Below are 57,671 nucleotides of genomic sequence, written 5' to 3' on the forward strand. Positions count from 1 at the left end.
TTCCCAAATGGCTTTTCTGTATTTCCACCAGGAACCATTAAGTGGCCAGGAGAATAATAAGTTGCTTTTCTATCTAAAACTTTTAGATCTTTGATATTCCATTTTACAACCTCAGAAGAAACAAACATTGTAGTATAAGCATTTCCTTTTCCATCAAATTCTGTATGAAGAGGTCCTAAACCTGGTTTTTGAACTTCTCCATGAAGAGCCGCTTCGTATTTCACAACTGGAATTCCGGCATAATTGCCATCAAATTGTTTTTTAGCAATAGCATCTTTCAATTTTGTAAAACTGAATACAGGAATTAAAGCTGCTAATTTTCCGCTCCCTACAATATATTCTCCTGTTGGATCAATATCACAGCCGTGAGGTGATTTCGGACAAGGAATCATATAACAGATATCCTTAAGTTCTGAAGCATCTAGAGTTAAAACCTCATTCATGATTATAGATTTTGCACTTTGAGTTTTTTCATCCCAAGTATTGTGGGCATATTTTGCAGGAACTCGTTTTCCTTTTCCAGCTTTAATATATTCCTCTGCTTTTTTCCAGTTTACCGCCATGATAAAATCCTTATCATTTTTAGAAGCATTAACCTCCAATAAGGTATTGGCTTGTTCGGTATTATAGCATGAGAAGAAAAACCATCCATGAGATTCTTTTTTACCGGGGTGGCTAAGGTCAAAATTCACACCTGGAGCTACAATTTGAAAAGCAAGATCCAATTCTCCTTCTTTTCCAACTTTCACAAAACTTAGATATCCTTTGAAATTTTTCTTGTAGGTATTAATTGGAACATCTCCATTATCATTATCTGCAGGAACACTAAAACGGCTTGCACCTACAACATATTCTGTATTTTGGGTAATAAATGGCGAAGAGTGATTTCCTCCGCAATTTGGAAGCTCGATAATTTCTGCTGTTTTAAACGTTTTCAAATCAATACGTGCAATACGTGGCGTATTATTGGCATTGGCAAAAATCCATCTTCCATCAACTTCTCCATTTGTTTGCGATAAGTCCAAGTGATGCTGATCATCCCAAGGCACATAACCATGCGAAGTATTCAACATAGGCTTTGTTTCTTCACTATAACCATAACCACTTTGCGGATCTTCAGAAAACACAGGCATTACCCTTAACAGTCTTCCACTCGGAAGTCCATAAACACTGACCTGACCGCTAAAACCGCCCGATACAAAGTTGTAAAATTCATCATATTTTCCGGGTGCCACATACACTTTCTGAGCGGCATCGCCTTCAACAGCATCTGTAGAATCTTTTGGTTTGCACGAAACAAACAAAGCACACCCTAACGTAACAACGAAAATCGATTTTAAAAATTTATTTTTCATAAGGCTATTATTTAGATTTTGATTCCTTTCAATTATTTAACTCCATCATTCTGGCGCATATATTCCAAAATAGATCTTGCTTCATCTTCTGTTAATCCTTGGTTCGGCATACGAATCATGCAAAGCTCAAGTTGTGCCTGTAATTCTGGGTCTTTGTCAATCATTGGGTCAGGATTAGTAATAAAATTCATGATCCATTGCGGTGTTCTTCTTTCTGTTACCCCTTTCCATCCCGGGCCAACTAATTTTTCATCTGTTGGTTTATGACAAGAGGTACATTTAACTTCAGCAGTTTTAAGTCCTTTTTCAGCCATTGCTTTATCTAAAGAAGCGCCTAATTCAACGGTTTCATACTTCCCAAGACCTCTTTTAGGATCGTAAGATTCTGCATCAGCTGTTTTCTCAGCTGGAGCTGGAGTAGAAAAATCCTGATCAGTATTTGACTTTTCTTTCCCACATGATGTGAGCAGGATAAAACCAAACATTGTTAATAAGAATAGTTTGTTCATTACTTTGTTTTTTACTTGTTAAACTTTTGATCAAAATTCTAAAACTTGTTTTTCGTAAAGTATGATTACAATCATATCCTTAAAAAAAAGTTCATAATACCTTCGTATTCTCAAAAATCAACAAGCAATGAAGTTTTGTGTTTACATATTTTTACTTGCAGTGGTATTTCGTCCAGCATTCCCATTTTTGGATTATGTGGTCAACTACCATTACATTGCAACTGAATTATGCGAAAACAAAAATGCTCCAGAATTGCATTGCAACGGAAAATGTCATTTGAAAAAAGAACTAGCAAAAAACTATAAAAATGACACGCCGGCTTCTAACGAAAAGAAAAGTGAAACAACAGAAACTGTAGTTCTGTTTATTATGAAAATTCCAATATTTCTATTTCAGGGAAATAGAGCTTCTACTTACATCATAAATACATTTTACAGCAACTTATATTCTCACTTGAAGACTATTAACATCTTCCGTCCTCCGATTTTCATCTGATTTTTTTCATTTTTTATCCTACCGAATTCATTCGGCAGATCTCTTATTATCATTATTAAATTAAAATCTCATGAAAATTTTAAAATACGTAGCCATTTTATTTCTAGCAATCACATCATTCTCTTGTTCTTCTGACGACGATTCTTCTTCAATTCCAATTGATGAAACAAGCGGACTTCATAAAATACAGGAAATTGCAAATGATACCCATATTATAGAATTATTCTCATCAACAGGTTCTTTGGTGCAGGGTTACAATCATATTTCACTTCGAATAAAAGACAAGAAAACCAACAATTATATTACCGATGCCAAAATCAGCTGGAAGCCGCTTATGCATATGGCTATGATGCAGCACTCTTGCCCTAAATCTGAAGTAGAAAAAAAGGACAAGAAAACAATATATGAAGGAGATATCATCTTTCAAATGGCACAAAACGAAACGGAATATTGGGAACTAACAATAACCTACGAAATCAACAATGTAAGTTACGCTGCAACCGACAAAATAAGTGTTCCTGCACCTTCAAAACGAACTGTAAGCTCATTCAAAGGAAGCGACGGAAACAATTATGTAATTGCCTATATCGCACCTTTATCACCAAAAGTAGCGGTCAACGACATGACAGTTGGAATTTACAAAATGAAAGATATGATGACTTTTGAAGCTGTAAATAATTTCAAAATCAAAATCGATCCAAGAATGCCGAGCATGGGTAATCATGGTTCTCCAAATAATACAGATTTGCTTCAATCTGAAACTAATGGTTTTTATAAAGGAAAACTTTCTCTTACCATGACAGGATATTGGAAAATAAACCTTCAAGTTTTAAATGCTGATAACGGAGTTTTAAAAGGAGAAGCTGTTACGGCAGACAATACATCAAGCAGTCTTTATTTTGAGATTGAATTTTAAATCTAAAAAACAACAAGAAAGAGGCATAACACAATTTGTCTCTTTCTATTAAAGTATAAAATGATGAAAAATCTAGCAGCAACCTTCTTGGCTGTATTTTCAACAATATGCTGGGCGCAGGAAAAACCAAATGATAGTCTTGAAACCGTAAAACTTAATGAAATAATTATCATTGGAAGTAAACCTTCCTTACACTTAAAACAATCAAAATCGCTGACATCTATAGAAGAATATCTCTCAAAATCATCAAAAGTAAATATGATTAAAAGAGGTGCCTATGCTTGGGAACCCGTTATAAACAACATGGCTATAGAGCGCACCGTGATTACTATTGACGGAATGCGCATATTTGGTGCGTGTACCGATAAAATGGATCCGATTACTTCTTATGTTGAGGTTTCAAATTTAGCTGAAGCCAGCGTAGCATCTGGACAACAAGCTAGTTGTCATGGAGCAGGAATTGGCGGATCTGTCGATTTAAAACGAAATCAGTTTAGTGATAAAAATGCGGGTTGGAACGGCAGTTTAAATTCAGGTTTTGAAAGTAATAATCTTCAAAAAATTATCGGTGCTTCTTTAGGCTATAATGATTCTCGATTTTATACCCATATCGATTTTATGCATCGTGATGCTGATAATTATAAAGCAGGTGGAAACAAAGAAGTGAGTTTTTCTCAATTTACCAAATACAATATTTCTGCTACTGCAGGTTATTTTATAAACAAACAGAATCTTTTGGAAGCTTCTGTAATTTATGACAAAGCAACTAATGTTGGTTACCCTGCTCTTCCTATGGACGTTTCTTTAGCCGAAGCTAAAATTGTATCGCTAAGTTATAAATACTTGCCAAAATCTAACTTTATAACAAATTGGGAAACAAAAGGATATTTCAATTCTATAACCCACAAAATGGACGATACCAAAAGACCAAGCGTACCGATACACATGGATATGCCGGGATGGTCTGATACGTATGGTTATTATTCGAGAACAAAAGGAAAAATTAAAAACCATAATTTTCTAGCTGACTTAAACGGTTTTTACAATAAGTCAATTGCCGAGATGACGATGTATCCATCAGATCCTAACGAAAATCTGATGTTTATGTACACGTGGCCAGATGTTAGAACTTTGTACAACGGATTGTCTTTAGAAGACAACATCAAAATTTCTGAAAAAGATCATTTGAGAATTAGTACTAATCTCGGATTCCAGAATAATACTGTAGCAAATGATTTCGGATTAGCTAGTCTCCGTATTTTTTATCCTGATATGGATGCTTCAAAAAACCGCTTCCTGAAAAGTTTTGCAGCAAATTATGCCCAAAATAGGAAGCAATTTGAGTTCGGATTTGGTTTGGCTTACGCCGAAAGAGCCCCGTCGGTTTCTGAAGGCTATGGTTTTTACTTGTATAACAGCAGTGATTTTTACGATTATATTGGAAACCCCAATCTAAAAAATGAAAATGCCATTGAAGGAAACTTTTCTGTTGGATATAAAACATCACAATTAACCGCAAAAATTACAGGCTCTTACTTCTACTTTTCAAATTATATAATAGGTAAAACTGATCCAAATACACTTCCGATGACTATTGGCGCTTCTGGAGTAAAAAGATATGAGGCTATAGACAATGCCAAAATTTTCAATACTGATTTTAATCTGACTTATGATTTTCTTGAAAATTGGCAATTCAAATCGCAATTGACTTATAGTTTAGGAAAAGATAATGAAGGAAATAATCTTCCTTTTATAAGTCCGATTAAATACAGCGCCGGAATCGACTTTAAGAAAGAAAATTTTAACGCCGGAATTAGCGCTTTAGGAAATTTGGCTCAAAATGAATTTGCAAAAGTGTACGGACAAACTAAAACTACAGATTATCTCATTTTTGGACTTAATGCAGGCTATACTTTCAATTGGAACCAAAACAAATTAAAAGTACAAACTGGTGTAGAAAACATTTTTGACAAATATTACACCACTTATGCCGACTGGAATAAAATTCCGCGAATGGGACGAAATGTCTTTGTAAATCTCAGTTTTTCTTTCAATTAAGATTCAAATCTCAAGGTTAACATATACAAACAAATATAAAACAGTATGATTAGAATCATGTTTTGAAAAAAATGATGATAATATATTTACCCTATTAAAATTATGTACTAAAATATATTTTAATACACGCTTAAAAAAATAAATACCATCAGCTTTTTAGATTAGCGAAGCCTAAAATTCAAAGAATTAATATGAACAAGAACTTTTTAGTAGAGGAAATAATCCGATTGAAAAAGGAAAAAAATGCCGTTATCCTGGCTCATTATTATCAAGATGAGGAGATTCAGGAAATTGCAGATTTTATTGGCGATAGTCTTGAATTGGCTAAAAAAGCTCAAAATACCAATGCTGATATTATTGTTTTTGCGGGAGTTCATTTTATGGCAGAAACAGCAAAAATTTTAAACCCAAACAAAAAAGTAGTATTACCCGATTGGAACGCTGGCTGTTCGCTTGCTGATGGCTGTCCGCCAGAAGATTTTAGATCATTCAAAGAACAGCATCCAGATCATATTGTAGTCACTTACATCAATTGTTCTGCCCAAATAAAAGCTATGAGCGATTTAGTCTGCACATCGGCAAATGCCAAAAAGATAATTGAATCTATTCCAGCAGAACAAAAAATCATATTTGCTCCAGATGAAAATTTGGGCAAATACCTACAGAAAGAAACCAAACGTGAACTGGTCTTATGGAAAGGCTCTTGTGTTGTGCACGAAGCCTTTTCATTAGACAAACTAATTGAAATATATAACAAAAATCCGACTGCAAAAATTGCAGCACACCCTGAATCTGAAGACCATATTTTAAAAGCAGCACATTACATTGGCTCGACTTCGGGAATTATTAATTTCATTAAAACGGATCCTGCTGCCGTTTTCATTGTGGCCACAGAAGCCGGTATCCTGCATGAGCTTACGAAAGCTGTACCTGATAAAACGCTGATTCCGGCTCCTACCACAGAAGACAACACCTGTGCCTGCAGCGAATGTGCTTTTATGAAAATGAATACACTCGAAAAACTGTATTTGTGCCTTAAAAATGAAAGACCAGAAATGCTAATTAAAGATGAACTGAGAATACAAGCATTAAAACCTATTGAAAAGATGCTTGAACTATCATAAAAATGCAATAACCTTAAATCAAAATAACATGCTTAAAACAGATATACTTATCATCGGTTCTGGTATTTCGGGATTATTTTTTGCCATGAAAACAGCAAAAAAACGCCCAGATTTATCTATTGTTATAATGACGAAGGAAAGTGCCAAAAACACCAATACACAACTAGCTCAAGGCGGTATTGCAGTGGTAACCGACCTTATAAAAGACAGCTTTAATAAACATATTCATGATACGCTACGTTCTGGAGGCGGCTTATGTGACAAAGAAGTGGTTAATATGGTTATTAAACAAGCGCCAGAAAGACTACAGGAATTAATTGAAATAGGAGCTTCTTTTGATAAAAATGAAAAAGGCCAATGGGATTTAGGTTTAGAAGGCGGACATTCGCAACATAGAATATTACATCATAAAGATAGCTCTGGACAAGAAATCGAGCAAAAACTGCTCAATATCATCAAGAAAATGCCCAATATCGAACTCCTAGAGAATCATATGGTCATTGACTTAAATACCGAAACAAAAAAAGCCAAAACTACTTGTACCGGAGCTTTCTTCTTCGAAAAAAAACACAACCGAATTAAATACATCCGAGCAAGAACAATTGTTATGTGCACTGGCGGATGCGGTCAGCTTTTTGAAAACACCACAAATCCTAAAATAGCAACAGGAGACGGACTGGCAATTGCAGCTCGAGCAGGCGCCGAAATTGTCGACATGGAGTATATTCAGTTTCATCCAACAGCATTATTTACAGGAAAAGAAAATCCGTTGTTTTTAATTTCAGAAGCTGTTAGAGGCTTTGGCGCTCATATAGTAAATGATGAAGGAAAAAGATTTTTGTTTAAATATGATATTAGAGGCGAGTTGTCTACGCGTGATATGGTTTCAAATGCCATCAGCAAAGAGCTTCAATTAAGCGGAAAAAACCATGTTTATTTAGATTGCCGACATTTAGATCCAAAAGCATTTTCAAATCAATTTCCTGTCATTACAGCACATTGCAATCAATTAGGAATTAACCCAACAAAAGATTTAATTCCTGTTGTGCCTGCTGCGCATTATCAATGTGGTGGCATTAAAGTAGATCAAAATGGAGTCACAACAATAAAAAACCTTTACGCTATAGGCGAATGTGCAAGAACGGGACTTCATGGTAAAAATCGTCTGGCATCAAACTCTCTTCTTGAAGGTTTGGTCTTTGCACATCAAGCTTCAGAAAATGTAGACAGAACTATTGCCGAATTTATTTTTTCATCCCAAATACTAATTCCGAAGTTTCCGAAAGCGCATAATGTCGATGATTACCTCGCTTTTGAGATACTCAAAAAAGAACTGCAAAAATTGGTTACTTCATTTTATACAAGTGAAGAACGCGATGCCGAGTTAGCTTTTGAAAAAATAAAAGAGCTACATAATTATGCCGTTTCGCTTACAGAAGCACACGAAATTACGATTCCATTTATTGAATTTTCAAATATGATTGCGGCTTCTCTACTCATTGTTAAGCAATGCAAAGCGGCAAAACAACAAATGTGCTGAAACCAAAATTAATCTATACCCCCAACCATTATGAAACTAACAAGCAAAACCACTATTGGTGAAATCGTCACAGATGATTTCAGAACAGCAGCCATTTTTACAAAATTTCATATTGATTTTTGCTGCAAAGGTTATCGAACTATCGAAGAAGTCTGCAAAAAAAGAGATATTGAAGAAAGCGTTCTTATTGAACATATTGAAAAAGCAAGAAACAGTTCTGCCAATCAGTCTTTTGATTACAAAAGCTGGACAGCAGATATGATTGCAGATTATATAACCAAAACTCATCATAGATATGTTGCAGAAAAATCTCCTGTCATTCTAGAATATTTAAATAAATTATGCGGTGCTCACGGTGCGATTCATCCGGAGCTTCATGAAATTCATACTATTTTTTCAAAAACGTATTTGGATCTCACAGCTCATATGAAAAGAGAAGAGTTGGTTGTTTTTCCTTTTATAAAAAAAATGAAAGCCGCACACAGCAAAGGTACAGAGCTGGAAACACCGCCTTTTTTATCTATTGAAGCGCCAATTATTACTTTAAAAGATGATCATATTACAGAAGGACAGCGCTTTAAAAGAATTGCGGCTTTAACCAATAATTATACACCGCCTGTTGATTCATGCAACACTTATAAAGTGGCTTTTCTCATGCTAGAAGAATTTGACAAAGATTTAAAAAAACATATCCATCTGGAAAATAACATTCTTTTTCCAAAAGCAATTGAACTTGAAAAAGCATTTGAAAAAGTGTCATAAATAATAAATGAAACCATGGAAAAATATGTAATCAAACGCAATGGAGATTATAAGCCATTTGAAGCTTATAAAATTCAGGATGCCATTCAAAAAGCCTTTCAGAGCGTCAATAAACCAGTAGACAAAAGAATTTTAAAAACTGTTCTTACTGGTCTTGAAGCAAAATATTCATGGCCTGTAGAAGAAATTCAGGACATGATTGAAAGAGTACTTTTTGAAAACGGCTATTTCCAAACCATGCGTTCGTTTATAATTTATCGCCATACGAGAAAATTACAGCGAGAACATATTAATGGTTTAAACGACGACACAACATACATAGACAGTACGCAAACTGTTGAAGAATACATTAACCAGTCAGATTGGCGAATTAATGCTAATGCAAACATTTCATATTCCAACGCCGGATTGGTTAGCAATACCGCAGGAAAAGTAATTGCCAATTATTGGCTGGATAAAATATATAATAAAGAAGAAGGTTCTGCTCACAGGAATGGCGACATACACATTCATGATTTGGATTGTCTTACCGGATACTGCGCTGGTTGGAGCTTACGTGTGCTGTTAAATGAAGGTTTTAACGGCGTGCGTGGCCGTGTCGAGAGCAGACCTCCTTCTCATTTTAGAGAAGCATTGGGCCAAATGGCTAATTTCTTAGGAATTTTGCAAAGCGAATGGGCAGGTGCTCAAGCTTTTAGTTCTTTTGATACTTATTTAGCACCTTATGTTTTTAAAGATCAGCTTTCTTATGAAGAAGTTTTAAAAGGAATTAGAAGTTTTGTTTACAATCTGAATGTACCTGCACGCTGGGGACAATCGCCTTTTACGAATATCACTTTGGATTGGAATGTACCAGAAGATTTAAAAGAACAGATTCCGACCCGAAATGACGAACATTTGTTTTTGAAGATTACTAATGAAAATCTAATTGAAGAAGCTAAAAAAAGAGGCATTTCAAAATTGATAGATTTAAAATATGCTGATTTTCAAAAAGAAATGAATCTCATCAATAAGGCGTATTATACCATTATGACCGAAGGCGATGCAAACGGACAGCCGTTTACATTCCCTATTCCGACAGTAAATATTACCGAAGATTTTGATTGGAACGGAGAAAATGTCGATTTGCTTTTTGAAAATACAGCTAAAATTGGCTCGTCTTACTTCCAGAATTTTATTGGAAGCCAATACATTTTGGATGAAAACGGAAACCGCATAGAAAATCCAGATGCGTACAAGCCAAATGCCGTACGCAGTATGTGCTGCCGATTACAGCTCGATTTAAGAGAATTGCTAAAACGCGGAAATGGTCTTTTTGGAAGCGCCGAAATGACGGGAAGCATTGGCGTAGTAACTATTAATATGGCGCGTCTTGGGTATCTTCATAAAGGAAACATCATTACCTTATTTGAACATCTCGATGAATTGCTCCAAATAGCAAAATCAACTTTAGAAAAGAAAAGAGTTTTTATTCAACAAATGTACGACCGCGGACTTTATCCGTACACCCAACGTTATTTGAAACATTTTAGAAATCATTTTTCTACCATTGGCGTAAACGGAATGAACGAAATGGTTATGAATTTTTCTGAAGGAAAACAAAATATAACCGACCCTTCGGGAATACATTTTGCAACAGAAATTTTAGATCATATTCGATTGCGAATGAAAGAGTTTCAGGAAGAAACGGGAAATCTTTATAATCTAGAGGCAACTCCTGCAGAGGGAACAACCTATCGTTTTGCAAAAGAAGATAAAAAACGTTTTCCAGAGATTCTGCAAGCGGGACAAAATGAAAACATTTACTATACTAATAGTTCACAAATTCCAGTCGATCACACCGACGATCCTTTTGAAGCTTTGCTTTTGCAGGATGATTTGCAATGCAAATATACTGGCGGTACAGTTTTGCATCTTTATATGAGAGAAAAAATAAGCAGTCCAGAAGCCTGTAAAAACTTCGTAAAAAAGGTTTTGACCAACTTTAAACTGCCATATATAACCGTAACACCAATTTTCAGCATCTGCCCTATTCATGGCTATCTAAACGGAGAACATGAGTACTGCCCAAAATGTGACGAAATTTTACTCAATAAAAACAATCAAAAACACTTGGCTTATGAAAACGAAAACGCGTAAAATTCTAGAAGAGAACAAATCCCAAAGAAGCAAATGTTTGGTTTACACACGTGTAATGGGATATCACAGACCTGTAGAAAGTTTTAATATTGGAAAAAAAGGTGAACACCAACAGCGTACACATTTCGAAGAAACCATTATCTATTAAAGGAATATTTAGCCTCACGCCTTTTACTTTATTAGATTATCCGCATAAAACGGCCTGCATTGTGTGGTTTGCGGGCTGTAACATGCGGTGTTTATACTGCTACAATCCAGACATTGTTTTAGGAAAAGGAAAGATTGATTTTAATGAAGTTCTTACTTTCTTAAAAACAAGAAAAGGATTATTAGACGGAGTGGTTTTAAGCGGTGGCGAATGTACTCTACACAAAAAAATAATTGATTTTATAAAAGAAATCAAAGCAATGGGATTTGCGGTAAAAATAGACACCAACGGTTCCAACCCAAAAATATTGAATAGCCTGATTCATGATCAATTAATTGATTATGTCGCGTTAGATTTCAAAAGTCTTCCTCATACCTTTAAACACCTAACGCAATCAGGCTTATTTTCTGAATTTGAAGAAAGCTTACAGCTTTTGATTCAGTCGAATATTCCATTTGAAGTCCGAACGACTTTTCATTCTTCCTTAATTAAAGAATCTGATTTTGTGAAGATGATTGAATACTTGGAAAATCAAAATTTTGAAGGCAATTATTATATTCAGCATTTTATGAATAATGTGCCAACACTTTCAAAACTAGATCATTCAAAAAAAGAAATCGGACTTAAAAACTTTTCTACTCCAAAAATAAAAGTCATTTTTAGAGAATAGTAAATTTAAAATCAATGCGATATGACTTTACATCACTTAATATTAATAATTCATCTTCTGGCAGCCACAATCTGGGTTGGCGGTCATTTATTGCTGGCTATTTGTTATCTGCCAACAGCATTGAAGAAAAAAGATCCGCAGATTATTTTAAACTTTGAAAAGAAATATGAAAAACTCGGCATGTCTTCTCTCGCTTTACTTATTATAACTGGAATTTGGATGGCGTATGATTTTGGCGTAACAGCCGAAACCTGGTTTCATTTTTCAAGCGGATTTGAAAAAGTAATTTCGATAAAACTAATTTTACTTTTCTGCACTTTCTTTTGTGCCGTTTGCGCTCAATTTTTTATTATTCCAAACCTTAAACCGAATAATATTAATAGAATGGCTACGGTTATTCTAACTGTTACTTTAATTGGAATTGCAATGCTAGTTTTGGGGTCAACGCTTCGTCATGGCGGAATTTAAGACATCATCCCCACAAGAATTGGCCCGAAAGCGGTCAGCAATATATTAGCCAATGCATAAGGAATAGTATAACCTAAAACAGGAAATTTACTTCCCGATGCATCTTGAACTGCTTTTAATCCAATTGTTGAGGTTCCTGAACCAGTTTGCGCTCCAAGTAAGATTATGGGGTTCATTTTTAAAATATACCTGCCAAAATACAATCCAATAATATGAGGAATTAAGGCAACAGCTACGCCAGCAAACAAAATACCAAAACCGGTTTCTTTTAAACCTGAGATAAAACTCGGACCAGCAGCAAGACCAACAAGTCCAATAAACGCGGCAAGACCAACGTTGTCAAATATCCACAAGGCAGGCTCTGGAATTCTGCCAAAAACTGGAGTTCTTGAATGCAGCCAGCCAAAAATAAGTCCCATTACCAATGCGCCGCCACTTGTTGTTAAAGTTACAGAAACTCCAAATAATGTGACAGAAAGCAAACCTATAAGTCCGCCAAGAACAATACCCAAACCAACAAAAATAATATCTGTTTCTGGACTTAAACGATCCAGATAACCTATTTCTTTTGCTGCTTCTTCTAATTTTGCAGGTCTTCCAGAAAGATTCAAAATATCGCCTCTATTTAAAACTGTTCTCGATTCAAGCGGTATCTCGTGATTTTCTCTTGTTATTTTGTTTAGCATCAGTCCATGATAAAACTCTTTTTTTCGAAGAAGCTTTACAGTTAATCCGTCGATAGCCTTATTGGTAATTGTAACATCTAAATGTGCTAGTGGGAAATTCAGCAATTCCTCATCCAAAACTTCTGGTCCAATAGAAAAGAGGCTTTCTAAAATGATTCCGTGCAGTGCCATAATAACCAACACATCATCCTTATGAATTATAGTATCAGGTTTCGGATCTATTAATTGATCTTTATGGCGTATTCGCTGAATGACAATATTCTTGTTAGAAATTGATTTTTCAAAATCGCTTATAGTAATTCCGATCCATTTCTCATTGGTTATTCTATATGCACGAATAATCCATCTTTGATAGGCGCTTTTCATTCCTGGACCATATTCAGTTTCTCCCGTAATGGTTTCAGCCAGTTTATTGCTTTCTTCAACTAAATTAATGCCCAGCAATTTTGGAGCAATCGCAGTGAGAAAAAAAACAAAAGAGGTTGCCCCTACCAGATACGTTACAGAATAGGCTACCGGAATATTATTGATTAATCTAGTTTTTTCAGCATCAGCAAGATTTAAATGGCTAATAGCATCTGAAGCAGTACCTATAACGGTTGATTCAGAAAAAGCTCCTGCCAATAATCCTGCTGCCGTTCCTACATCATAACCTAAAAAAGTAGAAACAGAATATGCAACTAATAAGCACGCTAGACAAATTACCAAAGTGAGCAATAATTGCGGAAATGCATTTTTTTTAAAACCTTGAAAAAATTGAGGTCCTACTTTATATCCTGTTGAAAACAGGAAAAGATCAAAGAAAACAGTTTTTACAATACCCGGAATTTCAATATCCAACTGTCCAATTAGAACTCCAGCGAATAAAGTGCCTAATACTACACCTATTTTAAATGTACCAATCTTAATGCGTCCGATTAAGAATCCAAGAGCCAAGCATAAAAAAAGTGCCAATTCTGGATGTTCGCGAAGTATAGCTGTAACCATATTACATTTTTTTCAGATAAATTTAATCAAAAAAAGAATACACTACACTTAAAACACTTATAAACAATCATTTATAATCAAGTTGTAACAAATTTGTTTTTCAACTTTAATTAACTTGGTATCTTTTTTCACTTAGATATTTTTAAACCAACCACTCACTAACCAATTTCCTATACGTTTCCCCAATTGGCAAAGCATTTCCACTTTTCATTACAATCTGATTTCCGTCAATAACCTTAATTTTATCTTTTGGAATAATATACGAACGATGAATCCTAATAAATTGATTGGACGGAAGTTTCTCCAAAATATCTTTCATATTTTCTAAAGCCATAATTTTTTCGTCATTCGTATGAATGCGGATATAATCTCGTAATCCTTCAATATAGAGAATATCGTTTAAAGCAATTTTATAATGTTTTCGGTCAGCTTTTACAAATAAATAATCATCTCCTGCTTTTTCCGAAACCTGAAAAGTTTCCTGCCAGCGAATGAACTTTTCTACACTTTGATAAAAACGGTTAAATGTAATAGGCTTTAATAAATAATCAATTACATTAAACTGAAAAGCTTCAAGAGCATATTGTGGATAAGCCGACGTAATAATAAAATTATACTTCTGATTAAACATCTGCATCAATTCAATTCCCGTTAATTGCGGCATTTGAATATCGATAAAAATCAAATCAACCAATTCTGTATTTAGAACTTCAATCGCCTTAAAAACATCACTATCAGCATACAAAACATTCAATCTCGAAATTTTAGAAGCATAATCGGCAATTAGTTTTACAGCAAAAGGTTCGTCGTCTAGAATAATGCAGTTTATTTTTTTATTCATTTTAAATCTATTTCAAGTTCGGCTGTAAAATGGTTTTCCTCGTTTGTAATTTTAAGCTGGTGTTTTTCGGGATAATGAATCTCTAAACGCTTTTGCAAATTGTCTAATCCAATTCCGCCCAAACTATCTTTTTTTTGCGTTCCGATTGCATTTTTCACTTTAAAAACTAGTTTTCCTGATAAAACTTTCAAGTAAATTTCGATCGGTTCGCTATTAGAAACAGCTCCGTGCTTTAATGCATTTTCTACTAAAGGTGATAAAATACACGGCGGAATTTCTTCAAACTCATTTTCCAGTTCCAGCTTCAAATCAACAAAAAGGCTTTCCTGATGCCTCAATTCTTCGAGTTCAATATACGCTTTTATATACGCAACTTCGTCTGAAAGTTTAATCTTTTCTTTCTGCGATTCGTAAGTCGTAAAACGCATAATCTGGCTTAATTTATCAATTGCTGTCAATGATTTATCTGACTGAAAATAAACCATAGAGTAAATGTTATTTAAAGTATTAAATACAAAGTGCGGATTAATCTGTGCTTTCAAAAATTTGATTTCGGTATTCTTATTTTCTTCTAGAATAAGCTTGTTGTATTCCAAAAGACGAATCGAATAAATAACAAACCAAAGAAACGAACTCAAAATAATAGACATACTACTGTAATGCAGATTATCGAGCATATAATTCAGAAAATTAACGCTGGTATAATTTACTCGATCAAATAAAAGTTTGGTTATGATTTGCTCAAAAAAGAATCTCAAAAAAGTAAAAACGAGATACGAAACAAAAACTCCTGCGAAAAGTCTTTTCCAATTAAAAGCTTTGAAAACCTTTTTCATTACGATCAAATAATGAAAATAAAACGTAATAATAAAAACGATAAAATAAGTGCAAAGAAACAAATCGGGTATAGAAAATTGTGCTCCAATTGGGTTTTTCACGAAAGTGAAATAAAAAATTAGAATCCAATAAATAAAATGAATTAGGCATTCAAGCTTTCTGGTAATAGTTCCTTTATACATTCGGTATATTTTTAAAACAAAGATATACATTCAGTAAAAAGCATTTTATCGGGTTTGCAGATTAATCGAAGGGGTTTGTCGATAAAAGTGGTTTCTGGGTTTTAATTCTAACAGTTTTGTCCTGTAATTAAATTCAAAACCATGAACAGAATCATTTTAGTATCAGTCTTATTCCTATTTCAAATTAACGTATTTGCCCAACAGTATTCTATAAAAGGAAAAATCATCAATCAGAATAAAACACCTCTAGAATTTGCAACAGCAACTTTATTAAAAACCGATAAAACTTTATACCAGCAAGCTTCAACAGACAGTTTGGGGAATTTTACATTGAAAGCCGAAAAAGGAAATTACCAGCTAATAATAGAACAATTTGGAACTGAATTCAGCAATAAAACAATTAATATTGATCAGAATCTTGATTTAGGAGCATTAGAAATAAAAGAACAGATTCAGCTTGATGGCGTAACCGTGAAAACAAGAAAAAAATTAGTAGAACAAAAAGTAGATCGACTGGTTTTTAATGTTGAAAATTCGGTTACTGCGACTGGCGGTACAGCTTTGGATGCTCTAAAATCTACACCAACAGTAAGAGTTCAGAACGAAACGATTTCTATTGTTGGAAAAGGAGAAGTTTTAGTTATGATTGATGATCGTTTGAATAAAATGACTCAGGAAGATCTGGTTGCATTTCTTAGATCAATTCCGGCTGATAATATCAAAAGCATTGAAGTAATTACAACACCTCCAGCAAAATATGAAGCGGAAGGAAACAGCGGTTTAATCAATATTAGGCTAAAAACAGCCAAAGCGAATTCTTGGACTGCAAATTTTGGAAGCACTTATGTGCAAAGAAGTTATGCCAGCGGAAACATAAACGGATTATTTATCTACAATTACAACAAATTGTCCCTTCAAGCTTCTATTAATAAAGGAACAGATCAATTTCGTACCACTTCAGATAACCGAATTTATTATCCAAATGAACTTTGGAAACAAGACATTACAACCAAATCAAAAACCAATTTATTAAGCATTGGTTTTGGCGCTGATTATAAATTAACGGAAAAATGGACTTCTGGAATAAAATATTTAGGAAGTTTTAATAATAGAAATTCAGCAAATAATCCGATGACGACTCGTTACAATACTTCTGGAGAAATCAACGCTTATATTCTTTCTGATGTGAATGCTCAAAACAAACCTCAGATGAATTCTTTAAACTGGAATAATGTTTTTACGTTAACTAATGAAGGTAAAAACATTACAGTAGATTTGGATTATTTTAATTACCAAAAAGACGATTCAAGAGCATTTTCAGGAAACGAAATGAACAATCAAAAAGGAACTTATTTCGCTGCAATCAATTCTAACTTAAACCGATTAAAAAATTATTCGGCAAAAATCGATGTTTCACTTCCGTCTTCTTGGGCAAATATTAGTTTTGGCGGAAAAGGATTTTATACCAATACCAAAAATAATCTGACGGTTTTTGATAACGAAACTGGAACTCCAATCTTAAATACCGATTTTTCTAACATATTCACTTACAAAGAATACAATGAAGCTATCTATTTTTCTGCAAATAAAAAATTAAACGAAAAATGGGAAACGCAAATCGGTTTAAGAGCCGAAGCTACACAAACAGAAGGCTATTCTGAAAACCTGAATCAAACCAATAAAAATAATTACATCAAATTATTTCCAACGGCTTATCTGACTTACAATGCAAACGAAAATAATACGTTCTCACTAAACTATAGCCGAAGAATCCGAAGACCTGATTTTGATTATTTAAATCCGTTTGTGATTAGAACAAGTCCGTTTTATTATTCTGAAGGAAATCCGTTTTTGAAACCTTCTATTATCGATAATTTTGAGTTTTCTTATATCAGAAATCAAAAATGGGTAAATACGGTTTATTTTTCTCAAGTTTCAAATTTCGGACAAGAATTAGCGATTATAGATCCTGAAACAAATATTACTAAAAGCACGCCAATAAATTACGCAGACACATACCAAATCGGACTTTCAACGTATTACAATTTCAATAAATATTCTTGGTGGAACAGTTTTATGGGATTCAATTTAAACTACCAAAATGTAAAATCGAAAACCAGTTTAATTGCGTCTGTAGATGGTTACAACGGTTATCTCTATAGTAATAACGATTTTACAGTAAATCAGTCTAATTCTCTTTTTCTAGGTTTAAATTACGGTTTGCAATTGCCAGGACGCTACCAAGTTTTTAATATTTCAACTTTGAATATTTTAGATGTTTCTGTGAAATTTCTAGCCTTAAAAAAGAATCTTTCAATCACTTTGACAGGAGAAGATTTATTGAATGCGCAAAAACCTCTAATTTCTTACTATTCAAACGGAATTAAAAATACAATGAAAAACTATGGAGATTCTAGAGCTTTCAGAATTGCTTTAAGTTACAAATTCGGAAACCAAAATGTAAAATCTAAGGAAAGAAACTTTGGAAATGAAGAGGAAAGGAATCGAGCGAAATAGTTTTTTACAATAAACTCAATTTAAACAGAACAGCTTTAAACATTACCATTTCCAAATGTTTGAAGCTGTTTTATCTCTTTAAAAAACAATCAAATACATAAAAAAATCAATATCTACTTGTTTTTATGACCAATCGGTCATATATTTGCATCGTTAAATACAATCTATCATGACAAAAGGTGAAGAAACTAGACAATTTATTATAGAAAAAGCTGCTCCTATTTTTAATACAAAAGGAATTGCAGCCACTTCTATGAGCGATATTATGGAGGCAACTAAATTGTCTAAAGGAAGTATGTATGTGCATTTTGAAAACAAAGATGTTTTGGCCTGTGCTGCTGTAGATCATAACATGAAAATATTAAGTTCTAAACTTGAAAATGCACTTAGAGAAGGTAAAAGTGCCAAAGATCAGCTTTTTGCTTATATCGAGTTTTTTAGCAATCCGCTAAATCCACCGGTAATTGGCGGATGTCCTTTGCTAAACTTTGGAACCGAAGCTGACGATACAAATCCGATTGTAAAAGAGAAAGTACACAATGCCATCAAACGAGGACAGATTCTTTTAACTTCGATAATAGAAAAAGGAATAGCAGATAAAGAATTTCATCCTGATTGGAATGCATCAGAATTTGCCGTTGCACTTTTTGCTATGCTTGAAGGAGGGCATTTAATGTCTCGAGTATCTGGAAATAACGATAATATGAAAACAATAGAGAAAACGCTTAAAAAAATTATATCTGAAAAATTGATATAATTTTTTTTGCCATAAAAATGACCGATTGGTCGTTTTTAAAATCAATTAATTATAAAAATAAACACCATGTCAAAAACAATTTTAATTACAGGAGCTTCAAAAGGATTTGGAAGAGCTTGGACAGAAGCCTTTTTAGCAAAAGGTTACAATGTAGCTGCAACAGCTAGAAACTTAGATACTTTAAACGATCTAAAAGAAAAATATGGAAATTCAATTTTGCCATTAAAACTTGATGTCAATAATCGTGAAGAATCATTACGAGTGGTTCAGAAAGCAAAACAGCATTTTGGAACAATTGATGTTTTAATCAACAATGCAGGTTATGCGCTTACAGGAGCTGTAGAAGAGGCAAGCGAACAAGAAGCGAGAGAACAGTTTGAAACGAATTTCTTTGGAACTTTATGGTTAACACAAGCTGTTATTCCAATAATGAGAGAACAAAAAAGCGGTCATATTATTCAGGTTTCTTCTATTTTAGGATTGGCAACTTTACCAACAGGAATGGGACTTTACAGTGCTTCTAAATTTGCTGTTGAAGGTTTAAGCGAAACATTGGCATCTGAAGTAAAACAATTCGGAATCAATGTGACTTTATTGGAACCAAACGGATACGAATCTAACATCTGGCATACCGGAATTACAAGTGAAAGTCTACCCTATTATGACGAAATCAAAAAAGCCTTGGCTGAAAGAGAAAACATCTTTGGCAAAGTTGAAGCCACTGCTCCAATAGTGGTAAAATTAGTAGAAAACGAAAATCCTCCTTTACGATTGTTATTAGGAAAAGTAGCATACCCTTTTGTAAAACAAAGCTATGACCAAAGATTAGAAAGCTGGGAAAAATGGAACGATGTTTCTGTTGAAGCGCATGGTTAATTAATTTTCAAGCTTAAAATAAGAAAGGCAATCTGATATGATTGCCTTTCTTATTTTATTTATTAAATCGTTAAATCAGAAATTGCCAAAAGTATTTCTGTATTTTTCCATAACTGTTTTGAACAAATCTTTATTTGACGGTGGCGAAAGTACAATTGCTTTAGAACCCGACTGAATAGATTCTTCGATATTACCTAGACTTTTTCCACCTGTGGCCATTACTGGAAAATTAGGAAATTTGCTAGAAATGTCATTTACAATTTTATTGGTTTGTGCTCCTCCAGAAACATGAAAAATATCTACGCCTGCTTTGATTTTTCCGTTTAAAAAATCATAATCTGATGATGTTACTGTAGCTATAATCGGTATGCTAATTTTTTCTCTAATTTTTTTAACGTCTTTGTTTTCAAACGGAATATTTACAATGATTCCTGCAGCGCCCATTTGTTCGGCATAAATAGCCATTTCTACCGATTTTTTACCTTTGGTTGTTCCGCCTCCAACGCCACAGACGATAGGTTTCCCAGCAAAATCAATCAACGTTTTAATGATTTTGGGAGATGGCAGAAAAGGGTAAACCGCCAGAATTGCATCGGCATCATTATTTTCGATAAGTGCCATATCTGTAGAAAAAAGAAATGATTTTATGATTTCGTTTTTCAGCAACAAACCTTGGCAATTTTTGCTAATAATCTCTGGCGTCTTGAGTGCTTTGATAGTCGTTTTATTCCTTCTGAATAATCGATCCCAAAGTGAAGTTTTCTTTTTATTTTCCCAGAATGAGCCTGAAATTGAACTAATCTGCATGGTCTTAATTTTTACATTTCGACCAAATTTAATACAGCAAAATCTAAATTTTCTTAAAATAAAAAGTGAAAATTCAGATTTTGTAATGAGTTAGGAAAAATTTGTAGTGAAATATAAGACAGCAGTTTGAGCTTTTATTTTTTAAGAAAATTAGATATCAAGTTGCCAAGTTATTCCATTATCTTCATGAAAAAATGGACAAAGAATTTTTACCTTTTCTTCTTTTTCATTTATCAAATACCAATCAGTACTATTAATCAAGTCTAAAAATTTGTTTTCTTCTTCAAGTATCTCATCACCATCATCACCTGTCTCACCATTTTCTAAATAAATACTTAATCGAATTGAATTCTTAATTAAATTAGAAAGATGTATAATTTCTTCTGAAAATTTCTTTAAAAAATCAGCACTAAATGCAATATCGCCTGAACTTCTCATATCCCAATTCGTTTCAATTAATGAACCGATATGTATTTCTTTCCAGTATAATTCAAAGTTTTTCATTCTTTATAAACCATATTATTTCTTTTTCTTTTTAGACTTTTTCCCTTTCTTCCACCAAATTATAAATCCAGTAATAGGCAAAGAAGCGCCAATCAAACTGACCAAACTCCAGATTATTTTTCCTGTAAGTCCGAAGAAAACTCCTGTGTGCAAGTCGTGATTACTAGCTTCATAAACATCGGCGGCGTTATTGTCTTTGTATAATTTGGTTCTTAGCATCTGCCCTGTTTTTCCGTCAAAGAAAAGCGTATTTTGATTTCTTGCCCAATCATTTGGATACGTCATTCTTAAACGCAGTTCTCCTGTTTTTCTGATTGAAAATGAAACCGAAGTTGCTCCAGGATATTTTGCATTTGCACTTTCGTAGATATTGTTATAACGAACAGAAATGGTTGTCGAATCCATTTTGGCATTAGAAACTACTTCATCACCTTTTCTGAGCTTGCTTCCTGTTACCAGACTAACTCCTTTTTTAACAGCATCATATTTAAAATACGTTCCCGAAAAAGCAATTAAAAGCAAAAAAATAGAAGCATAAAAACCCAAAACCTGATGCAGATCAAAATTGATTCTTTTAAATGAACCGCTCCATTTTATCTTCAAGGATTGTTTAAGCAGACGTCTCTGTTTTGGAAACCATAAAATTAATCCCGTTACGAGCATGACGATAAAAATCACAACCGACCAACCTTGAATAAATTCACCAACTTCACCCAAAAGCAAAGTACGATGTATTTCTAGTACAGTATTTAGCCAGTCTACTCCTTGCTGATTGATTAAAGTCCCATCATACGGATTGAAATAATAGGTCTTCTTCTTTTTGGTAGAAATTTGAACTGCGGCATTAGCATCAGCTTTATCAATTTTTAAAGCCGTAATTTTCTGTTTTGGTTCCAGACGTTCATAATTTTCAATTATAATTTTTAACCCTATAAATGGCTTTTCCTGAACAGGAACATGAAGATATTCTTTGTTCTCAAAATCGCGAATTTCTTCTTCAAAAACATAAAGAAATCCTGTAATGCTCACTATAAAAACAATGAGGCCCGATGCTAAACCGAGCCACAAATGTATTTGTCTGATAGTATTTTTAAAACCTTTGGTCATAATTTGCAATAAAATCCAAATGTAGATAATATCATTTTAAATGCCGAATTGAATTCTTAGAATTTAAACGTAATATTTCCTGTAACTCTCGTTGGGTTTTGTGCTGCTAAACGATATGACCAGTATTTTTCGTTGGTAAGATTGTCAACTTTTAAACCTAACCTAAATTTTGGTCTGTCGTAAAATACAGAAGCATCTAAAACGGTGTAAGAAGGAATGCTGAATTTAAATGTAGACGTATTCGTTTGATAATATTCGCTTCCATAAATTCCTCCAAAACCAAATCCAAGACCAGACGCAGCGCCTTCAGTTAACCTGTAACTTGCCCAAAGATTGGCAGTTGTTGGCGAACCAGCTGTTGTAGGTCGCAAGCCGTTAATGCTCGGATTAGCTTTTGTGTATTTACTGTCATTATACGTATAACCAGCCACAATGTTTAAACCTTTAATCGGATTTGCAATCAATTCTGCTTCAAAACCTTTACTCAATTGCGTTCCGTCTTGAATCTGAAAGTTTAAGTGATCTGGATCATCGCGAGTCACATTGGTTACTTTTATGTCATAATAACTAAAAGTTGCACTAATTTTGTTGAAGTCAAGTTTAACGCCACCTTCTAACTGATTCGCCTGATTTGGTTTAAAAGTATTTCCATAGAAATCAGATCCGCCAACATTGTTGAATCCGTTCATATAGTTTCCAAAAACAGAAACTTTCTCTTTTACCACTTGATAAACTGCTCCAAATCTAGGAGAAAATGCCGTCTGATTGTAATTTCCTGCAATAGAATCACGACTCGGATAATATACGCCTTTATTAATGTAACGGTCAGCTCTAACACCTCCCATAACCAATAATCTATCCGTAACATTCAATACATCCGAAACATAAGCACTGTATGTTCTTTCGTTGTTTGACACCATGTTAGTATAAGTGGCAGTTGCAAATAAAGGCTCAATTTTGTTTAGCGTAAAATTGTTGTAAGCATCACCTGGTTTTCTAAAATTAATTGCTGGCATGTTTACTGTTGCATCGTTACGTGTCGCACGAAGACTGTAAAAATCTAATCCAGCCACTACTCTATTACGCAATTTTCCAATTTTAAAATCTCCGTTGAAGTTTTGCTGAATATCAGTTCCATAATACGGATAATCCTGATTCGTAACTTGCTGTCTCAACGTTTCGTTACTCAACATTGTCAAAGCCACAACATATCCTTCTGATGAAGATCTTGTTCGCGAAACGATAGTTTGTGAAGTCCATTCGTCTGAAATTTTATATTTCAATTGCGCAAAAATATTGTATTGCTGACCTGTGTAATTTACTGTATTATTAGCAAATGAAAGTTTGTACGGAATTCCTAATTCTTCAATGCTATGAGCCGTAGCATCTGCTTTTGTATAAGGTGCTAATCGTGTTGGCGAAGTTCCTTTTGAAGCGCTAAATTCGGCGTCAATTAATAAAGTCAATCTCTCGTTTACTTCATAAGAAAAACTTGGCGCAATAAAAAAGCTTTTATTGAAACCTGCATCTTGGAAACTTCTTTCGCTATGCAAAGCCGTATTAATTCTAAAAAGAGCCGTTTTATCTTCGTTTAGCGGAGTATTAATATCAGCCGTTAGACGATTCAAATCCCAATCACCAGCTGAAAAAGACACTTCACCTTTAAAGAAATTAAAAGGCTTTTTGGTTACTCTGTTAAACAATCCACCAAAAGAAGAAATTGTACTTCCAAATAAAGTTGCCGACGGCCCTTTTATTACTTCAATACGCTCTAAATTTGACGGATCAATTGAATTATAGGTAAAACTTCCAACCCCATTTCTAACCAATTGCGGCGTAGCAAAACCTCTAGAAATATTAGTTGTCCTTCCTTGATTTCTTACTTCGGCAATACCTGCTCCAGGAACATTTTTAAAAGCGCTATTATAATCTGTAATAACCTGTTCTTTCATCAATTCCTTGCTTACAATAGTATAAACCTGAGGATTTTCCATGTTTTTCAGTTTCATTTTAGAAACCTCTTCACTTTCTTTTCTCGCAAATCGATTTCCTCCAGAACTTACAATCACTTCTTCTAATTTTTGCGAAGTATAAGTCAATTCAAAATCAAGAGTAACTTCTGTATTATTTTGATCAATAATAACTGAAGCTGGAGAAGATTCGTAACCGTTTAATTTTATTTCAACTAAATAAGTTCCGAAAGGAATATTTTTTAATTGGTAAGTACCATCAGAATCTGTTGTTGTCGTTTTATTTAATTCTGAAATTTTAACTGTTGCACCTTGTAAATAATTTCCGTCTTTAACAACAGCTTTACCCGAAATTGCACCTACAGTTGATTGAGAAAAAGCCGTTTCTGAACATAAGAAAAGAATCAAAAAGGCTATAAACACTTGACATAAAGCATTGTTTTTAAGTGTTTTGAAAATTGTTTTCATATAAAATCTGTAATTTATCCTTATTTAGACTGGTTACAAATATATAAACGGAAACTGACTTCTTAGCAAAAGATTAAAACTTTCTTAAAAAATAATTAAAATACAAACAAGGGGTTTCTCGTGTATTACAGAGATCTAAGATTATAGAAGATTGCCTTCCCAATCTGTTCTCTTAGGAACAAACATTTTATGCCATTTTTCTACAAAAACATTTATGTTTTGCATATCAGATTGTATCAATTTTGAAAGCTTAGCAACTTCAATTTCGTAACCATTTTTAGTATAAAATTTTCTAAGTTTATGTTTTGGCAAAAAAAGCATATAGAATAATGGTGGACCTTTATATTCATCACTTCTCAATCTCATTTTAGTAGAAATCTTATCGGGAGTTCCAAATTCTAAACCATCAAAATCTTTTAAAAGTGATAATGAATTTAAAGAAGGATTAAGCTCATAAATATTCAAATGAATTTGAATCCATTTTTCACCTTGAAGTATATTAACAGAAATTTGCTCCAAATAATTTCCGGATGATAATCTGCCAAAATCATAAGCATAACCGCGACTGCTTCTGTCGTATTGACCGTGCCAAGAAGTTTTAAATGGAGAAAGTTCAAAACCGTTTTTTAATAAAGAAGGAATTCCAACTTCTTTAAAAATTTCATTTCTAACTTTTAGAAGCTCTTTGTCTTCAACTTGGTAAAATAATTTCATTTAAAATTTCAAATAGTTTTTTGAAAGTAAAATTTTATTAGCAAACTGTTATATCGACTTTAAATTTATTAGAAACAACCTTTATAAGATTATGAGAAAATACAGTTTTTAACGCATTTTATCCTCTAATAAGTTCTATTTTTATAAAAAAAAGACTACCGATTCCACAAATATAAATTAAAAATTCTATACTTTGTAAAGTGAACAGATTGTTATGATTTTTAGATTTAGGTTGCAGAAACGGTTATTCTTTTCTATTTTTATGAAATCGTGTGAAACTCTAATGATACGATTTAATGTTTTAAAAATAAGAGAAAATTAAAATGAATAACGACAAAAAACTAAAAGCTGTCGCTTTCGGAGAAGTACTTTGGGACATTTTTGATAATGAGAAAAAAATTGGTGGCGCACCTCTAAATGTAGCTCTTCGCATGAAAGCTTTGGGCGTAGATTCTAATATGATTAGCTGTGTAGGAAATGATGCAGACGGAGAAGCAATCATTGATGAAGTCAAAAAATTAGGCCTAGACACTAATACCATTCTAAAATCTGATGACTTCCCAACAGGATTGGTAAATGTAACTTTAGACGATACAAAATCGGCTACTTATGAAATTCTTTATCCTTCTGCTTGGGACAAAATCATCCTAAACGAAGAAACGAGAGAACTGGTTGTTAGCTCAGATGTTTTAATCTACGGAAGTCTAGTTTGCCGTGATGAAGTTTCGAGAAAAGCTTTAGAAGAATTGCTCAACACACATACCTATAAAGTTTTTGATGTTAATCTTCGAAAACCGCACTACGATTATGAAACTTTACAGCATTTAATGCAGTCTGCTAATTTCATCAAATTTAATGACGAGGAAATTTTGGAAATCAGTGCCGCTTTCAATTCCCCTTATAGTACATTAGAAGAAAACATGAATTTTATATGCTCTTTGAGCAATGCTACTGCAATTTGCGTAACAAGAGGAAAAGATGGTGCACTATTATTATGGGATAAACATCTTTACGAAAATGAAGGCTACACTGTAAAAGTCGAAGATACGGTTGGTGCTGGAGATTCTTTCTTAGGAGCTTTGGTCACTTCACTTTTAAGCGGAAAAGAACCGCAAGCTGCCTTAAATTTTGCTTGTGCCACAGGAGCTTTGGTCGCGGGATCGGTTGGTGGGAATCCTAAAATTTCAATATTTGATATCGAAAATTTAATCAATAAAAATTAAGATTATGAAAAAGCCTGATTTAAAATATCAGGCTTTTTTTATAGTTAAAACACTCTATTTCTCTTTCAAACATGGGAAATATGTAAATTTTAAATGAAATTATTTCTTCCTAATCTATATGGGCGCAGTAACTTGTGATTTCAAATAATTTAAGGAAGAATGATGAAAAAATTACGAATTTCACTAATCAATATACACGGACTTTTGAAAGGTTCTGGTCTAGAAATAGGACGAGATGCAGACAATGGAGGCCAGACCAAATACATATACGAATTAGCCGAATTTTTATCCCAGCATGAAGATGTAGAACACGTTCATCTTTTTACCAGATTAATAGACGATCCCGCTCTTTCTCCTGAATATGCAGTGCCTGTAGAAATTATCAATGACAAATTGGACATCAGGCGAATTCCGTTTCTAGGAAAAAAATACAAGCCAAAAGAACAGCTTTGGGAAGGTCTTGATACTTTTGTAAATGGTGCGATGCAGCACATCAAACAGCATAATATTTTTCCTGATTGGATTCACTCCCATTATGCAGACGCGGGATATGCCGCAGCCGAATTATCTGCCGTTTTAAATATTCCTTTTGCTCATACGGGACACTCATTAGGATTTTACAAAAAGAAAAAATTAATAGAAAGTGGAGAAACAGAGGAAGAACTCGAAAAAAAATTTAAATTTAAAGCCCGAATTGCTGCAGAAGAAAAAACATTAGAACTTGCCGAATTTATAGTTACTTCTACAGAACAGGAAATTGAAACTTACAAGGCATACAAAAATTTCGAATTAGGAAAATACCACGCCATTTCTCCCGGAATAGATACCCGAAAATTTGTACCTTATTATTATCAGGAAAACGATTCTGATAAACATATGGAAGAAGCACAACGAAAATATTGGGTTGCAGAATCCATTTCTAAATTCCTAACCAATCCGCATAAGCCTATTATTCTAGCACTTTCGAGACCTGACCGTCACAAAAACTTAAACACTTTAATTGAAGTTTACGGAAAAGACAAAGAGCTGCAAAGCATAGCCAATCTGGTCATTTTTGCGGGTATTCGAAAAGACATTGCCAAAATGCCTGAATCCGAAAAAAACGTTCTAACCGATTTGCTTCTTTTAATGGACAAATACGATTTATATGGAAAAATGGCTATTCCGAAAAAGCATGATGTCGAAAATGAAGTTTCGATTATTTATCGATATGCCGCAGAAAAAAGAGGTGTTTTTGTGAATTTAGCCTTGCATGAAAATTTCGGCTTGACCGTTATAGAATCAGCTAGTTCTGGACTTCCTGTTGTAGTGACCAAAAACGGTGGACCTTCAGAAATTATTCCAGTCTGCCAAAACGGAGAATTAGTAAATCCGCAAGAAGAAAGTCAGATCAAAAAAGCACTTCGAAATATTTTGACCGATGAAAATCAATGGAAATATTATTCGAACAATGGCGCCATCAATATTCAGAAATATTATAGTTGGGTCAGTCACGTCAATCAATATGTCGATTTGATCAATGAGAATTTATCGGTTTCTTCGACCGGAATCAAAAAACAGCATTATCCCAATATCAATATCAGTCGATTGAAACGAAAAATCGATCACTTATTGGTTTCTGATATTGACGGAACATTGATTGAACCAAAACTAGCCAATCCAGGTCTGAAAGAATTAAAAGCACATTTGACCAACCGAACCGATAAAATGGCTTTTGCAATGGCTTCGGGGCGAAATTTGGCTTTAGTAAAAAAAGTAATTGACGAAGAAGAATTTCCCCTACCCGACTTCATAATCTGTTCTGTTGGAACAGAAATTTATTACACTAACGGAAAGGATTATATTTTGGACAAAGGCTGGGCAAAATTCCTCGCTGGAAGATGGAAAAGAGAAGATATTGTAAACAGATTAAAAGCCATTAAATGGATCAGGATTCAGGAAGAAGAAGCTCAAAATCCCTATAAAATCTCGTATTACTATGAAAAAGAACAATACAATCATGACGAATTAATTACTGTTTTAGGAACAGGCTGGTATAAAGTCAATATTATTCCGAGTCACGGACAATTTTTGGATTTTATTCCTAAAAGAGCATCAAAAGGAAATGCGATTAAGTTCTTGTGCAGAAAATGGTCTATTCCGTTAAGCAATGTAATTGCTGCAGGAGATTCTGGAAACGATGTCGACATGTTTAGAGGTCCCGTAAAAGGAATTATTGTAGGAAACCGAAGCGCAGAACTGGCAGATTATGAAACAACAAAAAGTATTTATGTCGCTAAAACTTCGGCTTCAGAAGGAATTTTGGAAGGCTTAAAATATTATAAAGTCATTAAATAATTGTATTCGTTGAGCATAAAAGATAAGCCATGACCCGAGCGATAGCGAACAGGCGAAAAGCAATTACACGAATTAGCGCGAATTTAAAAATAGTTCAACGACAACTTTGTCAAAGTTTTAAACTTTGACAAAGTTCATCAGATTTAAAATTCGAGAAAATTCGTGTCATTCGTGGCAAAAAAAAATATACTAACAGTTTAAAATAAATAATAAAATGTATTCAGGTTCAGGATTTAGCAACTGGGAAATTGGAGATGTTGATGTATTTATAGATGAAAAAGGAATTCATCATTTATTTCATTTAATTATTCCTAATCACGATTATATAGCACATGCAGTCTCAAAAGATGGTCTTTCGTGGAAACGAGTAAAAAATGCCTTATTTGTTGGCGATCCCGGAGAATGGGACGACGATATGTTATGGACGATGCACATTAGCAAAAAATCGGATGGCGAAGGTTATGAAATGTATTATACTGGCTTGAAACGTCAGGATAAAGGAATTGAACAAAAAGTAGGAAGAGCCATTTCTGCCGATTTAATTACTTGGAAAAAAGAAAATCTATACGGACTTCCTTTTAAAAGCGAAGCCCCACATTATGAAGGCCCAAACAACAATCCGCGACAATGGATTAGTTTTCGTGATCCTTTTAAATACCAATACAAAGGTGAAGATTATCTGTTAATCTGCGCACGAAGCGCCTCTGGACCAACATACCGCAGAGGCTGTATTGGTGTTGCTAAAAGAGAAAAAGAAGGTTTTGTATTGCAGAAACCGCTTCATATTCCGTATGTGTATGACGATGTGGAATGTCCTTGTGTTTTTGAAATTAAAGGAACACATTATCTTTTAGGATCCATCAGAGAAGATATTAAAGTCCGTTATTGGTCTTCTCCCGAGTTTAGAGGAGAATATTCTGCTTTTCATAATAATGTTTTAATGCCTCAAGGAAATTATGCAGCAAGAGTGGTCAAAGAAGGGAAACATTTTCTAGTTTATAATTTCTATTTCGCAGACGGAAATGTCAATACGCACCGAGTAATTCCGCCTCCAAAAGAACTCGATGTCGACAAAAGCGGACGACTTTTATTGAAAAGCTATTATTACTGGCAGAAACTCTATCAGAAAACAATTCTTCAAAAAGACCTTCCTCTTCCCTTGCCTATTTTAGGAAATCCAACAGCCGATTTTGTTTTAGAAAATGAAAGCAAATGGCGTTTTGGTTGCCGAAGCGGATATGAAATATACGGTTTCGAAAAACCTTCTAATGATTTTGTCTGGGAAGGAACATTATCTGTAGAAGGAATGGGAAAAACAGGTTTTGTAATTGAATGTGATAAAGAAGGCACAGGATATTATATTTCGATTGATTTTATGAATGGTTTTGTCCAATTTAGAGCTTGGGGATTCAATGAAAAGGATGTAAAAAATAATTTTATCTTTGAAAACATTCAGACCAATCAATTTGAAATTAGTGAAGAAAAACAGATTTCATTTAAGATTATCCGCTATGGAAATTACTACGAGCTTTCGATTAACGACATTGTCAAGCTGACATTACTAGATTTTAAATACAATGAAGGAAAAATTGGAATTTACGTCTGTTCGGCAGTTATCTCTATAAGCGATTCTAAAATTCATGTAATTCCAGAACCTGAAAACGAATATGCCGCTTCAGATCCTGAAAAATATGATAATGAATTGCAACCTAATTCTTTAATTTAAATAATTTATGAATATTCAAACCTTTAAAATCCAAATTGCGTTAGTGCTTTTACTAATTTTTAATGCCGCTAATGCACAACAAAAAGATGCTGAAAAATGTCGTCATACCAAGACCAATTATGGATTTCTGATGGTTCTTCGCGAAGGCGATAATGTTTTGGCATTAATTGAAAACTTGGCAAAAGAACAAAAAATACCTTCGGCCAATTTTACTGGAATTGGTTTTGCGCAAGAAGCCACTTTCGGTTTTTATGATTTCGGCGAAAAGAAATTTCATCCTAAAACTTTCAATAAAGTCGAAATGGGAAGCATTACAGGATCTATTGCCTGGAACGGAGACAAACCTTCGATACACATGCACGGCGTGGCAACCGATGACAAATTTGATGCGTACGGTGGTCATATTTTGGGCTTAAAAGTTGGAACAGGTTCTATGGAAATTTATATCACGTTAAACTCAGAAAAATTAGAAAGAAAAGTAGAACAACCGCTGAATGCGAACGTTTTACAATTGCCTTGTTTGAAGTAGATTTTGGTTAAAAGAGCTGTTTTTATTTTGAAAGATAAAACCTATATTGGCATTCCAAACTCATAATTTAATAAAATGCCGCAAAGTCCGTCTCCAGAAGAGGTAAAGAGAGTTTTCGAAAATTATTTTTCTGCCGATATGAATATCTGGAAAGGGTTTTCAGAGAAAATTAAAGTCCGTGAATTTAACAAGTCAGAAATCATAAAAGATTATCATGGTGTCGAAAAATATCTAAACATCATCATCAAAGGATCTGCGGGTTTATTTGTTTGGGATGGAAAAAGAGACATTTGCATTAATTTATTATATGAAAATAGTTTTATAAGCGATTATATGTCTTTCTTAAATCAGCAGCCATCGGTTATTAAAACTGAAGCTTTAGAAGATGTAACGCTTTGGTCTATTTCTCATCAAGATTTAAATGAATTATACCAAAGATCTGAAACAGGCTTGCGAATTGGAAAAGCCATTTCTGAAATGCTTTATGTACGCAAACAGCAGGAACAGATTAATCTTTTGACGCTTTCTCCTCAAGAACGCTATTTGAAACTTATAGAAGGTCGTCCAGAAATTTTTCAGAGAACACCTTTAAAAATCATTGCCTCTTATCTCGGATTAACAGCAGAAAGTTTAAGCAGAATTCGAAAAAGAGTCATGGAAAAATGATTTCTTACCCAAAGTCAATTTTATTTTCATTTATGCGCCATAAGTTTGCTTCACTAAACCAAACAAATTTAAAACGATGAAAAATAAAATCAACTTTGGAGCAATTATAGTTTTTTATGTAATCGCAGTAATCTGCAGATATGCAGCTGTAAAAACCAATTTATTATCTGGAATAGAAAATCCGTATTTAGTGATTTTGCTGCGTGGCGTTGGCCCAGCTTTAGGAGCTTTAGCAGCAATAAAAATATTCTCACTTCATAACCCGATGTCATTAAAAGGAATATACAAAAACGCAATTGTTCCTTTTGTGGTTTACTGGCTACTTCCTGCCGTTTTAATTGCTGGCGTTTACTATTTTACCATTGGAAAATTCCCAATTTTATTAATGTTTACTGTTTTAGCCTATGGCCTTTTGGAAGAAATTGGCTGGCGAGGATTTTTACAAGAGCAATTAAAATCGCTTCCTAAATTTACTTCTATATTGATTATTGCTGTCCTTTGGTTTGCTTGGCATTTAAATTTAGAAACCACACCAAGCAACATGATTTTCCTAGGAATCATTTTCTTCGGAACTTGGGGAATCGGAAAAGTATATTCTTCTACAGGATCATTGCTGGCTGTGGCAGGAGTTCATTCGCTAAACAATTTCTTTCGTAACGGTTTGCACGAAACAGAACTTACACTAATCGCTATTTTATTAGTAATCTGGATTGGTTTTATTATTCTTTACAACAGAAAATACAAAACTGCTGTAAATCCGGCTTAACTTATTGCTGCAGGCAATTGATATATTTTCTGCAAAACCTAAAAGAATAATTTTTTCACGCAGATTTAGCAGATTATGCAGATTTAAATCAGTGGAAATCCTTTTAATCTATGGCAAAAAAAAACAGCGCAAACATTTTAAGTTTTGCGCTGTTTCTATTCTAATTTAACCTTTCTGTAGTTTCAATTCTCAAACAATGTTCACTGCCAAGATACAACGGATTTCCATGTTTCTCAGACCAGAATCCGTCTAAAACATCTTTAGTGATACATCTGTAAACTACAACACCTTTATAAATTTTATTGTCTTCTCCTTTATAATTAAAATTAATTACCAGAATTTTATCCTTAAAAAAGCCTGTTCCTTTTTGCTGATGCGAATTGATAACCCAATTTGCTTTAATTCTGTTATTTTTATCCAACGTTAAAGTCAAAACACCTTTGTATGTAATGTCATTACTTTCGTCCTGATTGCTTCCCGAAACAGAAAAGGTGCCTACTAAATCTTGTATTGTCATTGGTAAATGCTGCTAATTTTCGGCAAAAATAAAGATTATCTTTTAAATGAATTTCTTGCTTTCATTTTCTCTAATAAAAGCCATGTTTGTCTTTTAAGACAAAGGTTGAAATTTTGTTAATTTATTATCAAATTAAGTAAAGTTCGTGTAAGAATTATGACTAAATTGGTAGTATGAGAACAAATCCCGATGTGCTTATTATTGGTGGCGGTCTTGCAGGTCTGGCAGGCGCTTTACACTTATCCAAAAAAGGATTAAAGGTTGTTCTTATCGAAAAAAATACGTACCCAAAACATAAAGTCTGCGGTGAATACATTTCAAATGAAATTCTTCCGTATTTGCTATGGCTTGGAGTTGATGTTTCAAAACTGTATCCCACAAGCATTTCAAATTTTGAATTTACAGCGCAAAACGGTAAAACCGCAAAAACAAAACTTCCGTTGGGCGGTTTTGGAATTAGCCGTTACGAATTGGATCATTTTCTATTTCAAAAAGCAGCAGAAAACGGCTGTTCGATCATAACAGAAACGGTTACCAATATTTCTTTTGAAAACGACATTTTTACCGTAACAACTTCCGAAGAAACACTTTCTGCAAAAATAGTTCTGGGCGCTTATGGTAAAAGATCTAATATTGATCAGGTTTTGGAAAGAGATTTTATTTCTAAGAAATCGCCGTGGTTAGCCGTTAAAGGGCATTATTCTGGAAATTTTGATGAAAAACTTGTCGCTTTATACAATTTTCAAGGTGGTTATTGCGGTGTTTCAAAAGTAGAAAACAACATTATAAACATTTGCTATCTGGCCGATTTTGAAACTTTTAAAAAGTATAAAAACATTGAAGAGTATCAGAAATCGGTACTTTATAAAAATAAAAAGCTAAAAGCTGTTTTTGAAAACAGCACTTCCCTATTTGAAAAACCTTTAACCATAAGCCAAATTTCATTTGGCAGAAAAGAACCTGTAGAAAACCATATTTTAATGATTGGCGATAGTGCGGGATTAATTCACCCAATGTGTGGCAACGGCATGGCAATGGCTATTCATAGTGCAAAAATAGCTTCCGAATTGGTATTGGATTTCTATTACGGAAAAATAGAATCCAGAAATGAATTGGAGAAAAAGTATATTCAGGAATGGAAAAAGCATTTTAGTAAAAGATTATTTTTTGGACGAATATTAGCCAAAGCGCTGACCTATAAAAATTTTACACATGCAATGACAACTGTAGCCGCTTCGGTTCCGTCATTACTTTCCCTTATTGTAAAACAAACACACGGACGTCCCGTAGCAGTTGAATAAATGAGTGTAAACACCAAATATAGAACCGAAGAAATTGAAATAATGGACGATTTTTCGCTTGAAGGCGAAGAATTGATTGGTGCTTTAGATCAAATTGCTTCTATTAATCAGTTGCTTGGCGGCAATAAACTCACGCTTCATGGCATTAAAGAACTTTTAAAAAAGGCTGATACTTCCAAAACAATTACCGTTGCAGACATAGGTTGCGGTAACGGAGATATGCTAAGAATGCTTGCTAAATATGGAAAAAAACAAAATCTAAATTTTAAACTAATTGGCATTGATGCAAATGCTTTTACTATTGATTATGCCCGAAAACTATCTAAAGATTTTCCAAACATTGAATATCTGTGTATGGATATTTTTAATGAAGAATTCAATCAGCTAAAATATGATATTGTCTTATGCACGCTTACACTGCATCATTTTACAAGCAATCAAATCGCTGATGTCATGAATACTTTAAACAAAAATGCTTCAATAGGCATTGTTGTAAATGATCTGCATAGAAGCAAATTGGCTTATCGATTATTCGAACTGATTGGTTTTGTTTTCAATCTTAACAATATGTCTCGCAATGATGGATTAATTTCTATTCTTAAAGGATTCAAAAAGAAAGAATTAGAACATTTGTCCAAAAAATTAAACTTAAAAAACTATTCCATAAACTGGAAATGGGCATTTCGCTACCAGTGGATAATTACTAAAAAATGAGTGTCAAAATAATCACAGCTGTTAAACAGCTTCCGCAATATTCAAGAACCACAGAAGAAATCCTTCCGCTAGTCGATGTATGGCTTGAAGGTCAGGAAGAACGTTTTATCAAAAAAGTAAAAAAGATATTTGAAGGTGCTTCTGTTGACAAACGTTATTCCATCATGGAACCTTCTGAGGTTTTTACCGCTACTTCATTCGAAGAAAAAAATGATATTTACAGCCGTGAAATGATTGTTCTAGGACATCAGGTTTTAGAAAAAGCATTAGAGAAAACAGGCTGGGATCCGCAGAGTTTAGATTATATCATTACGGTAAGCTGTACCGGAATTATGATTCCTTCGCTTGACGCTTATCTAATTAATAAAATGAAGTTAAGACAAGATATTGTTCGTCTTCCCGTAACCGAAATGGGCTGTGCAGCCGGAATATCTGGAATTATTTATGCGAAGAATTTCCTGAAATCAAATCCGGGCAAACGTGCAGCGGTAATTGCTGTAGAATCTCCAACTGCCACTTTTCAGCTAAATGATTTCTCGATGCCAAATATCGTCAGCGCTGCCATTTTTGGAGACGGTGCTGCTTGTTGTTTATTATCATCAAAAGAAGAAGATTCAGGTCCTGAAATTCTCGACGAGCAGATGTATCATTTTTACGATGCGGAACACATGATGGGCTTTAAGCTCACTAACGGCGGATTGCAGATGGTTCTGGATATTGAAGTTCCAGATACAATTTCTTCACATTTTGGAGATATTATTCATCCGTTTTTAAAACAGAATAATCTTGAAATTAAAGATATTGATCATATGATATTTCATCCAGGCGGAAAGAAAATCGTTACAACCGTAGAATCGCTTTTTGCTGGGTTGGAAAAGAATATTGATGATACGAAAGAAGTTCTCAGAGAATATGGCAACATGTCGAGCGCTACGGTTTTGTATGTTTTAGAAAATATAATGAACCGAAATCCGAAAAAAGGAGAAAAAGGTTTAATGTTGAGTTTTGGCCCAGGATTTTCGGCACAAAGAGTCTTATTGCAATGGTAATTTGAAAACTTATGAAATTAAATGAAATAATTGCACAGCTCCCGTACAGCGAATCTTTTTTGTTTGTTGATGAATTGCTTCACGCAGATGAAAATGGCGTAACAGGAACCTACACATTTAGAGAAAATCTTGACTTTTACAAAGGACATTTTAAAGACAATCCTGTAACCCCAGGCGTTATTTTGACCGAAACGATGGCTCAGATTGGAATGGTTTGTTTGGGAATATTTCTTTTAGGAAATGAATTAGGGGAAAACACCGTAATCGCTTTTACTTCTGCCGATATGGAATTTTTAAAACCAGTTTACCCAAATGAAAAAGTGACGGTAACTTCTGAGAAATTGTTTTTCCGTTTTGGAAAATTAAAATGTAATGCGGTAATGAAAAATGAAGCGGGACAAGAAGTCTGTCGAGGAGTTTTAGCAGGAATGATAACAAAGAGATTATGAAAAAACGAATTGTAATAACTGGTCTTGGAGTAACAGCGCCAAATGGTGTCGGAATTCCTGCATTTAGCCATGCACTGCAAAATAGCATTTCGGGAATTCGACATGATGCTCAATTAGAAGAATTGCAGTTTTCTTGTCAAATTGCGGGTCAGCCTCAAATATTTGACGAATTAAAATTGCAATATTTTACAGAACTAGAACTTCGCGGATTTAACAGCACAGGAATCTTATACGGCGTTATTGCTGGATTAGAAGCTTGGTATAATGCAGGATTGCCATTAAACGAAAATCCAGATTGGGACAGTGGAGCTATTTTTGGAGCTGGGACTTCTGGAATAGACAAATTCCGCGAAAGCATTTATAAAATTGACGAACTGCAAACCCGAAAATTAGGAAGTACAGTTGTCGCACAAACCATGAACAGCGGTGTAAGCGCCTATCTTGGCGGTAAAATCGGATTAGGAAATCAAGTTACAACCAATTCATCGGCTTGCACAACGGGTGCTGAAGCTATTTTGATGGCTTACGATAGAATACAATCTGGACAGGCAAAACGTATTCTAGCAGGCAGTACTTCTGATAGTGGCCCTTATATTTGGGGAGGTTTTGATGCGCTTCGTGTTTGTTCTTCCAAATTTAACGACAAACCCGAAGAAGGTTCACGACCAATGAGCGCTTCGGCTGCAGGATTTGTTCCTGGTAGCGGTGCAGGTGCTTTTGTCATTGAAGATCTGGAAACTGCCTTAGAGCGCGGTGCAAAAATTTATGCGGAAATATTGGGCGGAAATGTCAATTCGGGTGGACAAAGAGATGGCGGAACGATGACTGCTCCAAATAGTATTGCTGTTCAAAGATGCATTAAAACAGCAATTGAAAATGCAGGAATAAGCCCAAATGAAATTGATGCCATCAACGGACATTTGACTGCCACAACCAAAGACAGTCTCGAAATTGAAAATTGGACAAAAGCTCTCAATAGAAGCGGTTCTGATTTTCCGTACATTAATTCTTTAAAAAGTCTTACCGGACATTGTTTAAGCGCCTCTGGAAGCATTGAAAGTGTTGCTTCGGTATTACAGCTTCACGAAGGATTTTTGTTTGGAAATAAAAATTGCTCTGACCTTCACCCAGAAATTGCGTCGCTTATTGATCCTTCAAAAGTGCTTTTAGAAACTATCAAAACGAATCCCAAAATAATTGCAAAAGCCAGTTTTGGTTTTGGCGATGTAAATACATGTATACTATTTAAAAAATTTGAAAACTAAAATGGACAGAACTGAACTTATCAAGGAATTAAAAGTAATTATCAAACCTTTTGCTGCAAACACAGAAGCGTTTGAGAATCTTACAGAAGAAACCGATTTTATAAAAGACCTTAATATCAATTCTGCCAATCTGGTTGATATTGTTTTGGATATTGAAGAAAACTTTGACATCGTAATCGACAATGCCGATATGGAACGCATGCTTGATGTAAAGACAGCTGTAGAAATCATTGAAACCAAACTAGCCGAAAAATGATTGGCAACGACATTATAGATCTTGCGCAGTCACGCATAGAAAGCAATTGGCAAAGAAAAGGTTTTATAGAAAAGCTTTTTACAATTGAAGAACAGCAGTGTATTAAAGATTTTGACAAACCTGAAATTATGGTATGGCTTTTATGGAGCATGAAAGAAGCTGCTTATAAAATTTACAACCGCCAAACCAAAATACGGGAATATAGTCCCAAAAAGTTGTCCTGCACTTTGAATTTTATAAACGCCAATCAAGCTTCTGGAAAGGTCTGCTGTAACGAAAATCTATATTATACCGAAAGTATATTTTCTTTGGAAAGCATCCATACCATTGCGGTAGATAATTTTGCCAACATCAACAATGTAATTGAAGTTGAAAGCCAAGAAACTATTAAAGATGAAAACGGAATTCCATATTTGAAAATTGACAATACCTTTCAGGATATTTCGATCAGTCATCATGGAAGATTTGAAAAATCGGTAACTATCAGAATATAAAAAATTTTCTTTTTATTTAAGAACGATAAAACAATTATAAGAAAAAACTTTAATTTTGAATAGAATTATATTCAAAGTTTATTCGCTAGCACTCTGAAATCTATGAGAATACTTTTTACAAAAACGTTATTATTTTTATTGTTCTTATCCTTAATCTCTTGTGAGAATAAGAAACCAAAATCGGTTTCAAAACCTGCCTATAAAGCTGGAGTCATTTTATCTTTTGATGATGCTTATGTCGACGAATGGTCTGAAGCAGATAAAGCTTTGCGAAAGTACTCTTGGAAAGCCACTTTTAATGTCTGCCGAATAGATTCTATCGCAGCTCCAGAAATTAAAACACTTTTAGAAATGCAAAAATATGGTCATGAGATTGCTGGACATGGCTATCATCACTACAATGCAGTTAAGTTTACGAAGCAATTTAGTGTAAAGGAATACCTGAAACAGGAAATTGATCCTATGATTATTTCTATGAAAAAGAAAGGATTCAATGTTACTTCTTTTGCTTATCCTTACGGCGAAAGATCAGATTCCTTAGATCAAGCTTTATCTCCTCTGTTCAAAATTATTAGAGGACGAGCATTTGGAGGTGAAATTCCAGAAAAACAAGACAGCTATTTTAATAATTCAAAAATTGTATTTGCTTTTGATATTGATAACAGTCATATTCATTTTAGCATTCCGTATTTGCTTGAATTATTAGATTATGCCAAAAAGAATAATAAAATTCTAATTCTATGCGGCCATAAACCCGTTAAGGAAATAACAGAAAACTATCAGACCAAAATTGAAACGTTAGAATTTATCTGCAAATACATGAAATTGAATGATCTTAAATTCTACAAACTTTCAGATTTAGACAATTTGGTTCCGCCAAAGCTTTAATCTTCGTAGATTTTATGTATTTATATCGGAACAATTATTCAGTAAAAAATTGCAGTTAATTAATTCTTTATAAGTACTTTTAATGCATCAATATTATTTTACAAAATGATTATTAAGAAAAAAGATAACTGGTTTAAAATGCTTTTCGAATGGAAAGGCTCAGTTTTACCCCAGCTTATTCCACGATTGTTTTTACTCTTCCTATTTTCTTTTCTTGTTTTCTATTACAAATCTTTTTTACTAGAATATAATCTCCATATAAATCCTGCAATTTTTACTTTGTTCGGGATTGCGCTTGCCATATTTCTTGGTTTTAGAAATAATGTTAGCTATGACCGTTTTTGGGAAGGACGAAAACTTTGGGGCGCTTTGTTAAACGATACCAGATCGCTTGCAAGACAAAGCATTACGCTTTTAAACTCTAAGGACAATAAACCTGAAAATCAAAATTTCATCAATTTATTGATTGCTTTTGTATATGCATTAAAACATCAATTGCGAGATACTGATGCTAGCGAAGATTTAAATCGTTTGCTTTCTTCTGATTTTAAAGAGCAGTTAAAAGACGTTCATTTTAAACCAATCATTATTTTAAAAGAATTGGGACTTTGGGTAAAAAAATCAAAAGAAGAAGGCAAAATTGATGGTATAGCGCAATTAGCATTTGAAGAAAATCTCAATAAACTTTCAGACATTGTTGGCGGATGCGAAAGAATTGCCAGCACTCCTATTCCGTACACTTACAGTGTATTACTTCATCGAACTGTTTACATTTATTGCTTTATGCTTCCGTTTGGTTTTGTCGAAACATTAGGATGGATCACACCATTTGTAATTGTTTTTATTGCCTATACTTTTGTGGCGCTAGAAGCAATTGCCGATGAACTAGAAGAACCTTTTGGCGTACAACCCAACGATCTTGCGTTAAACGCAATGTGTCTTATGATTGAAAATACGCTTTTAGAATTAAATGATCAGAAGATTATTGAAAGAAAAACTTTTAACGAATATTATATTACCTAATCTACTTCACCCTTTTCTTACAATATAAAGATTCGAAAAGCTATTATATCTCTCAGTTTCTTATTTATGAAACTGGGAGATTTTTCATTGCAATAAACTGAAACTAAACCAAACTCAAAAAATGACATTCTCCAACCTTGATTTTTTTCGTATTTTTAATCCTTCAAAAGCTTTTCTATTATCTCATCTAAAATGCTAAAAGAAAGAACAATCCGAATTTTATTCTTGGTAATCCTTATAGGCTTCTCTATTCCGATTTGTTACGGACAGTACAAGATTTCGGGATATATTGACGATGAGCATAAAAACAAAACCGTCTATTTGAGTCTGCTCAAATATGATGAGGAAACCATGATTACCGAAAATCAGATTCTTTTTTCTACCCAGACCGATAATACTGGTTATTTTGAATTTAAAGGTCAGCTATTGTCTGAAAAAGACAAACTCTACCGTATTCATTCGAATATTAATACCATCAAGGGGTTGCAATTGGTTAGAGATAATGAAAAGAAGAATTATCACAATTTTATTTTTTCAAACAGAGACACCATCTATTTTCCAAAATCTGGTGCAAATTGGTTCGGTCAGTCCCAAAACAGTAATGTTACTGATCAGGAATGGAGAAAATTAAAATCTTTTGAAGAACAATTAGAAAAAAATAATGCTCAAATAAAAAATAAAGAAGCACAACAACAGGCTATAAATGATTTTGCTGAGAAAGTGAAATTCTATAGCGAAAAAAACCTTAAGCATCCTTTGTTGAAGCTTTTAGCATTTTCGGATATTAAACGAAATGATTTTAATCTAAAAAACGATTTTGAAAAAAATGAGCCGTTTTACGATGCCATTTCAAATTCACTTAAAAACTACTATGGTGAAACCTCTTATTATATCCAATATCAAGATGAAATTTCAAAAATCTCCAATGTCATTCTGCAGCAAAAATATACGTTTCAGAAAAAGCTGAATTATGCTCTAGCTTTATTGGTTTTCATTTTGGGGCTTATTTCTGTTTTTCAATTTAGAAAATTGAAAGCCCTGAAGCCTCAAAAAACAATAGCAGAAATTTCAAACCTAACTTTAACCAATCAGGAAGAGAAAATCACCAAATTGATTCTAGAAGATAAATCGAACAAAGAGATTGCTGATGCACTATTTATCTCGCTGAGCACAGTTAAAACCCATATCCGAAATCTTTATGCCAAATTGGATGTGGCAAACCGTCATGAATTGGCCTCCAAATTGAAAAATCATCCTTGGGATTAGTCCCGATTTCAACCTCTGCTTAACTGATTTTCAAAATCCTCCACTCTAATTTTGTTTCCGAAATCTTAAACATCAATCGGAAATGAAAAAAAATCTTTTATTACCAATCTTCATTGCAGTCTTTCAATTTTCTGCCGCGCAGGAAACAGACAAAGCTTTTAAAAACAGACAAAACATTCAGGAAAAGCTGTTGGAAGCAAAAGCACTTTTAGAAAAAGATAACGGAAAACTTTGGGGAAGACCAATCTGGAATGACAGCATTATCGTAATCGACTTTGACAACTCAATCTATAGTTTGGTAAAATTACCAAATAGTAAAACGGATAATGGAATTTTGTATTCTAAAATTATGGAAGCTAATTCACTTGTTTTTGTTAATACCACACAGAAATATGAAGGTAAAGAATATGCTACGGTTCTGAATAATTATCTGGATGATAAAAGTGCTACGATCATTCATGAATTATTTCATCTGCTGCAAATAAAATCCCGAAAGTTTAACGGAAATCCGATTGAATATCTTGACGAAACCAATGCTCGTATTTTATTGCGATTAGAATACCAGGCGTTACGAAATACTTTAAAAGCGATTATCGAAAAAAGAAAAATAGATGAGATCAAAAATTATTTGAAAGATGCTGTAATATTTAGAAAAGAAAGACAACAGCAATATTCAAAATATTTGAATGATGAGCTAGAAATAGAAACTTTGGAAGGTTTGGCAAATTATACCGGTTTTGTTTTGTCTTCTTATAACAATAAATATGAAAAAGCAATTGAAGAAATTAACCAACGAGAAGAAGCAAAAACGTATACCAGACCTTTTCCTTATGCCACAGGACCAGCCTATGGTTTGCTTTTTGATTACTTGAATATTAATTGGAGAAATAGTTTAGATAAAACATATAATTTCACTGATATTTATGAAGTTATGATTTTAAAATCAAAATTAACTATTACAAATAAGCTACTAGGATTAGCCAAATCCAGAAACAATTTTGATGAAATAAACAAACAGGAAATTGCCCGAGAAGAAGAACAAAAAAAGCTAATCTCTTATTATACTGATTTACTAATTAACAAACCAACTCTTAAAGTCGTACTCACTGATATTGATCATTATGGGCGTACTTTTAATATGAATGGAACATTGACTTTAAACGATAAAGGAATTGTTTATTCCAGCATTAAAGGAAGAGATAAATCAGGAAACAATTTTGGAAATTTTGCTACTGTTGAAGGAAAAAATCAACTGGGTAAAGCTGGTATTTTAAGTTATGATAAAGATGGAAAAACTTATTTTGTGTTTCCGCTTCCTTCTAAAATTGAAGGCAAAAAAATCACAAGTGAATTTTACGAAATAGAATTGAATCCTGATTGGAAAATCGCCAAGCAAAATGACGGAAGTATGGAAATCGTAAAAGAAACTAAAAGCTAAATTGCAGTTTTCATAAACAAAAAACAGGCTGTCTCAAAAAGATATTTTTTTTTGATGGACAAAATATTCTTGATCTCTAAACCCCAGCGAGGTAAAATATTTATAGAAATACAACAAGGCAAAAAAGCTCCAGAGGAGCGACATATTTAAATTACAAAAAAATATGTCGCTCCTCTGGAGCTTTATGTTGTAAACATTTATCGTATGCTATAAATATTTTGCTTCTCCGAAGCTTACAAAAAAATCATTCTTTTGCATCCTATCCTTTTATAGTAAAGTTTCCTCATCTTGAGGATTAAAACTGCCTTCGCCAGGATATTTTATACTTCCTTTCAATTCTTCCACTCGTTTTGGATCAAATTTCGGAAGTTGTAATTCGCTATTCTCTTTCCACTTTTTAACTGTTTCAGAGATTTCATCCGCCTTTTCTTTTGAAAAAGGAGTATCACGCGCCATATATAATGTTTGCGATGGATAAGCCAATGAGCTGCCGCTTTTTTCTATAATATCCATCATTCTCAACAAAAGATCTTCCTGAACTTCTTGCGATGTTTCAAGATTTATAGCTTCGATATAAGCTGTGATTTCGACTTTTAAAGCATCTGCCGTAATACCCGTAAAACGTACAATTGGAGGCGTATTTATGACGGAAGGGTGCGCATACAGCAAAGATCTTAGTTCTACAAGAAGATAACGCATTTGGTCTGGAGTGGTTTCCATTCTAAAACCAAAAATCGGATTGAATATAAAACGGTCACGATGAGCATAATTTTCTATTTTACTAGCCGACAGCTGTCCGTTCGGAATCGTCACAATAGTACGAGCTGCCGTACGAAGTGTTGTCGAACGCATACCAATGGCTTCTACTGTCCCTTTTATATCATCAACTCGGCAATAATCGCCCACACGTAATGGCTGATCGGCAATAAGGCTTACACTTCCCACAAAATTTTCTATCGTTTTTTGTGCTCCTAGAGCCAATGCAATTCCCCCAATTCCTAGTGCTGCAAGTCCAGCTGTAACGTCTACACCAATAATTCCTAATAAGGCAATGATTCCGATAACAACAATGGCAACTTTCATCGTACGGCTCAAAAATAAAACCGCAGATACTGCAGAAGCACGTCCTCGATTATTCATTCTGCTTCGAGTATACATACTAACAAAATCGGTCATTCTCCAAAGCAGGATCAAAAAGGCTACAATTCCAATTGTAATTATTATGATGCTAAATCGCTGACGGACTATTATCGAAATTCCCATTCGTTGCGTAAGTGCCACGAATAAAATCACTGTCATATACATCTGGACCGGTAGTGTAAATGCATCTATAATTGCGGTTCCTTTTTCCGTATCTGCCTTCTTCCATATTTTTTGAATCAGAAAAATAAGCACATAAATAAGAAGTCGTGATAATAAATAAGTAACCACTGCCATGACCACCACAACTCCCCAGTGTCCAATTGGTACATTTCCTAATTTTCTATCTTTTAGAAATTTGGGTAAAACTCTATCTAAAAAAGTTTTCTCTCCACTAACATCTGCTCCACGAATTGCTTCAACTGTTTCTGCAGAAAAAAGCCATAATGCTGGTTCGCTATCATCTGACTGATTTTCTAAATAAAGCTGTATATTTATTTTATCTGTAGATATATTTCCAACCAAATCTATACCTGTTGTCAGATTATCATCTAAACGTCCTAATTCTTTATTACTTAGAATGGATGATGGCGAAAAATTTCCTCCCTGATCCAAGAGTTGCTGAAAAGTCTTTGCTATTTGTATTCTTTCAGATGTTTTACGATAGGAACGTTTACTCAGTACAAGATACTGACTTGCACGCAGATAGTTCTGATCACCAAGTGCTTTAATGAATCCGTTGACTGTTCCTTGAGGTGTTCTTCTTCCGAGTGAATCATCTGGAATCTTAACTGGCTCTTCAGTCGTAGTCTTTGCTCCGCCTAAAAGCTGTGCTTCTGCTGTATTCGTGTTTATCAGCAAAGTCAAACTCAACAAGAAAAAAAACAATAAACGTTTGGTATCTAAAATCATACTGTAACTGCTTTAGTAATGACCATTAAAAATAAGAAATATTGAAGATATACAAAACGTTTCCATCAGAAAAAGCAGAAACAAACAACAATAGTTCTTCTATATTCTTTAAAATTCTACGCAAAAACCTTCATTCGATTTTGTAAGAGCAATTCTTGAACTTTTTACAAATTCAATCAAACCAAATGACTTTAATTTCTCAGTTAAACAAACTATTTCATCATCTGTTCCTGTGGCCTGCAATATAGTATACTCTCTTTGAATTTCTGAAATTTTAAGATCATTTTCGCGAAGCATAACTTCCATATTCATGTCTATCGCAAATATGGAAGTTGGGATTTTAAATAATGCAACCTGTTTAAATACAATATCCTCCTTAAACGAGTAATAACATTTATAAACTTCGATAATTTTCTCAATTTGCGCAACTAAATTAATGACTTGATCCAGCGTTTCGTTTACTACAATCGTATGCCTATACATATTCTCTATTTCGCAAATAGACATATTAAGACTCAAAATCTGGATTTGTTTTCTTAAAAACATACTAGATAATTTGCTTATTAATCTGATCTGATCTTCGGAATAAATAGTTAGAGTAAATTCGTTTTTCATTGTGTTTTTTATTTGTGCTTTTTTATGAGTTACTGAGAAATAAAAAAGCCTTTCACATTTGACTGAGAAAGGCTTTTATGAATAGACAATAGAATCCTGACTCGTCATGTGATACGAATAATGATAATTGAAATAATAATGCTATTCTGAATTGATTTTTTCATATTGTTATAAACAAAAAAACCTCCCATAAAAGGGAGGTTTTCTAAATTGTATATTTTACTTATTTATATAACACCCCTTCACTACTATCGAATGATAATTGTGATAATAATTGAAGCGATGTTAATATTATTTTTCATTTGCTTGATTTGATGCACAAATATATTGATATTTTTTAATCTGCAAAGATTATTGCAAAAACAAAAAAATCCGTCTTTAGAACCGATTCATTTTGTTTTGAATTTTAAGGAACTAAAACGGCTCTGCCTTTTATTTTTCCTTGTCTCATTCTATCATAAACTTCGTTTGCATCGTCAAGTTTATGTTTTTCGATTTCAATATGAATTTTCTTTTGTCTTGCCAGACCAACCACTTCCATCAGTTCTGTTCTTGATCCCCAATACGGATTGGTCATGCTTACGCCAAAAGGTAATCCGTTCATGCTATATTGATAATGTCCTCCGCCAAGACCTACAATGGTAAGATCTCCATCGAGGCTTACCACTTTTGTTCCTAAATCTATTGTAGATGTTGCTCCAACAAAATCTAGAACTACTTTTGCTTTTTTAATTCCAGTAATTTTCTGAATTTGTTCTGCAGCATCGGCGTCTTTAGAATTAATTACATAAGCTGCACCCAATTCTTTTGCGAATGCTAGTTTATCCTCTGTCACATCGCAGGCAATTATTTCAGCTCCGCTTATTTCTCTTAATATCTGTAACGCAACATGGCCTAATCCGCCAACACCAATTACTACCACATATTCATCAGCCATTAATTTAGGAAGGGAACGTTTTATCGCAGAATAAGGTGTAAGCGCTGCATCTGTCAATGGAGCTGCAATAACAGGATCTAAGTCATATATAGGCACTAAAAGTCTAGAAGATGGCACAAGCATGTAGTCGGCCATACCGCCATCTAAACCTAAACCTCCACCATAAGCTTGTTCAGATTGATGATCACAATAATTTTCTTTGGACTGCTGGCAAGGTTTGCAATGTCCGCATCCCCAAGGACCGTATACGAGAACTGCATCTCCTTTTTTATAACCTTCAACATTCTCGCCAATTTCTTCGATCCATCCAGCATTTTCATGTCCCAACGTAAAAACTGTTCCAACTACTGTTCCTTCATCTATAATATGCAGGTCTGAGTGGCAGACACCAGCGCCGCCAATCCTTAATAACACTTCATCACCTTTAGGAACAGGTCTTTCTATATCATTAACTACACGGACATCTTTATGCCCAAAAAAACGTACTGCTTTCATAAAAATAAACTTTTAGATTACTATTTTACTAATTTACAACTTGTATCTTTTATAGGGTTTATCACACAAGTTAAGTTTATCCTAATTTATTGCTAAAACAGGCTTTTCTATTAGAAAACGGTTATAATTTGGAGGATACAAAAAATAAAAAGATCTGATTTATTGATATAAAAAAAGAGAACCGAAGCTCTCTTTTACATTTATATTTTGGTCTTACTATTTAATAATAAACAGACAATAAGATTTTAGAATTTGTACTTTCTATATATTTTGAAAGTCTACCTAAAAATTCTTGATTAACCATTGGACAACCGTGGCTGTTGATGATATAGTATTCTTTTTCGTCAGACGGAACCTCTTTGTACGAATGTAATACAATGGCACGTTTCATGGCATTATTATTTGATTCGTCCAATCCAGCAAGTCTGAAAGCTTTTCCGAATATCCCTTTATATGGCTTTTCTACCGAATATCTTCCTAGTGAAGTGCAGTTTGATTCTGGGGCATTACTAAATTGTAAAATGTCGCCTTTTATTCCTGTTTCAGATCCTTTTCCATGTGCAACCAAACCTTGATCAAGTATTTGATTGTTTTCTAGATCGTAAACAAAAAAACGATTTCTTCCTGATTTAATTTTCATATCTACAAGAAAAGCAATTTTATTGCTATACTTGTGATTTGCCGCCGTAAAAGCCTTAATCTCATTTACATGCTCATTGAGTCTAGCAAATTCGACTTCGTCTAAAATTTCATCCTCGTCCCTCATACTTAATGAGGCAAACGAACTTAAGGAAAAAAGCAGTGCCAATAAAAATACTCTCATATTCGGCCAATGTTAAGTTAATAGTTATGACTTGGGGTCATTGATAAATTTTCTGTTGCAAAATTATGTACAAATCTTATACAATTCCCATGTCATAAGTTAAAGATATTATAAATATCTGAAAACAACAATATTATATGTTAATATTCGATTAAAATACCTGATTTAATGTTGAAATGCTATGTCTAGTGTTAATATTATCCGTTTTTAGCTACGGTCTATTTTATTTTATTAAAAAAATAATTTCTGACCAGTAAAACTCACTTGACAGAAATTATTAGAAGCATTAACGCAATTAGTTATTTAATATTTTATCTGATGCTTTTTAATTAAGCCACTTTGCCAATGTATCCATAATTAATTTCTGATCCTCTGCAGAAAAATGTTTGACTCTGGTTGAATGGCTTCCTTGAGGAAGTACCATTTTTAGGGCATCAACACCTGACTTAGGTGTTGGGGAACATGAGAACCAAGTGTCATAACCTCCATAGATATATAAAATCTTGTCCCCTTTACTCTCAACATATTTACGCACCTTTTTAATGTATTTTGGATTGTACTTAATCACAACATCCTTCGGAGCAAATCGTGCATTGGAGCTGCTTTTTACAATAGTTAACAAATCGGCAACCGGTTCAAGATCAAAACCATAATAACCTAATTCGCTTAGATGCTGATAATAAGAAGGTAAATACACAAACGACATTTTGTCATTATAAGTCCCTACTCCAACAATTTTATTTAAATAATCGAAAAGCTCTTTTGCCGAGGCGTTTACTGGCGGAATTTCATCGCATTTTCCTCCCCACTGCCAAAAAGAAAAAGGAAATTCTAAAACAGCATATTCCAACGCTTCCGCGAAAGGAACTTCTGTAAATTGCATCTTTTTCTCCGCTGAATATTCTTTAAAAACCTCTAAAACAGCTTCTCTATTTTGTAAAACAGCTCTTTGAAAAGCCGTTATTTTTGTTCTGCATTCTTCCGTTCCAACTGTTCTTGTGTGAGTTATAGTTCTCGGATCTTCGCAAGTATTAATTAGCGGCGCCACATACGGCATTGCCACATCAACATCGTTTGGATATATAGACTTATAAATTAAAGACGTTTCTCCTCCTTTACTGATTCCTGTTGAAATCCACTTTCCTGAATATATCGTTTTCAATTTCGTTACAATATTATGGTAATCTTCAATAGCTTGATCATTGGTCAAATATTCCCACGGAATCGGATTTGGTCTTGATTTTCCGTAAAAACGATATTCTACAGCGACTTGATTTGCCTGCAACAAACTGCTGACTTCACTTTTTATATTTTCTGTATTGTAACCATGAGTTTCAATTACAGTTGGTCTATCATAACCTAAATGCGACAGATAAATATAATGCTGAAAAGTACCTTTTTCTGGGTGTTTATGATCTAAAGGCTCGTCTAAAATAAGCTGATAGGATTCAGTATAATTTTCTAAGTTATCAATTCGCGATATGATGGCTTTTGGGAATAATTCGGTTAGTTTTTGCTGTAGATTTATTGAAGATTCCTGTGCAGAAACGGCAAAAAAGTTTAGGAAAAGAAAGAACAGCGCGGTAATAAAGGATTTTGAATTCATTTTAATCTTATTATTTTGAGTTTTTAAAAGTAAGCGCAATACAAAGCAAAAACTGATACTATATTACCCTTAAAATGTAATATTTTATCTAGTTTACATCAACATAGGACAAAATAAAAATAATCCTTTAATTTTATTGAAAAATTGAGCTTCGCATCAATTTTATAATTTACACCACATTAAATACTAACTTAAAAAATAAAAAAATGGCAATTGGAGTTGGCGGATCAACTGTAGACATCGAATTAGAAAAAATACAAAACATGACGCTTGGTGTTGTGCCAATCGGACTTCCTGAGTATAAACAGCGTATTAAAAAAGCAGTTGCTTTAATAAAAGAACAAAATTGCAAAGCCCTTTATGTAAATGCGGGAACAAATCTGTATTATTTTACAGGAACAAAATGGAATCCGTCTGAGCGTATGGTTGGTGCTCTAATTTTTGAAGATGAAACTGTTGAATATATAGTTCCAAAATTTGAAGAGGGAACTTTTAAGACTTTCATGAAAATTGAAGGAAACTTAAATTTTTGGGAAGAGCATGAGAGCCCATCTGAATTGTTTGGGAATATTCTAAAAATTAAAAATATTACTGACGGCAATATTGCGCTGGATGAATCGGCTGCTTTTTTTCTAATTGATGCAATCTCAAAAGCAAATCCAAATTTCAATTTTGTAAACGCTCAGCCTATAACTGCGGGATGCAGAATGCATAAATCGGCAAATGAAATCGCTATTATTCAAAAAGCGAAAGACATAACGATGACTGTTCAGAAAGCAGCGGCAAGTATTTTATACCCAGGAATTCCAGTAAGTACAGTTGTCGATTTTATTCATAAGGCACATATTAAAGCTGGAATTGCAACTGGTTCTTATTTTTGTATTGTTCTTTTTGGCGAAGATTCGCAATATCCGCATGGTGTTACTGCTCCACAAAACTTAGTCGACAATGATGTTGTTTTGATTGATACAGGATGCCGTTTAGAAGGCTATTTATCTGACATCACCAGAACTTATGTATATGGAACTCCAAGCGATGAGCACAGAAAAATATGGAATCTTGAAAAAGCAACTCAAAAAGCGGCATTTGATGCAGCACAAATTGGAGCAACATGTGGTTCTGTAGATGATGCTGCGCGTAAGGTTTTAGCAGAAGCTGGTTTGAGCGGAGATTACGAAATTCCAGGATTGCCACATCGTGTAGGGCATGGAACAGGTTTAGATATTCATGAATATCCTTATTTAGTAAGAGGCAATCAAACCGTTTTAAAAGAAGGAATGGTAGTTAGTAATGAGCCTATGATTTGTATGCCTGGGCAGTTTGGTATTCGTCATGAAGATCATTTTTATATGACGGCTGAAGGTCCTAAATGGTTTACTGAACCGATGCAGAGTATTGATAATCCTTTTGGTTTATAGGTTTAAAATAATTCTGATTTAATATTTTAGAAAGAGCTGTTTATTTAGACAGCTCTTTTTTCTTTATAAATTATATGTCGCTTCTCCGAAGCTTTCTAATCTTTGTAAATTGAATTTTCTCTTTGTTTTTGTGCAATTATTTTTAAACATAACTCTATTTTTCGTTCTTAGAAAACAAATGGTTGATGATTCTCTTTGCGTTCCAATGGCTGAAACCATTGGCTTTGTTTACATTTAAACTTGATTTTTATAAAATATTCTACTCCTCTAAAGTTTTTTCTAATAGTTTAAATGCTTCGGAGAAGCAGAATATTTATAGAAAAAATACAATTTCCAAATATTAAAAAAGCCCCAGCGGGGCGAAATATTAAATCAGTAATAAAGGGTAAAAAAAGCAGGGCTGTCCATTTTCGTAGACAGCCCTTTTCATTTTAACTAAATTAACTATTACTCAACCAATAATTTTTTCTTCTCTATAAACTTTCCATCTGTTGCTACCACAATGTAAACTCCTTTATTTAAATATTTCAGAGAATAAATTGTTGTGTTATGAACCGTATCAATCAAATGTCCAGTTGTGTTGTAAATTGACACTTTAACTTTATTAATATCAATATTTTCGAATGTAAAGTTTACAACATCAGAAGCTGGGTTTGGATACATTGTAAATGCCTTTGCTGTATTTGTATTTAATCCAGGCAAACCAGCACTTCCAGATTGCAGATCGATTGTGTGAGAAGCACTCCATTCGCTAAAAGCTTGTCCATTTTTAGCTCTTACTCTAAATTCATATACGGTTTGAGTTCCTTGTTTTGGAATCCACAAATAATAGGTTGTAGAAGTTCCAGCCGATGTCCATCCTGCAGAAGTATTTAATTGCACTTCATAAGATGCTGCATCTGCTGATGTTGCCCAAGATGCATAAAATCCTGATGAGTATACACCTGCGTTTCCAAGATTAGCAGGAATTGTTAAAGTTGCAGGATTTGGCGGTACAGAAGTTCCCGCTTGAACAGTATAATCTTCGATTTCACCATCTCCTAGATTTCCACAAGTCGAAGATGGATTTGAGTTGTATTTCATTACCACTCGCATTCTAGTCGTTCCTGTAAACGATGCAGGAGTAAAACTTGCTGTCACCGCTGCGTTTGATGAAACATTATTGACTACTTTCTCTGATGCTTCAAACTGATTGTTTTTGTTGTAATCAATCCAAACTCCCCAATATTCTGTGTACGCAGAACCACTAAAACCTGGAGTTAAAGTAACGCTTGTATTTGCATTCGGATTTAGGGTAATCACTTTCGAAGTGTAATCGGCATAACCATTTGTTTCTTTTCCAGAAGTGTTTACAAAACTACCTACTGCAACAGAACTTATGTATTCGTAACCGTTTGTTCCTTGTGCGGTGCATAATGGAGCAGCTGGAATTACGACAGTAACCACATTAGAATAAGCAGAATAATCAGAACCTGATTTTGCTCTAGCTCTATATTTATAAGTCGCATCAGCAGTTAAACCAGTATTTGTATATGTCGCAACAGTATTAGCTAGTGTAGCAATTTCTGCATAAACATCATCTGAACCTGCTCTTTCAATAATTACATTTGTTGCATTTGTTGCACTATTAGTCCAGTTAAGCACAGCTTGTAAATTAGTTACAGTTGCCGTTAAATTTGTTGGAGCCAATACTGTATTTGTTGTTTGTACTCCTGCTAGAATTGGTTCGTTTGGTTTTGTATTATAAGCATAATCTAAAACGGTATATCCTACTCCACCAGCTTCTACTTTTACATGCATCCATCCGTAGCAAACACGTCCTCTGCTTGTATATTCAAAACCAACATATCCAGTTTTATTATCCCAAGTTGTATAGGTAGCGGTTCTCAAATCTAATTGATTCGGATATGCCCCTGGCGTTGCAAAATTACTTGAAGCTCCAATTGAAGTACCTTGTGTTAAGAATGATATATTTCTTGTTCCAGCTTCAGAAACCAGTCTTTTCCCGTACGTTTCTATTTTTAAAGCTGCGGTTGCATATTGCCAAGCTCCATATTCAGTATTGTCTCCAATACCCAAATCAAAATATTGCCAAGTAGATGCTGCATTGGCCGTATAATCTGGATTGTTTACATAAAACACTCCATAAGGTGCTTCAAATTTTAAATTGATTGTTTTTGTAGCGGTATCCAAAGTAGCTATGCCGCCTGTAATTGCTGCATCTTTAAACGTAACTGTAACAACAGCATCGTTTGTTGTATTGTGTGCAGTTGCTTTTCCTGTAAAAGAAAGTACAGTTTTAGAATTGCTCTCAAGAGTTAAAACTGCGGTTAAACCAGCAGGTACACCTGTAATTGTATAGTCGGTTCCTGCTGTAAAAGTGCCACTGCTTTTTGTAAATGTACCATTATTGGTACTCAAAGTAATTGTCGCTGTTGAAGTTATGCTTCCATCATTTACTTCAGCTTCGTACAATGTGTCTGGTGATAAAGTTGTAGCCGTTTTATCGGTCACTCCTGTATAAATTGGAGTATTTGGCTTAGTATTATAAGCATATTCCAAAATTGTATATCCGTCACCATCAGCATTTACTTTTACTTTGAACCATCCATAACATGTAAGACCATCCATTAAATAATCAAATCCTACGTAACCTGTTTTTCCATCCCAAGCCGTGTAACTTGCCGTTCTTAAATCTAACTGATTTGGATATGCACCTGGAGCAGTCATATTACTAGTTGGACCAACGGCTGTATTTGAATTTAATAATGAAATATTTCTAGTGCCTGTCTCGCAAACTAGTTTTTTCGCATAAGTTTCAATTTTTAAAGCATTAGCAGCATAACGCCAACCTCCAAATGCTCTATCGTCTCCTTTTGCGATTTCAAAATATTTCCACGTCAATGCCGACGAAACCGCCACATCTGGCATGTCTACAAAAAAGATTCCATATGGATCTGAGAATTTAAAATTGAAGAATAAAGAAGTACAAGACAAATCAATTGCACCTCCTGTAAAAGCTGCAGGTAAAAAACTAATTCCGCCTGGCGCATTATTGCTTAAAGCATGATTAGTTGCTTTTCCTGTTAATGTAACTGTAATTTGATTGTTGGAGTTTACGGTTAACACAGGTGTGATTCCTGCTGGAAAAGTATGAGTAAAATGAGTTCCTGCTGTCAAAGTTCCAGAAGAAACAGCAAAAGTTTTAGTTCCGTCTAATTTGATTATGGATGAAGTGTCAAAAGAACCATCATTTATAACCGCTTCTTTAAAAGCAACAGTCGACGCTGTAAGAGAGCTTCCGGTCGAATTAACACCAGTATCAATTAAGTTTTGCGCCTGCCATAGTGATTTTCTTGCTGGGTGCTCCAAAGCAGCCAACATTCTGTCAATCTGACCTTGCGTGTACATTTTGTAACAGCCTTGAGCACCGTTGTAGCCCATGTAGTTTTCAAAATTCACTTTATCTCCGCTACAATTTGTTCCTGGAGTACAGCCTAAGGTATGATTTCCGTCTTCCGCTGGAGTATCGGCTACTTCATCAGTTCCAGAGCATCCTCCTTCAAAAGTATGAATCAAATTAAGAAAGTGTCCAAATTCGTGAGTAAGTGTTGCGGAGAATTCTTTACTATAGGAATTATCATATAAATAAGCTCCGTTGAAAACAACACGAGCCGTATTGTTTGCTGTCATGTCTGAACTTGGATACCAAGCAACTCCAGAATTATTTGTCGCTCCGTCATTATACAAATCATTCTGTATATAGACGTTCATATATTTGGTATTATCCCAAGCGTCGGCAGCAATTTGGTCATCGTAACCTCCACCATTTCCGTAACCATTTTTTGTTGGATGAAAAACAACACCCGTAGTACAACCACCGTTTGGATCTTTTTTAGCTAGTTTAAATTCGATATTTAGTGTTCCGCGTCGCGCTTGAAAAAAAGATTCAACGGTTTGGTAATCTGCATTACGGCCATTAAAATCATCATTAAGCTGAGCCAAATGGTTAACAATCTTCTCGTATGTAACTGTTTTTCCTCCCTGTACATCACCATAAATATGAAATACTACCGGAATTGTGTAAGTAGTAACTGCAGCCGTTTTTGCTGTGGAAGATTTACGTTGTGCTGCAAAATTTTTACTGAAAACATCAAAGTTCTTTTTCTCTTGAAGTGCATGTGGATTATTCCGGTACACTTTTTCATTTTCTTCGCTTGTCCGACAAGGCAGACCTTGTGCACTAATTTTCACTGAACTGAAAATCAGAAAGCAGATTAGTAATTTTAATTTCATTTGTTTAGGTTTTTTCATTAGTAATTGATCAAAGTTACCGCAGAAGCCCCTATCTTTTTGATAGTATTTTATTCAGAATTAATACATAATTATCATATTTTTAACCATAAAAAAACACATAATTAAAAAATACTTATAATAAAATATTAAAAACAAAGTCAATCAATTTAACTAAAAACATCTCCCATCCCTTAGAAATGCTATAAAACAAAAAACCAGCACTTAAAAGTGCTGGTCTCAAAAAACAAATTAAACTAACTCAAAATTAAAATTTGTCCCAAAAAATCTTTGTTGTCATTAAATCGCCACCAATTGCTGCGGACGCCGCTTCATAATTAGCCGCATTCAGCGTTTTATCAGATGTAGAATAAATGTTTCTAACTGGAACTTTTCCTTCTGCTTCTTGCACTGCTGTTGGAGGAGCTACTAGTATAGGATAATCTAATCTTCTGTATTCTGTCCATGCTTCAAAACCACGATTATAGTATGCGATCCAAAGCTGATAAGCGATCTTTTGTTTATCTGTCCCTACTGCTGTTGCAAAAGCTACATCAGGACGCGCTAGATAAGTTTGGATGTCTGCATTTGCAACTCCCCAAAACTTCATACTCGCCTCTATTCCTTTGGCATAATATGTCGCAGCATCAGAGCCTACGCTAAAGCCGCGGCTTGCCGCCTCTGCCAATAAAAAACAAGTTTCTGTATAATCGAATATTACTCCAGGATTTGTTTTTTCTCTTAATCTTTCACCTGTGCTAGTATAATTGGCGTAAGTAACCTGTTGTGCATAAGGCGCACCTTTATATTCACCATTTATTTTTGATTCTGGATCGAAGAAAAAATCACGTCTAGGGTCTTGCTTTCCGTTTAACTCATCAACAAAAAATTCTGCAATATTGATCTGATTTTCACTTTCTAAACTATTATACAACGGATTCATATCTATTGTTGAAGAAAAATATGGAAACAATGCAGTATCAGCTTCTTGACTTATAACACCTGAACTAAAAGCACTCTCTACCATTGCTTTTGCTTTAGCGGCATCAACATCAGCTAGATGTAATCCCATTTTAAGCTTTACGCTGTTAGCCAAAATTTTCCATTTTGCTACATTTCCATGAAAAATCAGGTCAGCACTTCCAAAACTTTCATTTTCGTCATTTAAAGCTGCAATGGCAACATCCAAACGAGAAGCTAAATCAAAATAGATTGTTTTAGCATCATCATACTTAGGAAGCGGAAAATTTTTAATGTCAAAAGCTTCTGAATAGGCAACATTACCAAACAAATCTACCAGAGTTTGATAAGCCATTATAATTTGAACTTCTAAAATAGCAAGTTGGTTTTTCTTTACGGCTTCTTCAACTGGCCCTAATACTTTTGTATTTTGAATCTGTTTTTGCGCATTAATCAAATCCTGCAATACATCTCTGTATAATATTACAGCATGTGAACTTCCTAAGTTTCTTTTTGCTTGATTATAATTAGCCTCATCTGTATAAGTAGCTGTTGACCAATGTTGTGCATAAGCTCTAAAATTATTTGAATTTACAGAAGCGTTTGTTAGAAAGTAAGCATAATTCACCTGTGCATTGGTCATCAATGCGCTTGGCAGAGCAGTTTCATAAGCTTTTTCATTCTTGTTCATGTTATCTAAGTTATCACATGAAGCTACTGTACATAAAACAGCTCCTGCAAAAAATATTGTTTTTATAATTTTCATGTCTTTATTTTTTTAGAATTGAACTTTCATGGTAAAACTGTACTCTTTTGTTGTTGGCAATACTCCAGTTTGAAAGCCTTGCAAATTACCCGAAGACGCTCCTGCTTCAGGATCTGCATATGGTAGGTTTTTATGAATGATCCATAGATTGCTTCCGTTTACAGCAAAAACCATATTGCTGATAAAAGTGTTTTCTATAAATCTTTTTGGAAGTTTATAGCTCAATCCAACTTCACGCAGCTTTACATATGATGCATCATATACATATTCTTGCTGAGGCATAGAATTGTAAAAATAGTATCCGTCTGCTCCAGTTACGCTTACCGTTACATTATTTGGCGTACCATCTTGTTTTACACCG

General features: G+C 34.0%; 50 protein-coding genes (2 of these 50 cut by a window edge). 31 read left to right on the forward strand and 19 right to left on the reverse strand.

Annotated elements, in window-relative coordinates:
* Together nosZ and ABXT06_RS07410 are read right to left on the reverse strand one after the other, a co-directional pair.
* Nucleotides 1-1,355, reverse strand: partial view of a Sec-dependent nitrous-oxide reductase gene (gene nosZ, locus ABXT06_RS07405; protein WP_354590162.1) — the 5' portion only. Its footprint begins 619 nt before the window's first position; 1,355 of the gene's 1,974 nt are visible here — the first part of the coding sequence; its start codon is at nt 1,353-1,355; the stop codon falls past the left edge of the window.
* Nucleotides 1,356-1,387: 32 nt separating this feature from the next.
* Nucleotides 1,388-1,864: a c-type cytochrome gene (locus ABXT06_RS07410; RefSeq protein WP_354590163.1), complete on the reverse strand. Its 477-nt coding sequence runs from the start codon at nt 1,862-1,864 to the stop codon at nt 1,388-1,390.
* A gap of 127 nt (nt 1,865-1,991) precedes the next feature.
* On the opposite strand from ABXT06_RS07410, the gene ABXT06_RS07415 reads away from it, so the two are divergent.
* From ABXT06_RS07415 to ABXT06_RS07460, 10 genes are all read left to right on the forward strand, one after another.
* The gene (locus ABXT06_RS07415; RefSeq protein ID WP_354590164.1) at nt 1,992-2,360 is read left to right on the forward strand and encodes a hypothetical protein; all 369 of its coding nucleotides are present in this window, start codon (nt 1,992-1,994) and stop codon (nt 2,358-2,360) included.
* 70 nt (nt 2,361-2,430) lie between these two features.
* Nucleotides 2,431-3,276: a hypothetical protein gene (locus tag ABXT06_RS07420; RefSeq protein WP_354590165.1), complete on the forward strand. Its 846-nt coding sequence runs from the start codon at nt 2,431-2,433 to the stop codon at nt 3,274-3,276.
* A gap of 60 nt (nt 3,277-3,336) precedes the next feature.
* Complete coding sequence (locus tag ABXT06_RS07425; protein WP_354590166.1) at nt 3,337-5,334, forward strand: TonB-dependent receptor; 1,998 nt, start codon at nt 3,337-3,339, stop codon at nt 5,332-5,334.
* 191 nt (nt 5,335-5,525) lie between these two features.
* Nucleotides 5,526-6,458, forward strand: coding sequence for a quinolinate synthase NadA (gene nadA / locus ABXT06_RS07430; protein WP_354590167.1), 933 nt, complete (start codon nt 5,526-5,528; stop codon nt 6,456-6,458).
* 28 nt (nt 6,459-6,486) lie between these two features.
* Nucleotides 6,487-7,998 carry an L-aspartate oxidase gene (gene nadB / locus ABXT06_RS07435; RefSeq protein ID WP_354590168.1) on the forward strand — a complete coding sequence of 504 codons (1,512 nt, stop codon included), beginning with the start codon at nt 6,487-6,489 and terminating at the stop codon, nt 7,996-7,998.
* A 30-nt stretch (nt 7,999-8,028) separates the two neighbouring features.
* Nucleotides 8,029-8,760 (forward strand): iron-sulfur cluster repair di-iron protein, encoded by a 732-nt coding sequence (ric, locus tag ABXT06_RS07440; protein WP_354590169.1) that lies wholly within the window; start codon nt 8,029-8,031, stop codon nt 8,758-8,760.
* Between the two features lie 15 nt (nt 8,761-8,775).
* Nucleotides 8,776-10,899, forward strand: coding sequence for a ribonucleoside triphosphate reductase (locus ABXT06_RS07445; RefSeq protein ID WP_354590170.1), 2,124 nt, complete (start codon nt 8,776-8,778; stop codon nt 10,897-10,899).
* Nucleotides 10,880-11,047 carry an anaerobic ribonucleoside-triphosphate reductase gene (gene nrdD, locus ABXT06_RS07450; protein WP_198858071.1) on the forward strand — a complete coding sequence of 56 codons (168 nt, stop codon included), beginning with the start codon at nt 10,880-10,882 and terminating at the stop codon, nt 11,045-11,047. Before ABXT06_RS07445 ends, nrdD begins: the two co-directional genes overlap by 20 nt.
* Complete coding sequence (locus ABXT06_RS07455) at nt 11,001-11,717, forward strand: anaerobic ribonucleoside-triphosphate reductase activating protein (RefSeq protein ID WP_354590171.1); 717 nt, start codon at nt 11,001-11,003, stop codon at nt 11,715-11,717. Before nrdD ends, ABXT06_RS07455 begins: the two co-directional genes overlap by 47 nt.
* A 21-nt stretch (nt 11,718-11,738) precedes the next feature.
* The gene (locus tag ABXT06_RS07460; RefSeq protein WP_354590172.1) at nt 11,739-12,185 is read left to right on the forward strand and encodes a CopD family protein; all 447 of its coding nucleotides are present in this window, start codon (nt 11,739-11,741) and stop codon (nt 12,183-12,185) included.
* Here ABXT06_RS07460 and aspT read toward each other — a convergent pair.
* From aspT to ABXT06_RS07475, 3 genes are all read right to left on the reverse strand, one after another.
* The gene (gene aspT / locus ABXT06_RS07465; RefSeq protein WP_354590173.1) at nt 12,182-13,858 is read right to left on the reverse strand and encodes an aspartate-alanine antiporter; all 1,677 of its coding nucleotides are present in this window, start codon (nt 13,856-13,858) and stop codon (nt 12,182-12,184) included. The two genes, ABXT06_RS07460 and aspT, sit on opposite strands and share 4 nt — an antisense overlap.
* A 142-nt stretch (nt 13,859-14,000) precedes the next feature.
* Entirely contained in the window at nt 14,001-14,699 is a 699-nt protein-coding gene (locus ABXT06_RS07470; protein WP_354590174.1) for a LytR/AlgR family response regulator transcription factor, read from the reverse strand.
* On the reverse strand, nt 14,696-15,718 hold the full coding sequence (locus ABXT06_RS07475) for a sensor histidine kinase (protein ID WP_354590175.1): 1,023 nt from the start codon (nt 15,716-15,718) through the stop codon (nt 14,696-14,698). The genes ABXT06_RS07470 and ABXT06_RS07475 overlap by 4 nt, the downstream gene beginning before the upstream one ends.
* A 141-nt stretch (nt 15,719-15,859) precedes the next feature.
* Here ABXT06_RS07475 and ABXT06_RS07480 point away from each other — a divergent pair, with 141 nt between their 5' ends.
* The 3 genes from ABXT06_RS07480 (at nt 15,860) to ABXT06_RS07490 (ending at nt 19,868) form a co-directional block, all read left to right on the forward strand.
* Nucleotides 15,860-18,235: a TonB-dependent receptor domain-containing protein gene (locus ABXT06_RS07480; protein ID WP_354590176.1), complete on the forward strand. Its 2,376-nt coding sequence runs from the start codon at nt 15,860-15,862 to the stop codon at nt 18,233-18,235.
* Between the two features lie 169 nt (nt 18,236-18,404).
* Nucleotides 18,405-18,992: a TetR/AcrR family transcriptional regulator gene (locus tag ABXT06_RS07485; RefSeq protein WP_354590177.1), complete on the forward strand. Its 588-nt coding sequence runs from the start codon at nt 18,405-18,407 to the stop codon at nt 18,990-18,992.
* Nucleotides 18,993-19,058: 66 nt separating this feature from the next.
* Nucleotides 19,059-19,868, forward strand: a complete 810-nt coding sequence (locus tag ABXT06_RS07490) for an SDR family NAD(P)-dependent oxidoreductase (RefSeq protein WP_354590178.1) — start codon at nt 19,059-19,061, stop codon at nt 19,866-19,868.
* 75 nt (nt 19,869-19,943) lie between these two features.
* On the opposite strand, the gene ABXT06_RS07495 is transcribed toward ABXT06_RS07490, so the two are convergent.
* The 5 genes from ABXT06_RS07495 to ABXT06_RS07515 all read right to left on the reverse strand — a co-directional run bounded on the left by ABXT06_RS07495 (nt 19,944) and on the right by ABXT06_RS07515 (nt 25,438).
* Complete coding sequence (locus ABXT06_RS07495; protein ID WP_354590179.1) at nt 19,944-20,675, reverse strand: beta/alpha barrel domain-containing protein; 732 nt, start codon at nt 20,673-20,675, stop codon at nt 19,944-19,946.
* A gap of 150 nt (nt 20,676-20,825) precedes the next feature.
* Nucleotides 20,826-21,179, reverse strand: a complete 354-nt coding sequence (locus ABXT06_RS07500; protein WP_354590180.1) for a hypothetical protein — start codon at nt 21,177-21,179, stop codon at nt 20,826-20,828.
* Between the two features lie 15 nt (nt 21,180-21,194).
* Nucleotides 21,195-22,286, reverse strand: coding sequence for a PepSY-associated TM helix domain-containing protein (locus ABXT06_RS07505; RefSeq protein ID WP_354590181.1), 1,092 nt, complete (start codon nt 22,284-22,286; stop codon nt 21,195-21,197).
* A 56-nt stretch (nt 22,287-22,342) separates the two neighbouring features.
* The gene (locus tag ABXT06_RS07510) at nt 22,343-24,724 is read right to left on the reverse strand and encodes a TonB-dependent siderophore receptor (RefSeq protein WP_354590182.1); all 2,382 of its coding nucleotides are present in this window, start codon (nt 24,722-24,724) and stop codon (nt 22,343-22,345) included.
* A 141-nt stretch (nt 24,725-24,865) separates the two neighbouring features.
* Complete coding sequence (locus tag ABXT06_RS07515) at nt 24,866-25,438, reverse strand: hypothetical protein (RefSeq protein WP_354590183.1); 573 nt, start codon at nt 25,436-25,438, stop codon at nt 24,866-24,868.
* Nucleotides 25,439-25,761: 323 nt separating this feature from the next.
* Between ABXT06_RS07515 and ABXT06_RS07520 the strand changes: the two genes are divergently transcribed.
* The 6 genes from ABXT06_RS07520 to ABXT06_RS07545 all read left to right on the forward strand — a co-directional run bounded on the left by ABXT06_RS07520 (nt 25,762) and on the right by ABXT06_RS07545 (nt 32,685).
* Entirely contained in the window at nt 25,762-26,661 is a 900-nt protein-coding gene (locus ABXT06_RS07520; protein WP_354590184.1) for a carbohydrate kinase family protein, read from the forward strand.
* 159 nt (nt 26,662-26,820) lie between these two features.
* The gene (locus ABXT06_RS07525; RefSeq protein WP_354590185.1) at nt 26,821-28,998 is read left to right on the forward strand and encodes an HAD-IIB family hydrolase; all 2,178 of its coding nucleotides are present in this window, start codon (nt 26,821-26,823) and stop codon (nt 28,996-28,998) included.
* Nucleotides 28,999-29,212: 214 nt separating this feature from the next.
* Nucleotides 29,213-30,724, forward strand: coding sequence for a glycoside hydrolase family protein (locus ABXT06_RS07530; protein ID WP_354590186.1), 1,512 nt, complete (start codon nt 29,213-29,215; stop codon nt 30,722-30,724).
* 7 nt (nt 30,725-30,731) lie between these two features.
* Complete coding sequence (locus tag ABXT06_RS07535) at nt 30,732-31,253, forward strand: PPC domain-containing DNA-binding protein (RefSeq protein WP_354590187.1); 522 nt, start codon at nt 30,732-30,734, stop codon at nt 31,251-31,253.
* A 75-nt stretch (nt 31,254-31,328) separates the two neighbouring features.
* Entirely contained in the window at nt 31,329-31,919 is a 591-nt protein-coding gene (locus tag ABXT06_RS07540; RefSeq protein WP_354590188.1) for a Crp/Fnr family transcriptional regulator, read from the forward strand.
* Nucleotides 31,920-31,995: 76 nt separating this feature from the next.
* Nucleotides 31,996-32,685: a CPBP family intramembrane glutamic endopeptidase gene (locus ABXT06_RS07545; protein WP_354590189.1), complete on the forward strand. Its 690-nt coding sequence runs from the start codon at nt 31,996-31,998 to the stop codon at nt 32,683-32,685.
* Nucleotides 32,686-32,845: 160 nt separating this feature from the next.
* Here ABXT06_RS07545 and ABXT06_RS07550 read toward each other — a convergent pair whose 3' ends face one another.
* On the reverse strand, nt 32,846-33,202 hold the full coding sequence (locus tag ABXT06_RS07550; RefSeq protein WP_354590190.1) for a hypothetical protein: 357 nt from the start codon (nt 33,200-33,202) through the stop codon (nt 32,846-32,848).
* A 173-nt stretch (nt 33,203-33,375) separates the two neighbouring features.
* On the opposite strand from ABXT06_RS07550, the gene ABXT06_RS07555 reads away from it, so the two are divergent.
* The 11 genes from ABXT06_RS07555 to ABXT06_RS07605 all read left to right on the forward strand — a co-directional run bounded on the left by ABXT06_RS07555 (nt 33,376) and on the right by ABXT06_RS07605 (nt 43,345).
* Nucleotides 33,376-34,503, forward strand: a complete 1,128-nt coding sequence (locus ABXT06_RS07555) for an NAD(P)/FAD-dependent oxidoreductase (protein WP_354590191.1) — start codon at nt 33,376-33,378, stop codon at nt 34,501-34,503.
* Nucleotides 34,504-35,217: a methyltransferase domain-containing protein gene (locus ABXT06_RS07560; RefSeq protein ID WP_354590192.1), complete on the forward strand. Its 714-nt coding sequence runs from the start codon at nt 34,504-34,506 to the stop codon at nt 35,215-35,217. It abuts the gene before it with no gap.
* Complete coding sequence (locus ABXT06_RS07565) at nt 35,214-36,266, forward strand: type III polyketide synthase (protein ID WP_354590193.1); 1,053 nt, start codon at nt 35,214-35,216, stop codon at nt 36,264-36,266. Before ABXT06_RS07560 ends, ABXT06_RS07565 begins: the two co-directional genes overlap by 4 nt.
* 11 nt (nt 36,267-36,277) lie before the next feature.
* A complete protein-coding gene (locus ABXT06_RS07570; protein WP_354590194.1) occupies nt 36,278-36,715 on the forward strand; it encodes a 3-hydroxyacyl-ACP dehydratase FabZ family protein in 438 nt (145 codons plus the stop codon).
* Nucleotides 36,712-37,980, forward strand: coding sequence for a beta-ketoacyl-[acyl-carrier-protein] synthase family protein (locus ABXT06_RS07575; protein ID WP_354590195.1), 1,269 nt, complete (start codon nt 36,712-36,714; stop codon nt 37,978-37,980). The genes ABXT06_RS07570 and ABXT06_RS07575 overlap by 4 nt, the downstream gene beginning before the upstream one ends.
* A 1-nt stretch (nt 37,981) precedes the next feature.
* On the forward strand, nt 37,982-38,236 hold the full coding sequence (locus tag ABXT06_RS07580; protein ID WP_354590196.1) for an acyl carrier protein: 255 nt from the start codon (nt 37,982-37,984) through the stop codon (nt 38,234-38,236).
* Complete coding sequence (locus ABXT06_RS07585) at nt 38,233-38,730, forward strand: 4'-phosphopantetheinyl transferase family protein (protein ID WP_354590197.1); 498 nt, start codon at nt 38,233-38,235, stop codon at nt 38,728-38,730. Before ABXT06_RS07580 ends, ABXT06_RS07585 begins: the two co-directional genes overlap by 4 nt.
* A gap of 102 nt (nt 38,731-38,832) precedes the next feature.
* Complete coding sequence (locus tag ABXT06_RS07590; protein ID WP_354590198.1) at nt 38,833-39,618, forward strand: polysaccharide deacetylase family protein; 786 nt, start codon at nt 38,833-38,835, stop codon at nt 39,616-39,618.
* 105 nt (nt 39,619-39,723) lie between these two features.
* Nucleotides 39,724-40,641, forward strand: coding sequence for a bestrophin family protein (locus tag ABXT06_RS07595; RefSeq protein WP_354590199.1), 918 nt, complete (start codon nt 39,724-39,726; stop codon nt 40,639-40,641).
* A gap of 192 nt (nt 40,642-40,833) precedes the next feature.
* Complete coding sequence (locus ABXT06_RS07600; protein WP_354590200.1) at nt 40,834-41,907, forward strand: response regulator transcription factor; 1,074 nt, start codon at nt 40,834-40,836, stop codon at nt 41,905-41,907.
* Between the two features lie 82 nt (nt 41,908-41,989).
* Complete coding sequence (locus tag ABXT06_RS07605) at nt 41,990-43,345, forward strand: hypothetical protein (protein WP_354590201.1); 1,356 nt, start codon at nt 41,990-41,992, stop codon at nt 43,343-43,345.
* 267 nt (nt 43,346-43,612) lie between these two features.
* Here the strand turns inward: ABXT06_RS07605 and ABXT06_RS07610 are convergent, their stop codons facing one another.
* The 5 genes from ABXT06_RS07610 to ABXT06_RS07630 all read right to left on the reverse strand — a co-directional run bounded on the left by ABXT06_RS07610 (nt 43,613) and on the right by ABXT06_RS07630 (nt 49,873).
* The gene (locus ABXT06_RS07610; RefSeq protein WP_354590202.1) at nt 43,613-45,397 is read right to left on the reverse strand and encodes a mechanosensitive ion channel family protein; all 1,785 of its coding nucleotides are present in this window, start codon (nt 45,395-45,397) and stop codon (nt 43,613-43,615) included.
* Nucleotides 45,398-45,505: 108 nt separating this feature from the next.
* Entirely contained in the window at nt 45,506-46,012 is a 507-nt protein-coding gene (locus ABXT06_RS07615) for an acetolactate synthase small subunit (protein ID WP_354590203.1), read from the reverse strand.
* 406 nt (nt 46,013-46,418) lie between these two features.
* Complete coding sequence (locus tag ABXT06_RS07620) at nt 46,419-47,444, reverse strand: NAD(P)-dependent alcohol dehydrogenase (RefSeq protein ID WP_354590204.1); 1,026 nt, start codon at nt 47,442-47,444, stop codon at nt 46,419-46,421.
* Nucleotides 47,445-47,664: 220 nt separating this feature from the next.
* Nucleotides 47,665-48,267 carry a murein L,D-transpeptidase catalytic domain-containing protein gene (locus ABXT06_RS07625; protein WP_354590205.1) on the reverse strand — a complete coding sequence of 201 codons (603 nt, stop codon included), beginning with the start codon at nt 48,265-48,267 and terminating at the stop codon, nt 47,665-47,667.
* Between the two features lie 325 nt (nt 48,268-48,592).
* Entirely contained in the window at nt 48,593-49,873 is a 1,281-nt protein-coding gene (locus ABXT06_RS07630) for a S28 family serine protease (RefSeq protein ID WP_354590206.1), read from the reverse strand.
* Nucleotides 49,874-50,079: 206 nt separating this feature from the next.
* Here ABXT06_RS07630 and ABXT06_RS07635 point away from each other — a divergent pair, with 206 nt between their 5' ends.
* Nucleotides 50,080-51,291, forward strand: coding sequence for a M24 family metallopeptidase (locus ABXT06_RS07635; RefSeq protein ID WP_354590207.1), 1,212 nt, complete (start codon nt 50,080-50,082; stop codon nt 51,289-51,291).
* A 447-nt stretch (nt 51,292-51,738) separates the two neighbouring features.
* On the opposite strand, the gene ABXT06_RS07640 is transcribed toward ABXT06_RS07635, so the two are convergent.
* The 3 genes from ABXT06_RS07640 to ABXT06_RS07650 form a co-directional block, all read right to left on the reverse strand.
* A complete protein-coding gene (locus tag ABXT06_RS07640) occupies nt 51,739-55,587 on the reverse strand; it encodes a M43 family zinc metalloprotease (protein ID WP_354590208.1) in 3,849 nt (1,282 codons plus the stop codon).
* Nucleotides 55,588-55,852: 265 nt separating this feature from the next.
* Complete coding sequence (locus ABXT06_RS07645; protein WP_354590209.1) at nt 55,853-57,310, reverse strand: SusD/RagB family nutrient-binding outer membrane lipoprotein; 1,458 nt, start codon at nt 57,308-57,310, stop codon at nt 55,853-55,855.
* Nucleotides 57,311-57,322: 12 nt separating this feature from the next.
* Nucleotides 57,323-57,671, reverse strand: the 3' end of a protein-coding gene (locus ABXT06_RS07650; protein WP_354590210.1) for a SusC/RagA family TonB-linked outer membrane protein. It continues 2,855 nt past the right edge of the window; only the last 349 of its 3,204 coding nucleotides appear in the window; its start codon lies off the right edge, out of view; the stop codon is at nt 57,323-57,325.

Origin of the sequence: Flavobacterium sp. UW10123, from assembly GCF_040538975.1 — a bacterium.
Classification (GTDB): domain Bacteria; phylum Bacteroidota; class Bacteroidia; order Flavobacteriales; family Flavobacteriaceae; genus Flavobacterium.

Excerpts from the sequence above, each read along its gene's own strand:
- ABXT06_RS07620 (WP_354590204.1), bottom strand. The coding sequence starts at position 47,444 with ATGAAAGCAGTACGTTTTTTTGGGCATAAAGATGTCCGTGTAGTTAAT.
- ABXT06_RS07595 (WP_354590199.1), top strand. The coding sequence starts at position 39,724 with ATGATTATTAAGAAAAAAGATAACTGGTTTAAAATGCTTTTCGAATGG.
- ABXT06_RS07525 (WP_354590185.1), top strand. The coding sequence starts at position 26,821 with ATGATGAAAAAATTACGAATTTCACTAATCAATATACACGGACTTTTG.
- ABXT06_RS07580 (WP_354590196.1), top strand. The coding sequence starts at position 37,982 with ATGGACAGAACTGAACTTATCAAGGAATTAAAAGTAATTATCAAACCT.
- ABXT06_RS07565 (WP_354590193.1), top strand. The coding sequence starts at position 35,214 with ATGAGTGTCAAAATAATCACAGCTGTTAAACAGCTTCCGCAATATTCA.
- ABXT06_RS07410 (WP_354590163.1), bottom strand. The coding sequence starts at position 1,864 with ATGAACAAACTATTCTTATTAACAATGTTTGGTTTTATCCTGCTCACA.
- ABXT06_RS07550 (WP_354590190.1), bottom strand. The coding sequence starts at position 33,202 with ATGACAATACAAGATTTAGTAGGCACCTTTTCTGTTTCGGGAAGCAAT.
- ABXT06_RS07590 (WP_354590198.1), top strand. The coding sequence starts at position 38,833 with ATGAGAATACTTTTTACAAAAACGTTATTATTTTTATTGTTCTTATCC.
- ABXT06_RS07490 (WP_354590178.1), top strand. The coding sequence starts at position 19,059 with ATGTCAAAAACAATTTTAATTACAGGAGCTTCAAAAGGATTTGGAAGA.
- ABXT06_RS07485 (WP_354590177.1), top strand. The coding sequence starts at position 18,405 with ATGACAAAAGGTGAAGAAACTAGACAATTTATTATAGAAAAAGCTGCT.
- ABXT06_RS07615 (WP_354590203.1), bottom strand. The coding sequence starts at position 46,012 with ATGAAAAACGAATTTACTCTAACTATTTATTCCGAAGATCAGATCAGA.
- ABXT06_RS07605 (WP_354590201.1), top strand. The coding sequence starts at position 41,990 with ATGAAAAAAAATCTTTTATTACCAATCTTCATTGCAGTCTTTCAATTT.
- ABXT06_RS07585 (WP_354590197.1), top strand. The coding sequence starts at position 38,233 with ATGATTGGCAACGACATTATAGATCTTGCGCAGTCACGCATAGAAAGC.
- ABXT06_RS07420 (WP_354590165.1), top strand. The coding sequence starts at position 2,431 with ATGAAAATTTTAAAATACGTAGCCATTTTATTTCTAGCAATCACATCA.
- ABXT06_RS07445 (WP_354590170.1), top strand. The coding sequence starts at position 8,776 with ATGGAAAAATATGTAATCAAACGCAATGGAGATTATAAGCCATTTGAA.
- ABXT06_RS07640 (WP_354590208.1), bottom strand. The coding sequence starts at position 55,587 with ATGAAATTAAAATTACTAATCTGCTTTCTGATTTTCAGTTCAGTGAAA.
- ABXT06_RS07515 (WP_354590183.1), bottom strand. The coding sequence starts at position 25,438 with ATGAAATTATTTTACCAAGTTGAAGACAAAGAGCTTCTAAAAGTTAGA.
- ABXT06_RS07475 (WP_354590175.1), bottom strand. The coding sequence starts at position 15,718 with ATGTATAAAGGAACTATTACCAGAAAGCTTGAATGCCTAATTCATTTT.
- ABXT06_RS07510 (WP_354590182.1), bottom strand. The coding sequence starts at position 24,724 with ATGAAAACAATTTTCAAAACACTTAAAAACAATGCTTTATGTCAAGTG.
- ABXT06_RS07520 (WP_354590184.1), top strand. The coding sequence starts at position 25,762 with ATGAATAACGACAAAAAACTAAAAGCTGTCGCTTTCGGAGAAGTACTT.
- ABXT06_RS07425 (WP_354590166.1), top strand. The coding sequence starts at position 3,337 with ATGATGAAAAATCTAGCAGCAACCTTCTTGGCTGTATTTTCAACAATA.
- ABXT06_RS07610 (WP_354590202.1), bottom strand. The coding sequence starts at position 45,397 with ATGATTTTAGATACCAAACGTTTATTGTTTTTTTTCTTGTTGAGTTTG.
- ABXT06_RS07470 (WP_354590174.1), bottom strand. The coding sequence starts at position 14,699 with ATGAATAAAAAAATAAACTGCATTATTCTAGACGACGAACCTTTTGCT.
- ABXT06_RS07480 (WP_354590176.1), top strand. The coding sequence starts at position 15,860 with ATGAACAGAATCATTTTAGTATCAGTCTTATTCCTATTTCAAATTAAC.
- ABXT06_RS07500 (WP_354590180.1), bottom strand. The coding sequence starts at position 21,179 with ATGAAAAACTTTGAATTATACTGGAAAGAAATACATATCGGTTCATTA.
- ABXT06_RS07570 (WP_354590194.1), top strand. The coding sequence starts at position 36,278 with ATGAAATTAAATGAAATAATTGCACAGCTCCCGTACAGCGAATCTTTT.
- ABXT06_RS07555 (WP_354590191.1), top strand. The coding sequence starts at position 33,376 with ATGAGAACAAATCCCGATGTGCTTATTATTGGTGGCGGTCTTGCAGGT.
- ABXT06_RS07625 (WP_354590205.1), bottom strand. The coding sequence starts at position 48,267 with ATGAGAGTATTTTTATTGGCACTGCTTTTTTCCTTAAGTTCGTTTGCC.
- ABXT06_RS07560 (WP_354590192.1), top strand. The coding sequence starts at position 34,504 with ATGAGTGTAAACACCAAATATAGAACCGAAGAAATTGAAATAATGGAC.
- ABXT06_RS07460 (WP_354590172.1), top strand. The coding sequence starts at position 11,739 with ATGACTTTACATCACTTAATATTAATAATTCATCTTCTGGCAGCCACA.
- ABXT06_RS07540 (WP_354590188.1), top strand. The coding sequence starts at position 31,329 with ATGCCGCAAAGTCCGTCTCCAGAAGAGGTAAAGAGAGTTTTCGAAAAT.
- ABXT06_RS07415 (WP_354590164.1), top strand. The coding sequence starts at position 1,992 with ATGAAGTTTTGTGTTTACATATTTTTACTTGCAGTGGTATTTCGTCCA.
- ABXT06_RS07530 (WP_354590186.1), top strand. The coding sequence starts at position 29,213 with ATGTATTCAGGTTCAGGATTTAGCAACTGGGAAATTGGAGATGTTGAT.
- nadB (WP_354590168.1), top strand. The coding sequence starts at position 6,487 with ATGCTTAAAACAGATATACTTATCATCGGTTCTGGTATTTCGGGATTA.
- aspT (WP_354590173.1), bottom strand. The coding sequence starts at position 13,858 with ATGGTTACAGCTATACTTCGCGAACATCCAGAATTGGCACTTTTTTTA.
- ABXT06_RS07635 (WP_354590207.1), top strand. The coding sequence starts at position 50,080 with ATGGCAATTGGAGTTGGCGGATCAACTGTAGACATCGAATTAGAAAAA.
- ABXT06_RS07645 (WP_354590209.1), bottom strand. The coding sequence starts at position 57,310 with ATGAAAATTATAAAAACAATATTTTTTGCAGGAGCTGTTTTATGTACA.
- nadA (WP_354590167.1), top strand. The coding sequence starts at position 5,526 with ATGAACAAGAACTTTTTAGTAGAGGAAATAATCCGATTGAAAAAGGAA.
- ABXT06_RS07535 (WP_354590187.1), top strand. The coding sequence starts at position 30,732 with ATGAATATTCAAACCTTTAAAATCCAAATTGCGTTAGTGCTTTTACTA.
- ABXT06_RS07600 (WP_354590200.1), top strand. The coding sequence starts at position 40,834 with ATGCTAAAAGAAAGAACAATCCGAATTTTATTCTTGGTAATCCTTATA.
- ABXT06_RS07545 (WP_354590189.1), top strand. The coding sequence starts at position 31,996 with ATGAAAAATAAAATCAACTTTGGAGCAATTATAGTTTTTTATGTAATC.
- ABXT06_RS07575 (WP_354590195.1), top strand. The coding sequence starts at position 36,712 with ATGAAAAAACGAATTGTAATAACTGGTCTTGGAGTAACAGCGCCAAAT.
- ric (WP_354590169.1), top strand. The coding sequence starts at position 8,029 with ATGAAACTAACAAGCAAAACCACTATTGGTGAAATCGTCACAGATGAT.
- ABXT06_RS07495 (WP_354590179.1), bottom strand. The coding sequence starts at position 20,675 with ATGCAGATTAGTTCAATTTCAGGCTCATTCTGGGAAAATAAAAAGAAA.
- ABXT06_RS07505 (WP_354590181.1), bottom strand. The coding sequence starts at position 22,286 with ATGACCAAAGGTTTTAAAAATACTATCAGACAAATACATTTGTGGCTC.
- nrdD (WP_198858071.1), top strand. The coding sequence starts at position 10,880 with ATGAAAACGAAAACGCGTAAAATTCTAGAAGAGAACAAATCCCAAAGA.
- ABXT06_RS07630 (WP_354590206.1), bottom strand. The coding sequence starts at position 49,873 with ATGAATTCAAAATCCTTTATTACCGCGCTGTTCTTTCTTTTCCTAAAC.